Source organism: Leifsonella bigeumensis (assembly GCF_039537265.1).
Taxonomy (GTDB): domain Bacteria; phylum Actinomycetota; class Actinomycetes; order Actinomycetales; family Microbacteriaceae; genus Terrimesophilobacter; species Terrimesophilobacter bigeumensis.
Map to the genome: position 1 here is coordinate 1 of NZ_BAABAE010000004.1, position 57465 is coordinate 57465.

Here is a 57465-nt window from a genome sequence, read left to right on the forward strand (position 1 = left end):
TCTGCCAAGCCATCACCCGCGGGACCCTCAGCATCGACAGCGCCGACGCCCTCCGACGCGGACTCGGCAAACCCGGGGGTGACATGACGGCCGAGAAGCTGCGGGCGCTCGCAACGGAGTTGCTGTCGCGGTACAGCGACCTGCCCGCGGATGCCCTCTTCCAGAGGGCACGCGCCGAACGGGATCTCAACGATCTCGACGGCATCGCCGCCCGTCAGCAGGAGTTGTATCTGCAGGGCGGGTTCCGGTTGTTCCGCAAGGCCAACGGGATGTACGGGTATGCAGGGCAGGCCGACCCGGAGTCCGCAGCCGTGCTCCTGGGCGCCCTCGACCCTCTCACGAGTCCGCGTCGGGGTGGACCGCGTTTCACGAGGCCCGAGGATGTCGCCCGGGCGCAGGCGGTCATCGACGACCCGCGCACGACCGACCGCATCACGCTCGACGGGCTCGTCGCCCTCGTGAAGTCCGGGAGTCAGTCGGCAGGCCCGACGGGCGAGGAGACGGTGCCGAACGGCGACCACACGCTCGTCAAGGTCGTCGTGGCCGTGGACCGTACCGGGCAGCCGTCCTCCTTCGCGGAGATCGAATCGACCGGAACGGTGATCCCCCTCGGCACAGCCGAAGCCGCACTGTGCGACGCCACCTGGCAGGAAGTCACGATCGACACCTGCGACAACCCCCTTGACGTCGGTCGGAGGCAGCGGCTCTTCAGCCGTCGGCAGCGGGGAGCCCTTGCGGTGCGGGACGGTGGCTGCCTGTGGCCGGAATGCACCCAGCCTCCGGCCTTCACGGAGGCCCACCACATCGAACAGTGGAAACGCGATCGCGGCCGAACGGATGTCGGCAACGGCATCCTGCTGTGCCGGTTCCACCACCTGCTCCTGCACAACAATCGCTGGGAGATCCATCGGGACGCGGACGGCCGGTATTGGCTCACGCCCCCGACGGCGGTCGACCCGCAGCAGACCGCGATTCGGCTGGAGAGCAGGAGCACCCTCTCCCGGCATCGGCGGCGAGAACGAGAGGGCGTTCAGGGCTCGGCAGGAAGGGACCAGGGGGCATCCGTCGCGTTGCTCATCTGAGCAATCCGGGGCTTGCGTAAACGTCCTATGCTCGATGGATACCCGGGAAACAACTCGACGTGGAGGAACCCCATGACTGTCGTACGCGCCGCCATCACCCAGACCACCTGGACCGGCGACAAGGAATCGATGCTTGCGAAGCACGAGCAGTTCGCCCGTGATGCCGCCGCCGAGGGGGCCCAGGTCATCTGCTTCCAGGAACTCTTCTACGGGCCATACTTCGGCATCACCGAAGACAAGAAGTACTACGCGTACGCCGAGCCGGCCGACGGCCCCATCGTGCAGCGCTTCGCCAAGCTGGCGAAAGAGCTGAACATGGTCATGATCCTCCCCATCTACGAGGAGGACATGACGGGCGTGTACTACAACACGGCCGTCATCGTCGACGCGGACGGCACGATCCTCGGCAAGTACCGCAAGCACCACCTTCCGCACCTCGACCGGTTCTGGGAGAAGTTCTACTTCCGCCCCGGCAACATGGGCTACCCGGTGTTCGACACCGCCGTCGGCAAGATCGGGCTCTACATCTGCTATGACCGGCACTTCCCCGAGGGCTGGCGCGAGCTGGGCCTGAATGGCGCGCACATCGTGTTCAATCCGAACGCCACCAAGCCCGGACTCTCCAACCGGCTCTGGGAGGTCGAGGGCCCGGCTGCCGCCGTGGCCAACGGATACTTCGTGCTCCAACCCAACCGGGTCGGGCGCGAGGACAACGAGTACGGCGAGCTCGCCGTCGACTTCTACGGAACCAGCCAGGTCATCGACCCGCGCGGCAACTTCGTCGGCGAGCGGGGCTCGGGCACCGACGAAGAGGTCCTCATCCGCGATCTCGACATGGACATGGTGAAGCAGATGCGCGACGACTGGCAGTTCTACCGTGACCGCAGGCCGGACTCCTACACCTCCATCCCCAAGCCATAGTCGCCGGATGTCTGCAAAGGAGCTGACATGAAGACTCTGATCAAGAACGGCACGGTCGTGAACTCGACCGGAACCGCATCCGCCGACGTGCTCATCGACGGCGAGACGATCGCCGCCGTGCTGGCCCCGGGATCGCACCTCCTGGGGTTCGACATCGAGAAGAATGTGGACACGGTCATCGACGCGACCGGCAAGTACGTCATCCCGGGCGGCGTCGACGCCCACACCCACATGGAGATGCCGTTCGGCGGCACGAACGCGAGCGACACCTTCGAGACCGGGACCCGCGCTGCCGCCTGGGGCGGTACGACGAGCATCGTCGACTTCGTCGTGCAGTACCCCGACCAGAACGTACTCGACCAATACCACGCCTGGCATGAGAAGGCCGCGGGCAACTGCGCCATCGACTACGGGTTCCACCAGATCCTCTCCGATGTGCAGGACTCCTCGCTCGTGGCGATGGATGAGCTCATCAAGGAGGGCGTGTCGAGCTTCAAGCTCTTCATGGCCTACAAGGGCGTGTTCCTCTCGGACGACGGTCAGATCCTGCGCGCCTTCCAGAAGGGCGCCCAGAACGGTGCGCTCATGATGATGCACGCCGAGAATGGCGCGGTCATCGACGTGCTCGTGAAGCAGGCCATCGAGGCCGGCAACACCTCGCCCTACTACCACGGGCTCACCCGCCCCTGGCAGGCGGAGGAGGAGGCCACCCATCGTGCCATCATGATTGCCAACCTCACCGGTGCACCGCTCTACGTCGTGCACGTGAGCGCGAAGCAGGCGGTTGAGCAGATCGCCCACGCCCGCGACCTCGGCCAGAACGTGTTCGGCGAGACCTGCCCGCAGTACCTCTACCTCTCGCTCGAGGAGCAGTTGGGCGCCCCCGGATTCGAGGGTGCCAAATGGGTGTGCTCGACGCCGCTGCGCTCGCGCGCAGAAGGTCACCAGCACCACATGTGGCAAGCGTTGCGCACCAACGACATCCAGATGGTGTCGACCGACCACTGCCCGTTCTGCATGAAGGGTCAGAAAGACATGGGAATCGGCGACTTCTCGAAGATCCCGAACGGCATCGGCTCGGTCGAGCACCGCATGGACCTGCTCTACCAGGGCGTCGTCGAGGGCAACATCTCCCTCGAGCGCTGGGTCGAGGTCACCTCGACGACCCCGTCGCGGATGTTCGGCATGTACGGCAAGAAGGGCGTCATCCAGCCCGGCGCTGATGCGGATGTCGTGGTCTACAACCCGAACGGGCACACCTCGATCGGGCTCAACAAGACCCACCACATGAACATGGACTACTCCGCCTGGGAGGGCTTCGAGATCGACGGCCACGTCGACACCGTGCTCTCCCGCGGCAAGGTCATCGTCGACGGCGACGAGTACGTCGGTGCCAAGGGCGACGGCAAGTACTTCAAGCGCGGTCTCTCGCAGTACCTGATCTAGGAGCACCATGGATTTCGGAGCAGTACTCCAGACGCACCCGCCGGCCTCCCGTACCGTCGCCCTCGCGAAACTCGCGGAGCAGCACGGCTTCAGCCACGTGTGGACCTTCGACTCGCACCTGCTGTGGCAGGAGCCTTACGTCATCTACAGCCAGATCCTGGCCGAGACGCACAAGATCAAGGTCGGCCCGATGGTGACGAACCCGGCCACCAGGGACTGGACGGTCACCGCATCCATCTTCGCGACACTCAATGAGATGTACGGCAACCGCACGATCTGCGGGATCGGCCGCGGCGACTCGGCGGTGCGCGTGACCAACGGTGCGCCCACCAACCTGAAGACGCTGCGCGAGTCGATCCACGTCATCCGGGAGCTCGCCAACAGCCGCGGTGTCGAATACAACGGGGCGCAACTGCAGTTCCCCTGGAGCCACGACTCCGAACTCGAGGTCTGGGTCGCCGCCTACGGCCCGCTCGCCCTCAAGCTCACGGGCGAGGTGGGCGACGGCTTCATCCTGCAGTTGGCCGACCTCGACGTTGCCGAGTGGATGATCGCGACCGTGCGCAAGGCGGCGAAGGCGGCCGGACGCGATCCGGATGCCGTCAAATTCTGCGTCGCCGCCCCCATGTACGTGGGCGACGGGTGGGAGCATATGCGCGACCAGTGTCGCTGGTTCGGGGGGATGGTCGGCAACCACGTCGCCGACATCGTCGCCAAGTACGGCGAGGACTCGGCCGTTCCCAAGGCGCTCACCGACTACATCAAGGGTCGCGAAGGCTACGACTACAACGAACACGGCCAGGCGGGCAACACCCACACCGACTTCGTGCCCGACGAGATCGTGGACCGGTTCTGCATCCTCGGCCCGGTCGAGGACCACGTGGCCAAGCTCAAGGAGTTCAAGAACATGGGAGTCGACCAGTTCGCCGGCTACCTCCAGCACGACAACAAGGAAGAGACGCTTCGGGTCTACGGTGAGACTGTGATCCCCGCATTGCGCGATCACATCATTGCGAAGAGAGAGAACTAGAGAATGACCGCAGGACAGTCCCACACCGCCGACGGCTCGCAGACGCACGCCGTCGATAGTGCAGAGGGCAAGCTCGCATACGACCTCGACCGGGCGCACGTGTTCCACTCCTGGTCGGCGCAGGGCGCGCTCAAACCCTTCGTGCCCGCCGGCGCGCTCGGCAGCAGGATGTGGGACTACGACGGCAGGGAGTACCTCGACTTCTCGAGCCAGCTCGTCAACATGAACATCGGCCACCAGCATCCGAAGGTCATCGCCGCCATCAAGGCGCAGGCCGACGTGCTCACGATGATCGCGCCGGCGCACGCCAGCCTGCCGCGAGGCGAGGCCGCCAAGCGCATCCTCGCGAAGGCCGGGTCCACCTTCAGCCGGGTGTTCTTCACGAACGGCGGGGCGGATGCCAACGAGAACGCGATCCGGATGGCGCGCCTCGTGACGGGGCGCGACAAGGTGCTCTCGCAGTACCGCTCCTACCACGGCAACACCGGTGCGGCGATCGGCGCGACCGGCGACTGGCGACGCGTGCCCAACGAGTACTCGCGCGGACATGTGCACTTCTTTGGACCCTTCCTCTACCGCAGCGAGTTCTGGGCGACGACGCCCGAGGAGGAGTGCGAGCGAGCGCTGCACAGCCTCGAGCGGATCATTCAGGCGGAAGGACCGAAGTCGATCGCGGCGATCCTCGTCGAGAGCGTGCCGGGCACGGCGGGCATCCTCGTCCCACCGGCCGGTTATCTCGCCGGGCTTCGTGCTCTCGCCGACAAGTACGGCATGATGCTCATCCTCGATGAGGTCATGGCCGGGTTCGGCCGCACGGGGGAATGGTTCGCCTTCCAGGGCGACTTCGGCGACGGCAGGAACAGTGTCGTCCCCGACCTCATCACCTTCGCCAAAGGCGTCAACTCCGGCTATGTGCCGGCGGGCGGCGTCGTCATCTCTGAGTCGATCGCGAACGCGTTCGTCGACGAGGTGTTCCCCGGCGGGCTCACCTATTCGGGGCATCCGCTCGCCATGGCGGCGATCGTGGCGACGCTCGACGCCATGGACGAAGAAGGCATCATCGAGAACGCAGCCACGATCGGGCGCGACCACCTGGCGCCCGGGCTCGCAGAGCTGCAGGCGAAGCATCCGATGATCGGCGAGGTGCGAGGCGTCGGCGTCTTCTGGGCGCTCGACCTCGTGGCCGACCGGGCGACGCACGAGCCGGTGAACGCGGCGGTGATCGGCGCGCTCAAGTCCGAGCTCCAGCAGCGCGGGTTGCTGCCGTTCGCCTCGGAGAACCGCATCCACGTCGTGCCGCCGTGCGTCGTGACCACGGATGAGGTGGCCAGCGCCCTGCGGATCTACGACGAGGCGTTCACCGCGGTCGAGAAGTCCTGAGACCGGGTGTTCGCCGGCGCCATGGATCGGGCCTGCGCGGATCGGGCCCGCGGATTAGGCTGATGCGGTGGTTCACGTGAAGAAGACTCCCCCCAGGAAGTCTGCGCCGGGGAAGACAGCGCTGAGGAAGATAGCGCTGACGCTGGATGTCGTCGACCTCATCCACCGGCCGGGCGAGATGCGCGAACGCACGATCGAGGTCGCCGCTCCGGCAGGCTGGGGCAACGCGGTCATCGGTGTGCGCGAGGGCGAGCCGGTGCATATCGACGTGCGGTTGGAGTCGCTGCACGAGGGCATCCTCGTCTCGGCGGAAGTCGACACGGTCGCCCGGGGGGAGTGCGTTCGGTGCCTCATCGACCTCGAGGAAGTGGTCGAGGTCGAAATCCGGGAGGTTTTCGCGTATTCTCTTGACGACGCATTCGACTACGACGTTCACGAGACCCAGGTGGATCTCGAACCCGTGGTCAGGGACGCGGTGGTATTGTCACTGCCGTTCCAGCCCGTCTGCCAGGCGGAGTGCACAGGTTTGTGCCCGCAGTGCGGGGTGCGGCTCCTGGACAATCCCGGGCACGAGCATGAGGTGCCCGTCGATCCACGGTGGGCTGCGCTCGGCGGGCTCGCGGGGGTCAAAGAAGAAGACGTTGGGGCTGCGGAAAGCGGCGCCGAGAAAGAGAAGAGATAACCATGGCTGTTCCCAAGCGCAAGATGTCGCGCGCCAGCACCCGTGCGCGCCGCGCCCAGTGGAAGGCTACCCCGCCGACCCTCGTCAAGACGATCGAGGGCGGGAAGGTCGTCTACAGCCTTCCGCACCGCGCGAAGGTCGTCGAGGACTCGACCGGCACACCCCTGTACCTGGAGTACAAGGGTCGCAAGGTCGCCGACGTCTGATCGACCGACACCAGGGATGTCGGACCAGGGGGAGCGCAGGGACGGTGACGCCACTGACCCCCAGGAACTCGCGCTCCGGCTCAAAGCCCCGATCGCCCCGGGGCTGCTTGAGCTTGCCCTGACACACCGTTCGTTCGCGTACGAGAACGGCGGTATCGCCCACAACGAGCGCCTCGAGTTCCTCGGCGACTCGATTCTCGGCCAGGCCGTCACGGTCATGCTCTACACCGAGAATCCCGATCTCGACGAGGGCGAGCTCGCCAAGCGACGGGCGAGTCTCGTGAGCAGTGTCGCGCTCGCGGAGGTGGCGCGCCGGATCGGGCTCGGTGAGTTCATCCGGCTCGGCAAGGGCGAGGAGCACACCGGGGGGCGCGAGAAGTCGTCGATCCTCGCCGACACCGTCGAAGCGGTCATCGGTGCCGCATACCTCGACCTCGGGCCGGACCCGGCGACGGAGCTCGTACTGCGCCTCATCCGACCGCTCATGGACAGTCCGGACCGCTTCGGTGCGTCGATGGACCCGAAGACGAGCCTTCAGGAGCTCGCCGCCGTCCTCGGGTACGGACTTCCGCACTACGAGGTGACCGACAGCGGCCCCGACCACTCGAAGCGGTTTCGCGCGGTCGTGATGCTCTCCGGTGACAAGGTCGCCTCGGGCGAGGGCTCGAGCAAGAAGCACGCGGAGATGGCGGCAGCGCTCGAGGCCTGGAACATACTGCAGGCGGATGCCGGCGGAGTCGGGACGCGGCGCCCGGCTCGCGTCGCGGGCACTGCAGGCCGGGTCGAGGCGACAGGGAACGGTGGCGCTCTCGGCGCCCCGGGCATCGCCGGCGACTGATCGTGCCCGAACTGCCTGAGGTCGAGGTGGTGCGTGCAGGCCTCGTCCCCTTCGCCACGGGTGCGCGGGTGACCCGCGTCGAGGTGCTCGACGAACGCTCGCTGCGGCGGCATCCTGGGCCGGCGGAGGACTTCGTCGACCGCCTCACCGGCGCCGTGCTCGCGGCGCCGTCCCGCCGCGGCAAATACCTCTGGCTGCCCCTGCTTTCGAATCCGTTCGGCGACGGTGAGGCGCTCGTCGTGCACCTGGGGATGAGCGGGCAGGTGCTGTTGAGGCCGCCCGGAACCCAGGATGCCCTCACGCGCATCCGGATCGACCTCGAGCATCCGCAGAACGGACCGGTACGGCTCAACTTCGTCGACCAGCGCATCTTCGGTTCGATGGCGATCGACGCGCTCGTGGCGGCGGCAGATCTCGGGCCGGATGCTCCCGGCGAGCGGCTGCCGGCATCCGTCGCCCACATCGCGCGCGACCCGCTCGACCCGCACTTCGACGACGCGCGATTCCTGGCCGCGCTCCGCCGGCGCCGCACCGGGGTGAAGCGCGCGCTGCTCGACCAGAGCCTCGTGAGCGGAATCGGCAACATCTACGCGGACGAGGCGCTCTGGGCGGCGCGCATCCACTACGACCAGCCGACGGATGCTCTGAGCCGTCCGCGCGCGAAAGCCCTGCTCACCGAGGTGCGCGCCGTGCTCGCGAAGGCCCTCGCCGAGGGCGGCACGAGTTTCGACGCGCAGTATCTCAACGTCAACGGCGAGTCGGGGTACTTCTCCCACTCACTCAACGCCTACGGGCAGCAGGGCCGGCCGTGCCCGCGCTGCGGCCGCCCGATCGTGCGCGAGCAGTTCATGAACCGCGGCAGTCACTTCTGCCCGCACTGCCAGCGCCTGCGTAGCCGCTCCGGGAACTGAGCGGTCTGGTAAGCGGTATATCAGCAGGATAAGGTGAGCGGATACCACTTCCTTTTCCCCTGACTTGGAGCACGCACCCGATGGCGACAGCAGCTTCGACCCCTTCGCGTCCCGCGCACTTTTCAGTTGGTCGTTCGCGATTGCTCCTGGCTGCCGCTGCGACGCTCGCGGCCGGCCTCGTCCTCGGGGCCGGATCGCCCGCCTGGGCGGATGCGGTGGTCCCGCCGGCGATCTCCGTCGGAGACGCGCCGGGCGGCGTGGCATTCGCTCCGGATGGCTCTAAGGCGTATGTCGTCAACAGCGGCTCCGACTCGGTGTCGGTCATCAATACAGCCACGGATACCGTGGTGGGCACGATCACGGTCGGTTCCAACCCACTCTTCGTCGCCTTCTCCCCGGACGAGGCAATGGCCTACGTAACCAATCGCTTCTCTAACTCGGTGTCGGTGATCGACACGGACACGGATGCCGTCGTCGACACGATCGCCGTCGGTTCCGAACCGATCTCGGTGGCGTTCGCGTCAGACGGCGGACGTGCCTATGTCACGAACCGCGCTGACGGTTCGGTGTCGATCATCGACACCTCAAGCGGTCTCGTCGTGGCGACGGTCGCCGTCGGTACCAGCCCGAGCGGCATTGCAATCTCCCCGGACGGCTCTCGGGCCTATGTCGCGAACCAAGGCGGGAGCTCGGTGTCAGTGATCGATACCGTCGCGGGGGCGGTGGTTGGTGCGCCGATCGACGTCGGATCCTTCCCGTCGGGCATCGCGGTCTCCCCGGACGGCTCCCTGGTCTACGTCGCGAACCAGTTAGAGAACTCCGTGTCGGTGATCGATGCGGCGACCGCCGCCGTCACGGTGACCATCGCGCTCGGTCTGGGGACACAGCCCTACATTCCGGCGTTCTCCCCGGATGGCACCAAGATCTACGTCACTAACCTCAATAGCGACTCCATCTCGGTGATCGACCCGGTCACGGCGGCGGTTGTCGCGACGATCCCGATGGGGAACCGCCCGGTGCTTACGGCGTTCTCCCTCACCCAGCCAAAGGCCTATGTCACCAACGAGGACGACGACTCGGTGACGGTCATCGCCGTCGACGCGGTCGCACCGGCGATCACGTCAGGTCTACCGTCGGCCGCCACCCAGAACTCGGCCTACTCGTTCACCGTGACGGCATCCGGGTACGAGGCGCCGACCTTCGCGGTGACCGTGGGCGAACTGCCGGCGGGTCTGGATCTCGACCCCGTCTCCGGCACCGTCTCGGGCACTCCGACGACCTCAGGGAGCTTCGCGTTCACCGTCACCGCGAGCAATTCGGCCGGATCGGATGCCGCGGCCTACACGCTCGAGATCGAGTCGGCCCCGACCATCGACAACGAGTTGGCGGCGACTGGGGTCGACGCGCGGATGGGCGGGCTGCTGGGCGGTCTCCTGCTGCTGGGCGGAGCGGTCTTCGTCGCGGCTCGCCGGCGCCGGCAGACTGCCTGATACGACGCGACACGACGCGACGAGCTTGGCGAGCTGCGGCCGGCACTAACTCACGCCGGTGTCCTTCTTCCAGCCGCCTCCGTAGCCAACCGCAACGAAACCGATCGCCTCGTTGACATCGAGCATGCGACGGTTCTCCTCGGCGTTGAAGGTGGTGACCGACGGATGCCCCGGGTGCGTCTCGGCGAGGTACTGCAGGTTCGCGAGCTTGAGGAGCATCCCCAGCCGGTGGCCGCGGTGCTCCTTGAGCACGAGGGTGTCCTGCTGCTCGACCGGCCGTTCGAGTTCGGCGGGAACCGAGAGCTCGGTGAAGCCCGCGAGCCTGCCCGACGGCACATGCTCGGCAACGGTGAGGAGCATCGTGCGCGGGCTCTCCTCCTGACGGTCGTCGATGGTGCGCACCCGGTCGTCGTCCCAGTTCTCCTCGTTGACCTCGAGGCCGGCCGCCGGCGCATCCGTGCTCATCCGCTGGTGGAGGAGGGCGATGTCGGAGACCCACTGCTCGGGGGTGCGCCCGGTCCACCGGACGAGCCGGTAGTCCTCGCCAGCAGCAGCCAGGGCAGAGTCGAAGAGTCGCGCGAACTCGGTCTCATCCACGGGAAGTGCGAGGCGGCTCATCCGCTCGACCTGCTCAAGGGCGAATCCCCGCTCAAGCAGGAATCGAGTCTCCGGGTTATCGAGGGGGACCGAACCGAAGCCGGTCGGAGACGGCAACTGCTCCGATCCGTCGGCGCCTTTGTGGATGAAATAGCCCTGCTGCACGGTGCGGTCATCGGCTGCGCACATCGCCACCAGCCTCTCGTAGAGCGCGGAGCCGATACCGCGCCGACGGAACGCGGGCAGCACCTCGATCGCGAGCCAGGCATCCTTGGAGTCCTCTTCGATGGGCGCCTGGTAGATGGCGCGGGCGACGATGCGCCCGTCGACCCGCGCAACGAGGCAGGTTTGGGGCTGGTACGAGTCCTGCCAGTTCGGCAGGAGCTCCGCGGGCTCGTAACACAGGTCGCGGTTGCCGACGGTGTCGGCCTCGATCTCGTTGCGGACGTGCGTCATCTCGATGAAACCGGCCGCATCCGGTGCGTCGATCGTGGCCGGGATCACCAGTTGGTCGATCGTGAAAGCGGTCATGGGGTCACTCCGTGTCGATGGTCCGTCCCTCGACAGGGTGTCGGGGCGAGAAGTGCAAAGCCGATCAGGATACATGCGCGGCGAGCGGCCTGTGCCGGAGAGAAACCGAACCGTTGTAATCGACGGAACCCTCCCGTCGTTCCGGTACCGTAGTTGGATGAGTTTCGTCGGGTCGAGGAGGGCACCGCGGTGTACCTGAAGAGCCTGACCCTCAAGGGGTTCAAGTCCTTCGCCCAACCGACCACCTTCGCCTTCGAGCCGGGGGTCACCTGTGTCGTGGGGCCGAACGGCTCCGGCAAATCCAATGTGGTGGATGCGCTCGCCTGGGTCATGGGGGAGCAGGGCGCGAAGACCCTCCGCGGCGGCAAGATGGAGGACGTCATCTTCGCCGGCACGGCGACGAAGGGCCCGCTCGGCCGTGCCGAGGTCGTGCTCACGATCGACAACGCGGATGGCGCCCTCCCGATCGATTATTCCGAGGTCACGATCAGTCGTACGCTGTTCCGCAACGGCGGCAGCGAGTACGCGATCAACGGCGAGGCCTGCCGCCTGCTCGACGTGCAGGAGCTCCTGAGCGACTCCGGGCTCGGCCGGGAGATGCACGTCATCGTCGGGCAGGGGCAGCTCGACCAGGTGCTGCACGCGACCCCGGATGAACGGCGGGGGTTCATCGAGGAGGCCGCCGGCATCCTCAAGCATCGCCGCCGCAAGGAGAAGACCCTGCGCAAGCTCGAGGCGATGCAGGCGAACCTCACCCGCCTGAGCGACCTCGCCGGCGAGATCCGACGCCAGTTGAAGCCTCTCGGGCATCAGGCCGAGATCGCGAAGGAGGCCCAGTCGATCGCCGCGATCGTCCGCGACGCGAGGGCGAGACTTCTCGCTGACGAGGTCGTCACGCTGCGGTCGAGCCTCACGCTGCACGGTCGCAGCGAGTCGGAGCGCAAGACCGAGCGCATCGTGCTGCAGGAGCAGCTCGACCAGAACAAGCTGCGCGAGCAGCACATCGAGCAGGCACAGGTCGGCGATGCCGTCGACATCGCCCGCCGTACCGCGTTCGGACTCGAGTCGGTGCAGGAGCGCCTGCGCGGACTCTTCACCCTGGCTAACCAGCGGCTCGCGCTGCTCGGCACCCAGGTGGACGACCCGGGAGCAGGGAGCGCCGTGACCCCGCAGCAGGTCGTCGATGCGAAGGCCGAGGTCGAGCGGCTGGCGGAGGCGGTCACCTCGGCGGAGGATGCGTGGCATGCGACCCAGCTCGCGAGCGGGCAGGCGAAGGCGAACCTGGATGCGCTCGACGAGGAGATCGCCCTGCAGAGTTCGCTCGTCTCGAAGCACGACCTCGAGCTCTCGAAGCTCACCGGACAGGCGGAGACGGCGGCCTCCAGACTCGCCGCCGTGCGCGGCGAGGTGCTCCGCCAGCAGAACGCCCTCGACGCGGCCATCGAGCGGCGCGAAGCCGCACAGGCGCAGTTCGCGAGCCTCGAGACGGATGCCGCCCTCGGCGAGACGGCGGAGACCGATCTTGACGCAGCCTACGAGGCCGCACAGGCCGAGGTGACGGCGGCGGAAGCCGAGATCGAGCGGCTTCGTGAGGAGCTTCACGGTCACGAGCGGGAACGCTCGGGGCTCGCCGCCCGCACGAGCGCCCTCTCGAGCGCCCTCGATCAGAAGGACGGCTCGAGCGCGCTCGTCGCGAAGAATCTCCGCGGCATCCGGGGACTCGTCGCCGAGCACATCCAGGTGCAGCCGGGGTTCGAGGCTGCGGTCGCGGCCGCGCTCGGCTCGCTCGCCGATGCGGTGCTGGCCGACGACCGGGGCTCCGCCGTCGATGCGATCGAGCTCGCCCGCTCCGACGAGCTCGGGCGAGTCGAGGTGCTGCTCGCCGATGCCGGCGCCGCTGGGGCACGCGTGGGCCTTCAGGCCGACCTGCCCGCGGGCGCCGTTGCGGCGGCTTCCGTCGTGACCGCGCCGGGCGGCGTGCTCGGCATCCTCGCGGATGTCGTCATCGCCGACGACCTCGACGTCGCCCGCCGCGCCTGGAAGGCCATCGGGGACGACTCGACGGTGACGGTCATCACGAAGGCCGGAGACGTGCTGAGCCGGTGGGTGCTGCGCGGAGGCTCCGGCGCCAAAAGATCGCGCGTCGAACTCGTCGCGGACCGTGAGGCCGCGCAGGCCAGGCATACCGAGGTCACGACGTTGATCGACCGGGCCCAGTTCGCCCTCGCCGAGCAGCGGGCCGTGCTCGACGCAGCGAAGGAGCGGGCGACAGCGGCGCTCGCCGCCCTGCGCGAGTTCGACGCGCAGCTCGCGGCCCGCACCGAGAAGCTCAGCCGTGCGCGTGTGCAGGTGGAGGCCGCCCAGGCCGAGTCCGAGCGACTGGAGCGGGGCCTCGCTCTCGCGACCGAGACGGTGGCGGATGCCGTGAAGGCATCCGAGGCGGCCGGCGGCCAGCTGGAGGCGGCGCAGTCCGCACCGCGGCCCATCCTGGATGTCGCCGCACGCGATGGGCTCTCTGCCGAACTGGACACTGCGCGAGAGCTCGAGGTCGAGGCGCGGCTGCAACTGGAGACGGCGCGCGAGCGGGTACGGGCCGAGGAGCTTCGCGCGGTCCAGCTCGCGAGGCAGCTGGACGAGGATCGCGCGGCGGCCGAGGAGGCGGCGAGGCGTGCGGTCATCCGTCGTCGCCAGCTCGAGTCCGCGCAGAGGGTCATCGAGGCGTTACCGCCGGTGCTCGACACCGTCGACCGTTCGGTGTCGCAGGCGCGCGTCGAACTCGCCGCGCGCGAGTCGGAGCGCGCCCAGCAGAACGAGGAGCTCGCCGTGCTGCGTCGCGAGGAGAGTTCGCTGCGTGAGCGGCTTTCTGCGATCAGCGAGAGCGTGCACGGGCTCGAGATGCAGATCTACGAGAAGAAGCTCCAGCTGTCGAGTCTGCTCGAGCGCGCGGGCGAGGAGCTCGGGCTCGTCGAGGACGTGCTCGTCGCCGAGTACGGGCCCGAGGTGCCGGTGCCCGCCGATCCGCTGTCCGTCGACGTGGCGCATGCCGACGCGATGCCCGCCGACCTCGCGGTCGCGTCCCAAATGAAGGCAATCCCGGATGCTGGTGCCGAGAACATGGGCGACTCGGACCAGGTGGGCGCGGGAATGCCTTCATTTGGGGCGGGGAAGCCGTTCGTGCGCGCCGAGCAGGAGGCCCGGCTCACCAAGGCCGAGCGCAAGCTCGCCCAGCTCGGCCGCGTCAACCCGCTCGCCCTCGAGGAGTTCGAGGCGCTCGAGCAGCGTCACAGGTTCCTGACCGAGCAGCTCACCGACCTCACCAACACCCGCAGGGACCTCCTCACGATCATCGAGGACATCGACGACAGGATGCAGGAGATCTTCGCGAGCGCGTTCGAGGACACCAAGGCAGCCTTCAACGAGGTCTTCCCCGTACTGTTCCCCGGCGGCGCCGGCAGCATCCATCTCACCGAGCCGGACGACCTGCTCACGACCGGCATCGACGTCACCGTGAGACCGGCCGGCAAGAAGATCGAGCGGCTGTCGCTCCTGAGCGGCGGGGAGCGCTCGCTCGCGGCGGTCGCCCTGCTCATCGCGATCTTCACGGCGAGGCCGAGCCCGTTCTACATCCTCGACGAGGTGGAGGCAGCACTCGACGACGCCAACCTCGGGCGGCTTCTCACCGTGCTCGAGGGACTTCGGGAGGGCTCACAACTCATCGTGATCACCCACCAGAAGCGCACGATGGAGATCGCGGATGCGCTCTACGGCGTCTCGATGCGCCAGGACGGCGTGAGTGCTGTCGTCGGCCAGCGCGTCGCGCACGAGGAACAGGCCAGCTGATTGCTCGTCCCCTCTGCGTGAGGGGTCAGTTACTGCTCTTCGCGAGCCGGCTGAAGAGCGTAACCGTTCCTTCGCCGAAGAGGGGCGCAGCAATAGACTTGCGCGGTGATCGAGACCGCCGCCATCCAGAAGCGGGTCATCCGCGCCCTCGTGTTCGCGCAGATCCTCGGCGGGATCGGGCTCGGCGCGACCGTCTCGGTCGGGGCTCTCCTGGCCTCGGATGTCAGCGGCTCGCCAGCGTGGTCCGGCATGGCGGCGACGATGAGCACGCTCGGCGCCGCCCTCATCGCGGTGCCGCTCGCTCGCGCGGCCCAAGCCAGGGGCCGTCGCGTCGCGCTCTCGATCGGCTCGATCGTCGCGGCGTTGGGAGCGGTGCTGGCGACCTTCGCCGCCGCACTCGGCTCCTTCCCGTTGCTCCTCGTCGGGCTCGCGCTCGCCGGAGCCGGGTCCGCCACGAACCTGCAGGCGCGGTTCGCGGCGACCGACCTCGCCGTGCCCCTGCACCGGGCGCGGCAACTCTCGCTCGTCGTGTGGTCGACCACGATCGGCGCGGTCCTCGGCCCGAATCTCATCGAGCCGGGGGAACTGATCGGCGGGGCCATCGGGCTTCCGACCCTCACCGGTCCCTTCGTCTTCACGGTTGCGGCGCAGGTCGCGGCGATGCTCGTCTACTACTTCGCCCTGCGGCCGGATCCGCTGCTCACCGCACTGGCGAACGCGCCAGCGCGCGAGGGCGCGCCGCCCCGGCACGGCTTTGCGACCCTGCGCGTGAACGCGCTCGCCCGGTACGCGGTCGCCGCCGTCGCCCTCAGCCACGCGACGATGGTCGCGATGATGTCGATGACACCCGTGCACCTCTATGAGCACGGGGCGACGCTCATCATCGTCGGTTTCGCCCTGAGCCTCCACATCGCGGGGATGTACGCGCTCTCCCCAGCCTTCGGCTGGCTCGCCGACCGCTGGGGCCGCATCCCGACGATCCTGTTCGGTCAGGGCATGCTTGTGGTGTCGCTCCTCACCGCATGGGTCGGCAGCCACTCGCAGGTGCTCGTCATCGTGAGCGTCGTGTTCCTCGGACTCGGCTGGTCCGCGTCGACGATCGCAGGGTCGACCCTCGTCGCGGAGTCCGCACCGGTCGACGACCGGGCGGGGTTGCAGGGGGTCTCCGACCTGCTCATGAACTCGACGGCCGCGGTGTGCGGTGCACTCGCCGGCCCGGTGCTCGCTCTCGTCGGCTACTCAGGCCTCGGCGTCGTGTGCCTGCTGCTCGTCGCCGTCGTCGGGTTCTGGTCGGTGCGGCACCTGGCGCCCGCGCGGCGACCGGCCGACATCCGATAGCGTCTAGGCTCTCTCTCATGGCTGAGAGTTCCAGGCCCTGGTCGCTCGGCGGCGCGCTTCGCGGCATGTTCGCGAAGAAGACGATCGACGACGAGACCTGGGACGACCTCGAGGACGCCCTCATCTCGGCGGATTTCGGACCGGATGTGACCGACTCGGTCGTCACCGAACTGCGGGCGAGCGTGGATCGGTTCAGGACGACGGATCCCGCCGACCTCAAGCGGATGCTGCGCGAGACCCTCGAGGAACGCCTCGCCCGTCTCGACCCGACCCTGACCCTCTCCGCGCGCCCCGCCGTCGTGCTCGTCGTCGGGGTCAACGGGGTCGGCAAGACGACGACGATCGGCAAATTCGCGAGATTCCTCGCGGGTCACGGCCGCAGTGTCGTCGTCGGCGCGGCGGATACCTTCCGGGCCGCCGCTGTCGAGCAGCTCGCGACCTGGGCGGAGCGCGGAGGGGCGCAGATCGTCAAGCCGCAGCAGCAGGGGCAGGACCCGGCATCCGTCGCGTTCCAGACCGTCGAGAAGGCGCAGCGGGAGGGAATCGACATCGTGCTGATCGACACCGCGGGCCGCCTTCAGACCAAGAGCGGGCTCATGGACGAGCTCGGCAAGATCAAGCGCGTCGTCGAGAAGCAGACCGAGATCGCCGAGGTGCTCCTCGTGCTCGACGCGACAACCGGGCAGAACGGGCTCGCCCAGGCGGAGGCGTTCATCGAGCACGCCGGCGTCACGGGACTCGTGCTCACGAAGCTCGACGGTTCGGCGAAGGGCGGCTTCGTGCTCGCCGTGCAGGAGAGGACCGGTATCCCGATCAAGCTCGTCGGCCAGGGTGAGGGGATCGGCGACCTGACCGGCTTCACCCCGCACGTCTTCGTGCAGAATCTGGTCGGCTGAACTCGAGCCTGCCGGCATTCCCTTCCGGCGTTCGCCGCCCGATCGTCGCGCGAAAAAACTCTCGCGCTGGGCGCCCGCCGACCACTAACGTGTACCCGTGTCTCGGATGACCCGACTAATCCTGGCGCTGGCCGTCATCATGTTCCCACTCGTGGTGGCGACCCCGGCCTCCCCGGCGTACGCCGACGAGAGCGCCTGCGCCGACTCCTACTACGACCAGGAGAGCCTCGAGTTCTTCACCCCTGAGCTGCGGTACCTGCCGCCGCCCCTGCGAGTCGCAGCATGGGATTGCGCGGTACGCGACGCCGACCGCCCTTTCGGCCTCGACACCGGTTCCGCCGTCGAGTACACGCTCGTCTACGCCGATGTCGACTTCGACGTCGTCGTGCGGATGGCGCGCGCATTCGAGGAGCAGGGGTGGTTGACGAACTACGCCGCGATCACCTCGATCGACACCGGCGGCGGGATGCAGAACAGCGTGCTGTATTCGGCCGACCAGCTCGCCGCCCTCGACTCGCCCCCTCTCTTCGCAGGCGGGCGGTTCGGCAACGCGGCGACGAACCGGGACATCATCAGCCTCAGCTACGCCGACGGGGACACCTACACGACGAACGGCAGCGTATTCACCACCCCCAGCCTCGTCGTCGAGGTGGTGCTCACCGAATCGTTCGCTGGCGACGGAATAGCCGACCCGAGCGTGCTCAGTGGACTCAAATCGATCGGCGACGTCGCAGTGACTCCCACCGGCGCTGCGGCCGTCGGAGGGACCGCCGTCATCCTGACTCTCGTGATCGGGTATCCGGGCTCGCTCCTGAACTCGGTCATCGGTCCTCGATACGACCAGTTCGTCGACCGGATGCGTAAACGGCGGGCGGCACGCAGGTCGAAGGCGGTGGGTGCCGGCGGTACCACGTCTGCGGTCCCGGACCAGGCCGGTACGGATTCCGCGGCGGCATCCGCGGTCGATACGCCTGCGCCGACCAGACTGTTCGGCTGGCTGTTCATTCCCGGCCTCCTGATCGCGTCGATCATCAGCGGATTCGTCGACCCGTCTTTCGGACTGAATGCGATGTCGGCGAGGCTGCTCGTGACGGCCTTCCTCTCGCTGCTCGTGTTCAACGTCGCCGCCTGGTCCCTCGTGAGGGTGATCATGCGCAAACGGCACCCGGATGCCGTGGCCACGGTCAAGTTCCGCTGGGGTTCGCTCATCCTGGTCACTGTCGCGGTGCTGATCGCGCGCCTCCTCGAGTTCCATCCCGGGGTCATCTTCGGGCTCGTCGCGGGGCTCGTCTTCGCCACCACCCTGTCCAAGGCGAAGAACGCGATGGTGGTCGTCCTCGGCACGGGGTTCGGGCTCGCCGTCGCACTCCTCGCCTGGGTGGGGTTCAGCCTCCTCGCGCCCATCGCAGCAGGAGCTCCGGGGAATCTGCTGCTCGTTTCGGCATCCGAGTTCTTCAGTGCCGTCACGATCGAGGGAATCGCGAGCCTCCCGCTCGCCCTCCTGCCGCTCCTGGCGCTCGACGGCCACAAGCTGTTCGACTACAACAAGTGGCTGTGGGCGCTCTGCTACCTGGTCGGGTTGCTCGCGTTCATGCTGGTCCTGCTCACCATTCCGAACTCCTGGGGCGAGATCGCCGGTGACTTCGTGCGCTGGATCGTGCTCTTCTGCGCGTTCGGCGTCGTCGCCGTCGCGGTGTGGGCCATCCACCTGGCGTTCGAGCGGCGCGAGGCCGCCGCTAAAGCGCAGAGTGTGCCCGGCTGAGCTCCACGTAGTGATCGGCGTTGGCGCGGATGCCGGCGAGCTCGTCATCGCTGAGCTCGCGACGGACCTTGGCCGGCACGCCCGCGACGAGGGAGCGCGGCGGAACGACCGTGCCCTCGAGCACGACAGCGCCCCCTGCGACGAGTGAGCCGGCACCGATCGTCGCGCCGTTCATGACCGTCGCGTGCATGCCGACGAGGCAGTCGTCCTCGATCGTGCAGCCGTGAACGACCGCGCCGTGGCCGACGCTCACACCGGAACCGATCGTCGTCGGCATGCCCGTGTCGCAGTGGACGACGACGTTGTCCTGAAGGTTGCTGCGGGCGCCGAGCACGATCGCATCCGTGTCGCCGCGCAGGACGGCGCCGTAGAACACGCTCGACTCCGGACCGAGCGTGACCTGGCCGACGAGGGTGGCATTGGGGGCGACCCACGCGGTCGCGTCGACATCCGGCGTGTTCCCACCGAAACTGCGAATCAAGGGAGTCGTCATGCTTCCACGTTAGGCGGGTTCGGATGTTCCCGCATCAGTGCGCCCTGTGCCCATCGGCGCTGCAGCTATGGGCGCTGCATCTCATGGGCGCTGCATCTCATCGGCGCAGACGGCCGGCCACCTCGACCAGAACGTCTTCGCTGCCCGCGTAGATGCCGTCGGTGCGCGGCCAGTGGGTGACGACATCCGTGAAGCCGAGCTCTGCCGCGCGCCCGACGGCATCGTCCCAGGCGCCCACGCTCGTGAGCGCGTAGCTTTGGGAGTCGAGATTGAGGTAGCGGTCGAGAGAGGCGGAGTCCCGTCCACGGTCGGCGAGGACGTCGTCGAGCCGATGCGAGACCTCGGCGACCGACCGCCACCAGGCATCCGGTGTCTCCGACTCGCGGCCCAGCGTGACCCAGCCGTCCGCGAGTTCCGCGACGAGCTGCAGGCCCTTCGGCCCGTCGGCAGCGACGATGAACGGCATGCGCGGATGCTGGGCGGGCGTGCCCACCATCCTCGCCTCGTGCGCGGTGAACCATTCGCCGTCGAAACTGATGCCTCCGCTGCCCGGCGCCTCGAAGCGCAGGAGCGCGTCGAGGCCTCGCACGAACTCGACGAATCGTTCGTGGCGTTCGCGGCCGGTGAGCTGCTCCTGCCCGAGCACGAACGCGTCGAACCCGGTGCCGCCAGAGCCCACCCCGAGCAGGAAGCGGCCGCCTGAGACGTCATCGAGTGTCGCGAGATCCTTCGCGAACGGCACCGGATGCCGGAAGTTCGGCGAGGACACGAACGTGCCGAGCCGGATGGTGGACGTCACGGCGGCCGCCGCGGTGAGGGTCGGAATCGTGGCGCCCCATGGCTGGTCGGCGAGGCTGCGCCAGGACAGGTGGTCGTAGGTCCAGGCGTGGTCGAAGCCGAGCTCTTCGGCCTGCTGCCAGGTGTGTCGGGCCTCGGCCCATGGTTGCTGGGGGAGGATGACGATGCCGTGCCGCATGCGGCAACCCTAGCGACGATCCCCGACATGGTTCTGCCGAACGGCACCAACTCAGCGTGCAGGCCGGTTCGCCCTTTTCTGCCCATCACGCCGGATTGATCGTGGTCCGGTACCGGCCATCCTGTGGCGGAGAAGCCCGGACCTTCTCGATTAAGCTAGGGGCACCATGGCCACCTTCGGAAACCTCACCGACCGCCTCGCCGACGCCTTCAAGAAACTGCGCGGCAAGGGCAAGCTGACCCCTGCCGATGTCGACGGAACCGTCCGCGAGATCCGTCGTGCCCTGCTCGACGCGGATGTCGCCCTCGACGTCGTCAAAGACTTCACCGGCAGGGTGCGCGAGCGCGCCCTCGGCGATGAGGTCAGCAAGGCCCTCAACCCCGCCCAGCAGGTCGTGCAGATCGTCAACGACGAGCTCGTCACGATCCTCGGCGGCCAGCAGCGCCGACTCGAGTTCGCCAAGAACCCGCCCACCGTCATCATGCTCGCCGGCCTGCAGGGTGCCGGAAAGACGACCCTCGCCGGCAAGCTCGCGAAATGGCTCGCCGGAGAAGGTCACACGCCGCTTCTCGTCGCCGCGGACCTCCAACGCCCGAACGCCGTGACCCAGCTTCAGGTGGTGGGCGAGCAGGCCGGCGTGCCGGTCTGGGCGCCGGAGCCGGGGAATGGGGTCGGTAACCCGGTCAAGGTGGCCAAAGACGGTGTCAAGGAGGCCCAGCGCCGCCAGTACGACACGGTCATCGTCGACACGGCCGGTCGTCTCGGCGTCGATGCGGAACTCATGAAGCAGGCCTCCGACATCCGCAAGGCGATCGACCCCGACGAGGTGCTCTTCGTCATCGACGCGATGATCGGGCAGGATGCCGTCACGACCGCCAAGGCCTTCCAGGACGGCGTCGACTTCACGGGCGTCGTTCTGACGAAGCTCGATGGCGACGCGCGCGGTGGTGCTGCGCTCTCGGTCGCCTCGGTCACCGGTCGGCCGATCATGTTCGCGAGCACGGGGGAGGGGCTCGACGATTTCGAGCCGTTCCATCCCGACCGGATGGCGAGCCGCATCCTGGACCTCGGCGACATCCTCACGCTCATCGAGCAGGCGCAGAAGACCTTCGACGAGGAGGAGGCGCGCAAGACCGCGGAGAAGTTCGCGACCGACACCTTCACGCTCGAGGACTTCCTCTCCCAGATGCAGCAGCTCAAGAACATGGGCTCGATCAAGAACATGCTCGGGATGCTGCCCGGCGCCAAGGGCATGCGCCAGCAGCTGGACAACTTCGACGAGCGCGAGATCACTCGCACGGAGGCGATCATCCAGTCGATGACGCCCACCGAGCGCCGGCAGCCCAGGCTTCTCAACGGTTCACGGCGCCTGCGCATCGCGAAGGGTTCGGGGATGACGGTGACCGAGGTCAACGCCCTCGTGAACCGTTTCGAGCAGGCCGCGAAGATGATGAAGACCGTCGCGAAGGGCGGCGTTCCCCAGGTACCGGGTATGGGGCCGATCCCCGGCGCGGGATACTCCGGGGGCGCACGCAAGCAGCAGAAGAAGAAGGGCTCGAGGTCGGGCAACCCGGCGAAGCGTGCCGCAGAGGATGCCGCGCTCGCGGCGGGTGCGAAGCCGACGGTCGCCGCCGGCTCGGGTTTCGGCCTCGGAGGCGCCGCCGCGAAGGGGGCGCCCAGCGAGGAGGAACTCGCCGCACTGCAGAAGTTCCTCGGCCGCTGATCCGCCCCGATTCCCCTCCGGCGCGACGAGTGGCGGGTGCGAAACGTTGGGTGGCGGCATCCGGAACCCTCTGGCAGCGTGGAGGCATGACGCGATTCGGCATGCCCGCACTGGACCGGCCCGGCCTGGTCCGACCGGCCCTGTCACTCCCTCTGCTGGCCGGACTGCTCCTGCTGACCGGATGCGCGGGCCAGCAGCCCGGCGGCCCCAGCGGTCCGAACCCCGACGCTCCGCCCATGATCGGCACCCCCGCGGACGGCGAATCCGAGGCGATCGGTCTCGTGAACCTCTGGCGGGTGACCGGTGCCGAGGGGGAGACCGACCCGACCTGGCTGCGCCTCGACGCGGGAGAGTTCCAGCTCTGGCGCGACTGCGGCATGATCATGGGTTCCTGGCGCGCGAGCGATTCCCTCCTCATCGCCGCACCGTTCGGTGGGATGGGCGACTGCGTCACGAACACGATGCCGAAGGTCGACTGGCTCGAGAGCGTCACCGGCTTCAAGATCTCGCCGGACGGCTACTACCTCATCGACCCTTCGGGCGCGACCGTAGCCTCCCTCTCGATCGATGGCGCCCCGGAGCCGATCCCGACCGCCGCCGAGTTCTACGCGCAACCGCCCGAGCTCACCGACCAGGTTCGCGAATACTTCCACGCTGCGGCCACCCTGCCGGCCGGCCTGACCCCGGCGACGGATGCCGCCCTCGAGGGCAAGTGGATCCCGGTCGCCTACGCGGTCTCCACCGACCCGCACGTGCTGTTCGAGGCAGGCGGCACCTGGACCGGCTCCGACGGATGCAACGGCGGCCAGGGCCGCTGGGCCGTCGGGGAGGATGGCGAGTTCCTGGCGACCTCCGGCCCGTCGACGCTCATCGCCTGCGAGGGCGCGCCCGTGCCGTCCTGGGTGGGACAGGCCGCCTCGGCCGGAATCAACGCCGACGGCTGGCTGTTGCTCTTCGACACCGCGGGCAACGAGGTCGGGCGTCTCGAGCGCGGGTGACGCATCATCCCGGCCACGCCGCATAGTCTGATCGGATGACCACGAACCGTCCGCTGCGCCTCGGCGTGCAGATCGCCCCCCAGCACGCCACCTATCGGAACATCAGGGACACGGTGTCGGCGTGCGAGGAGCTCGGCGTCGACATCGTGTTCAACTGGGACCACTTCTTCCCGCTGGACGGCGAGCCGGATGGGCTGCACTTCGAGGCATGGACGATGCTCGCCGCCATCGCGGAGCAGACCACGGGGGTCGAGCTCGGCTGCCTCGTCAACTGCAATGCGTATCGGAATCCGAGTCTCCAGGCTGACATGGCCCGCACGATCGACCACATCAGCGCCGGCTCGAACGGCGGGGTCGGCCGGTTCATCTTCGGCACGGGATCCGGCTGGTTCGAGCGCGACTTCGACGAGTACGGTTACGACTTCGGGACGAAGGGGTCGCGGCTCGATGCACTCGCCCGTGACCTGCCCGTCATCCGGGATCGCTGGACGAAACTGAACCCCGCACCGACCCGGGACATCCCGATTCTCATCGGCGGGGGAGGCGAGAGGAAGACGCTGCGCATCGTCGCCGAGCACGCCGACATCTGGCACAGCTTCAGCGACGCGGAGACCCTCGAACGCAAGCTCGGCGTCCTCGCCGCGCACGGGGCGGATGTCGGGCGCGACACGAGCGAGATCGAACTGTCGACCGAGATCCGCCAGCGCACGCACGAGGAGGCGGACGAGCTCGTGAGCCTCGGCGTCACGATGTTCACCCTCGGTCTGCGGGGGCCGGATTTCGATCTCGAGAAGGTGCGCGACTGGCTCGCCTGGCGGGACCAGCACCGGCGTTCGAGGCTCGAGGGCGCACTGCCGACGGGGTGACGGCAGCGGTTTAGCGCCAACCTTCCCGCACGGACTGCCAGCGCTATCTCCACGGCGTTCGGATGTCGTCGGTTCCGCGTAGCGTGAGGGGGTGAACGCACCCTCCCGCACCACCGCCATGACGCCCATGGTCGTCGTCGCCATCGTCGTGACCGTCATCGCGTGGGCGAGCGCCTTCGTCGTGATCCGGGGGGTCGGGCCGTACATCGGTGGTGGTGAGCTCGCGCTCGGTCGCCTGCTCGTCGGCACGGCGCTCCTGTCCCTCCTGCTCATCCGGCGGCCGTGGGTTCGCCCGACGGGGCGGGAGTGGCTGCTGATTCTCCTGTTCGGCGTGGCCTGGTTCGGCGCCTACAACGTGACCCTCAACATCGCCGAGCACACGCTCGACGCCGGGACGACCTCGATGATCGTCAACATCGGCCCGATTCTCATCGCCCTCGGCGCCGGGGTCTTCCTCGGCGAAGGGGTGCCGAAGTGGCTCGCGATCGGCGCTGGTATCGCCTTCGGCGGGGTCGTGCTCATCGGGGTCGGCACGGGTGCGGCCGGTCTGAGCAGCGGTGCGGAAGCAGACACCGGCGGCGTCGGCATCCTGTGGGCGCTCACCGCCGCCGTCACGTACACGATCGGGGTGCTCTGCCAGAAGCGCATCATGCGCCGGATTCCGGCGACCCAGGTGACCTGGCTGGGCTGCGCGATCGGCGTCGTCGTCTGCCTCCCCTTCGCCGGCAGCCTCCTGGCCCAGCTCCAGGCCGCGCCGCCCAGCGCCATTCTTGGGATCCTCTACCTCGGGGCCATCCCAACCTCCCTCGCCTTCACCACCTGGGGCTACGCGCTCTCGAGGCTTCCGGCCGGGCAACTGGGCGTGACCACCTACGTCGTTCCCGCCATCGTCGTGCTGATGGGCTGGCTTGCGTTCGGCGAGATTCCCACGCTTCTCGCGATCATCGGCGGTGTCATCTGCCTCGTGGGTGTCGCGGTCTCGCGCCGCAGGGTGCCGGATGTCGTGGTCGCCGCATCCGCCGGGCCTGCCTCTGCGCCCTCGGTTCCCGCCGCGCCCCAAAATCTGTCACAATAGACAGTCGAGTCCCGGCCAACCCGACCCTCTATCGGTTGCCGTGGAATCCATCAGAGCTTTCGCCGCGTGTGCCCCCACGCCCACGGTCGGCAGTTCGCCCTCATACAAGAAATCTACGGAGAATTGTGGCTGTAAAGATTCGTTTGAAGCGTCTGGGCAAGATCCGCGCTCCTTATTACCGCATCGTTGTCGCCGACTCGCGCACCAAGCGCGACGGCCGCGTCATCGAGGAGATCGGCAAGTACCACCCCACCGAGGAGCCCTCGGTCATCGAGATCAAGTCCGATCGTGCCCAGTACTGGCTGAGCGTCGGCGCGCAGCCGACCGAGCAGGTCATGGCGCTCCTGAAGCTCACGGGCGACTGGGGCACCTTCAAGGGTGAGAAGGGTGCCACGAGCACCGTGCGCACCGCCGAGGCCAAGGTCGAGTTCCAGGCCGACGAGAAGAAGAAGCCGGTTCTGCGCCCGAAGACCGAGAAGGTCGCCGAGGACAAGGCGGAGAAGGCCCCGTCCAAGGCCGACAAGGCCGAGGACGCCGCGCCCGCCGAGGAGTCCGCGCCCGCCGAGGCTGCTGCCGAAGCTCCTGCTGAGGCTCCCGCAGAAGAGTCGGCTCCCGCCGCCGAGAAGCCCGCCGAGGACGCACCCGCCGCGGCTTCCGATGAGCCCGCGACCGAGGCTGCAGCCGACGCTTCTGCTGACGATGCCGGGGCCGACGGCGCTGCGGCCGACGACGCCGGCAAGGCGTAGCAGTGCTCGCTGCAGCCCTCGAGCACCTCGTCAAGGGGATCGTCGATCACCCGGACGAGGTGCAGGTCCTCGCGAAGAACTCGCCGCGCGGTGAAGTTCTCGAGGTGCGCGTGCACCCCGAGGACCTCGGTCGCGTCATCGGCAGGGCCGGTCGCACCGCCAAGGCGCTGCGCACCCTCGTGTCGGCGCTCGCCGATGGCCGCAAGGTGCGCGTGGACGTGGTGGACACCGATTTCTAGCGAGGCCCGTCCGGAGAGCACCCGGCTGCGGGTGGGTCGACTCACCAAGGCGCACGGCCTCAAGGGAGCGATCAAGATCGAGCTGTACACGGACGACCCGGAGCGGCGTTTCGTTCCGGGCGCCGTGTTCACCCTGCAGGTTCCGGAGAGCTCTGTCTGGTCGGGGAAGACGATCGAGCTGGCCGAGCTCAAGTGGTTCAACTCGCATCCGGTTGCCTTCTTCAAGGATGTCAACGACCGCACCACGGCCGAGAGCCTCATCAAGGCGATCCTGCTCATCGAGCACGACCCGGCGGAGACCCCGGAAGAGGACGCCTGGTACGACCACCAGCTCGTCGGCCTCGCCGTCATGCGGGACGGCGTGAAGGTCGGCACCGTGACAAGACTCGACCACCTCCCCGCCCAGGACCTCCTGCACGTCGAGACGGATGCCGGGGACGTCATGGTTCCGTTCGTCAAGGCGATCGTCCCCGCCGTCGACATTGCGGAGGGCACCATCACGGTCACACCGCCCGCCGGCCTCTTCGAGCCGCTCCCCGACGAGGACGACGAGGACGTCGAACCCACAATCTAAGCTGGGTGCCGTGCGCATCGACATCGTGACGATCTTCCCGGAGTTCTTCTCCGTGCTCGACGTCTCGCTGCTCGGCAAGGCGAGGGAGAGCGGGCTCATCGGGCTCGGCATCCACGACCTTCGCGACTTCACGCACGACCGTCACCGCACGGTCGACGACACCCCCTACGGCGGCGGCGCGGGCATGGTCATGAAGCCCGAGCCCTGGGGTGAGGCCCTCGACAGCATCCTCGTCCCCGAGTCTGTCGTCATCTTCCCTTCTCCCGCCGGCGAACCCTTCACGCAGGCAACGGCCCAGGAGCTCTCCACCGAACCACACCTGATCTTCGGATGCGGTCGCTACGAGGGCATCGACGAGCGGGTCGTCGACTACACGGCGACGCGCGCCAGGGTGCGCTGTATGAGCATGGGCGACTACGTCCTGAACGGCGGCGAGGTCGCGGCCATGGCGATGATCGAGGCGATCGGCCGGCTCATTCCCGGGGTGATCGGCAACCCGCAGAGTCTCCTCGAGGAGTCGCACAGCGACGGCCTCCTCGAGTACCCGAGCTACACGAAACCGGCCGAGTGGCGCGGTCTCGAGGTGCCGCCGGTGCTCCTGAGCGGCAACCACGGCGCGATCGCCGCGTGGCGCCGCGAGCAGCAGCTTGAGCGGACCAGGCGCATCCGCCCCGACCTGCTGGACTGATCCTTCGCGCGTTGCGCGGGTCTTTTCCTCCACCGCCCGCGATATTTCACCCGCGCGCGGCGAAAACACCCGCGCACAACGGGGTCGGATCAGGAGCGCGCGGTGAGCACCACCGGACCGTCTGCCGTGATCGCGACCGTGTGCTCGACGTGAGCCGCCCGTGAACCGTCGAGGCTGCGCAGGGTCCAGCCATCCGGGTCGGTGAAGATGCGGTCGGTGCCGTGCATGAACCACGGCTCGATCGCGAACACGAGCCCCGGCTTGAGCGGGAAACCGCGCCCCGCCCGTCCGTCGTTGGGTACGTGCGGCTCGCCGTGCATAGTGCGCCCGACCCCGTGACCGCCGAAGTCGGTGTTGACCCCGAGACCGGCGGCGCGGGCGACGGCGCCGATCGCCGCGGACACGTCGCCCATCCGGTTGCCCGCCTGCGCCGCGGCGATCCCCGCGGCGAGTGCGCGCTCGGCCGTGTCGATGAGGGCGAGATCCTCGGATCGCGGTGTGCCGACCACGAGCGAGAGCGCCGAGTCGGCCACCCAGCCGTCGACGGATGCCGCGAAGTCGAGGCTCACCAGGTCCCCGTCGCGAAGCCGATAGTCGAACGGCAGACCGTGCAGCGCGGCGTCGTTGACCGAGGTGCAGAGCACCTTGCCGAAGGGCATGGCGCCGAAGGTGGGGTGATAGTCGATGTAGCAGCTCTCCGCTCCGCGTTCGCGGATGAGGCGGTGGGCGAGCGCGTCGAGCTCGAGAAGGTTGACCCCCACATCGGATGCCGCAGCCAGCTCCGTGAGCACCCCCGCCACGAAACCTCCCGCAGCCCGCATCGCATCGATCTCGGCCGGCGTTCTCAACTCGATCATCCAGCCATTCTTCACCAAGCCGCGCGTAGTCTGGGTGCATGTGGCTGAGGAGAGCGTTCTACTACGCGCAGTACTGGGCGATCCCCGTGCTGCCGCTCTGGCTGCTCATCGGACGTGGCATCACGATCGACGGTCCCGGCTGGGAGTTCGTGGTGCTCCTGTTCGCCGCGCCAGCACTCTCCCTCGCGCTCATCGTCATCATGGGGCTCACGATGGCACGCCGATCGGTGCGCCGTGCCCGGATGGTGTCCTGGCTCGACGTCGGCATCCTGGCCTGCTGGTATGCGGTCGTCGTGATCGCCGGTCTCTACTCGAATCCGCTCGTCGCGGTGCTCGCGGTCGTCGCGACGCTCCTCGGCTTCTGGAGCGCGGTCTGGCAGTTGTTCGTCGAGACGCGGCACCGCGTGACGCTCGCCTTCGCCGGCTACGACGCCGTCCAGGTGACTTCGAGATAGCCGACGCGAGCCGACGCCGGTTCTCCGGTTGGCGGGGGTGACGCGGGTGTGACAGAATAGTCCACTGTGCCCGCGCACGACCCTGCCACAGGGGGGTCAGCAGTCACTCGGCACATTCCTTCTTTCAAGCCAGACCCAGCACGCCGTCGACCTGTGGCGATTGCAGAGAGCGAACCATCATGCACATCCTCGACTCCGTTGACGCAGCATCGCTTCGCAACGACATCCCGGACTTCCGCGCCGGAGACAACGTCAAGGTCCACGTCAACATCGTCGAAGGCACGCGTTCGCGCATCCAGGTCTTCCAGGGCGTCGTCATCGGCCGATCGGGCGAAGGCGTTCGCGAGACCTTCACGGTTCGCAAGGTCAGCTTCCAGGTCGGCGTCGAGCGCACCTTCCCCGTGCACTCCCCGGTCATCGACCACATCGAGATCGTCACGCGGGGCGACGTGCGCCGCGCCAAGCTCTACTACCTGCGCAACCTTCGCGGCAAGAAGGCGAAGATCAAGGAAAAGCGCGACGCGCAGTAGGCCATTGGCCCGGCAGGACTTTGCCAGACCCTAGACTTGTCGGGAACTCAGGGGCCAGATGACGACAGAAGAACAGCCGACGCGGCACGAACGCGCCGAATCGGACAAGCGCCGCCGTACTCGCGGCGTAAAGCTCTTCATCCGCGACATCGTCATCATCTTCCTCGCCGCGATCGTCATCTCGGTCGGTATCAAGGCCTTCCTCATCCGGTCGTTCTACATCCCCTCCGGGTCGATGAAGGACACCCTGCAGATCGACGACCGCATCATCGTCAACGAACTCGTCCCCAACGTCATCCCGATCGAGCACGGCGACGTCGTCGTGTTCCGGGACCCGGGCGGGTGGCTCGACCCGCGCTACGAACCGCCGCAGAACTGGTTCGTCACGAGCGTCGACTGGGTGCTCTCGGTCGTCGGCCTGAGCGCCCCCGACAGCAACGACCACCTCATCAAGCGCGTCATCGGGCTGCCGGGCGACACGGTCGAGTGCTGCAACACCTTCGGCCAGATGTCGGTCAACGGCGTCCCGCTCGATGAGCCGTACCTCAAGCTCGGCCCGGGGGTCACCAAGGCGTCCGGAACCGATTTCTCGGTCACGGTTCCGAAGGATTCCCTCTGGGTCATGGGCGACAACCGTTACGACTCGAAGGATTCCCGCTACAACACCGACCAGCCCGGCAAGGGCTTCGTGCCGATCGAGAACGTCGTTGGCCGTGCTTTCGTCGTGAGCTGGCCGATCGACCACTGGAGTTGGCTCGACAACTACCCGACGGTCTTCGCGGGCGTGGACGACAAGAGCCCGTAGGTGGCGGTCGCCGACCCGACCCTCGAGGTCGAGAACGAGTTGCTCGCATCCGGCGCCCGCTATGTGATCGGATGCGATGAGGTCGGTCGTGGCGCCATCGCCGGCCCGGTCGCTGTCGGCCTGTGCGCCATCGACGTGGGCGCGATCCGCGACGTCGAACGGCGGATGCCGGAAGGGCTTCGCGACTCCAAGATGCTGAGCGAGCGCCGCCGGGAGGCCATCGCGCCGCTCGCATCGGCGTGGGCGACCCACTCCGCCGTGGGGCTCGCGAGCGCGGAGGAGGTGGACCGCCTGGGGATCACCGCGTGCCTGGGGCTCGCCGGCAAACGCGCCCTCGCCGAACTGCACGCGGCGGGGCTCGCCATCCTCGACAGCGTTCTGCTGCTCGACGGGCACCAGGACTGGCTGAACCCGGCGCTCGAGACCCCGCTCACGGTGCGCACCCGCGTCAAGGCGGACCGGGACTGCGGGTCGGTGGCCGCCGCATCCGTCATCGCTAAGGTGCATCGCGACCGGCTCATGATCGCGGCCGACGCCCAACTGCCCGGCTACGAGTGGAGCGGGAACAAGGGCTACGGGTCGGCCGGGCACTTCGCGGCGATCGACCGGCTCGGGCCGAGCCGACTGCACCGTCTGAGCTGGTTGAAGGCCCCTGCGCTCACCAGCGGGAGCGCCTAGGATTGACAGGCAATGGACGAGGAAGATTTCGAAGACTACGACCGCGAGGTCGAGCTGGCGCTGTTCCGGGAGTACCGGGACGTCGTCTCGCAGTTCCGCTACGTCGTGGAGACGGAGCGGCGGTTCTACCTGGCCAATGAGGTCGAACTCGTGCGGCAGGACACCGAGCACGATTTCTACTTCGAACTCACCATGAACGACGTCTGGGTGTGGGATGTCTACCGGTCGGACCGGTTCGTGAAATCGGTGCGGGTGCTCACCTTCAAGGATGTCAATGTGGAGGAGTTGAGCGCGAAGGAGCTCGAACTGCCCAAGGAGCTCGCACTCGACGAGTAGCGCCGCCCCGGCATTCTCCGGAGCCGGGATGTCGATGCTCGGCACACAGACAAGGAAGTCTCCGTGGAACCCACCGCCTTCGAACGCACTGTTCCGGACGAGCGGATCGTCACGGAGTCCCTCGCCGAGTCGCGACTCGCGACCTTCTGGCTCGACGATGCCGCCGCCGCCACTTGGCCCCGCTACAACGACGTCGCCAACTACGACCTCGTCGTGGTCGGGGGCGGGTTCCTGGGGCTCTGGACAGCGCTTCAGGCCAAGCAGCGGGATGCCTCGACTCGCGTCGCCCTGCTGGAGGCGCGCACGATTGGATGGGCGGCATCCGGTCGCAACGGCGGCTTCTGCGAGGCCACCCTCACCCACGGGGAGAAGAACGGCGAGCGACGCTTCCCGGAGGAGCTCGAGGCGCTCGACCGGCTGGGTATGCAGAACCTCGATGAGATCGAGCAGACCGTGTGGGAGCTCGGCCTCGACTGCGACTTCGAGCGCACCGGCTCGGTCGCCGTGGCGGTGGAGCCGTACCAGGTCGCCGAGCTCGAGGCCGACGCGTTCGATACCAATGGCGGCGCCGGCCACACGCAGTACTTCGACGAGAAGCAGATGCAGGCCGAGATCACCTCGCCCACCTACCTCGCAGGGCTGTGGTCGAAGCGCGATACGGCGATGGTGCATCCGGGCAAGCTCGCCCATGAGCTCGCTCGGGCCTGTGCGAATGCCGGGGTCGACCTGTTCGAGAACTCACCGGTTCTGACGCTCGACAGCGAACGTACGGGGCCGGTCGTCGTCAAGCTCGCGGCCGGGGACATCCGGGCGAAGCGGGTCGCGCTCGCGACGAACGCGTTCCCTTCGCTCCTCAAGCGCTACCGCTGGCACACCGTTCCGGTCTACGACTACGTGCTCATGACCGAGCCGCTGAGCGCCGCGCAGCTCGCATCGATCGGCTGGAAGAACCGGCAGGGCCTCTCCGACCTCGCGAACCAATTCCACTACTACCGGCTCACGAAGGACAACCGCATCCTGTTCGGCGGATACGACGCGATCTACCACTTCGGCGGGAGGATCAAGCCGGAGTACGAGGACCGCGCAGCGTCGCACCGCCTGCTCGCGAGCCACTTCTTCACGACCTTCCCGCAACTGGAGAGCATCAGGTTCACGCACCGCTGGGCAGGGGTGATCGACACCTGCAGCCGCTTCACCGCGTTCTTCGGGCACGCCCGCGGCGGCCGCGTCGCCCACGCCGCGGGCTTCACCGGGCTCGGAGTCGCCGGCACCCGTTTCGCCGCGAACGTCATGCTCGACCAGTTGGCTGGGCTCGAGACCGAGCGCACGTCGCTCAAGATGGTGCGCTCGATGCCCATTCCCTTCCCGCCGGACCCGATCGCCTGGATGGGCGTCGAGGTGTCGCGCTGGGCGATGAATCGCGCCGACCACAACCGCGGCAAGCGCAACCTCGTGCTGCGCACGCTGGATGCCGTCGGCCTCGGTTTCGACTCGTGAGCGACGACCTCTCCGGTCGGGATCCCTCTGTCTCTGGCCTCGCCCCGTCTTCCTCCGGTCAGGCCTCCTCTTTCTCCGGCCAGGCCTTCCCTTTCTCCGGCCAGGCCTTCCCTTTCTCCGGTCGAGCCCGTCGAGACCCCGACTTCGCCGCCGCTGCTGCACTCGACCTCGAGCACGAGCCGATACCGCCCGAGCAAGTCGTCGCCGGGTCGCCCATGACCGGTTCGGCTCCGCTTGGCGAGTTCGGCGAGCACGAATACGGCGTCTGGGAGCACACGATCGGCGTATCGACGGATGTAGAAGCCGACGAGGTCTTCGTCGTGCTGTTCGGCGCCGCGACGGTGGCCTTCGAGGACGGAACCGCCGTCGAGCTGGGCCCAGGGTCGGTGGGACGGCTGCACGAGGGACAACGCACCGTGTGGACGGTCACCGAGACCCTGCGCAAGGTGTACATCTCCTGACCTCTGGCCGGGCGGTGGCCCCACCCGCAGCCATGACGTCGTTTGTGCCTCGTGAGGCCGAACGTTCGCCGTCCTGAGGCACAAACGACATCATGGCTGGGGCGCTCGGCCGTGTCCACCACTCCTCCACAGCGAGGGTTGGACGGGGTAGTCCACTGAATGGCGCCTCGTGACCTGAGGGGGCCGTCGCCCTGCGCCATCCTCGACCCGTGGCAGCAAAAGATGAACTGGGCAGGCGCGGCGAGGAACTCGCGGCGCAGTTCCTCGTGCGCGCCGGTTACATGGTCATCGACCGCAACTGGCGTTGCGCGAGGGGGGAGATCGACCTCGTCGCACGCGATGGGAACGACACCGTCTTCGTCGAGGTCAAGTCGCGCTCGAGCACCGCGTACGGGCATCCGTTCGAGGCGATCACCGCGCAGAAGCTGGCCCGGCTGAAGCGTCTCGCGGGCGTGTGGTGCGAGGCGCACCCGTACCGGCGGGGCGTCATCCGCATCGACGCGATCGCGGTCATCCTGCCGGCGGGCCAGCCGCCGCGCATCGAACACCTGAAGCGGGTGCACTGATGACCGTCGGGCGCACGCACGCCGTGGCCCTGCTCGGGCTGCAGGGCGCGATCGTCGAGATCGAGGCGGACTACTCGTCCCAGTTGCCGAAGTTCGTGATCATCGGGCTACCGGATGCCGCCCTCGGCGAGGCGCGTGACCGCGTTCTCGCCGCGGCCGCGAACTCCGGATGCGAGTTGCCGAGCCGCCGCCTCACCGTGAACCTGTCGCCCGCGGCGCTGCCCAAGCAGGGCTCCGGCTTCGACCTGGGGATCGCGCTCGCAACTCTCGCCGCCGCGGGGATCGTGCAGCCGGAGTCGATCGACCGGGTCGTGCACCTCGGGGAACTCGGTCTCGACGGGCGCCTGCGGCCGATCACCGGCATCCTGCCCGCGGTCTCGGCTGCGGCATCCGCGGGGTTCGCCACGGTCATGGTTCCGACCGGCAACGCGGAGGAGGCCGCGCTTGTGCCGGGCATCCGGGTCATGCCGGTCGCCTCGCTGCGCGACGCGGCGATCTGGCACGGTGCTGAGTTCGATCCGATCCCGGTCGACCCGATTATGCTCCCCGAGGGCGGGGCTGCAGAGGACGACCGGCTCGACCTCGCCGACATCATCGGCAATGAGGACGCCATCGAGGCGATGGTCGTCGCAGCCGCCGGTGGTCATCATGCCTTCCTGCTCGGGCCGCCCGGCTCCGGCAAGACCATGCTCGCGGCCCGCCTGCCAGGGCTGCTTCCGGATCTCGACCCGGCCACGGCGCTCGAGGTGAGTTCGATCCGGTCGCTGTCCGGGCTCGCGGTCGGGCGTTCCCTCGTCGTGCGGCCACCCTTCGAGGCGCCGCACCACACGGCGACGGCTGCGGCTCTCATCGGTGGAGGCAGCAAGCAGATCCGGCCCGGGGCGGCTGCGCGGGCCAGCGGGGGCGTGCTGTTCCTCGACGAGGCGCCGGAGTTCAATTCCTCGGTACTGGACGCGCTTCGCCAGCCGCTCGAGTCGGGGGTCATCAGCATCCATCGGGCGAACGCGATCGCGCACTATCCTGGGCGCTTCCAGCTCATCCTCGCGGCCAACCCCTGTCCGTGCGGGCAGTACGGGGCACGGGATTCGGAGTGCACGTGCCCGCCGAGCGCGAGGCGCCGGTACCTCGGGAGACTCTCCGGTCCGCTCCTGGACCGCATCGACATCCAGCTTCGCGTGCAGCGGATCACGAGTGCCCAGCTGAAGCTCGGGAATGAGACGCCGCGGACCACGACGGCCCGATCGCGTGAACGTGTCGTCGCCGCGCGGGCGGTGGCGGCCGAACGTCTCTCCGCAACCCCGTGGCGGCTCAACTCGCAAGTGCCGGGGTCCTGGCTTCGCGGGCCACAGGCGCGTCTGAGCGCCGTCGTGACGGCGAGCATCGATCGGGCGCTCGAACGCGGAGGCATCACGATGCGCGGCTATGACCGGGTTCTGCGCCTCGCGTGGACACTTTCCGATCTTGACTGTGCGGATTCAGACGCCGCGGATTCAGGCGCCGCTCCACCACCCACCGCCGACCATATCGGTCGTGCGCTCTACCTCAGGAAGGCGATCTCGTCATGAGCATTCTCGGATTGAAGGAGGCGGAGGTCGCCCCTCTCGTGCGGGCGGTCGCGGGGGAGGGGCTCCAGGGCGACGCGCTCCGGGAACGCTTCGCACGCGCAGCCTGGACCGGCATCGTCGAGCCGGGCGACCGGGTCGCCGGCGTGCTCATCGCTGCGCTCGGAGCGGTCGCGGCCCTCGATGCCGTCGTGGCGCGGGCAAGCGCCGAGGAGATCCTGCAGCGCGCCGCCGAGAGCGATGCCGAAGGAGAGCTCGCCGGAGACCTCGTCGCCGAGGAAGTCGAGAAGGCCATCGAGCGGTGGACGCCTCGGCTGCAGTCCCGCACGGCGCTGCTCTCCCTCAAGCAGGCCGCTCGTTACGCGGTGCGACTGCTCATCCCCGGAGACCCGGCGTGGCCGGCCGGATTCTTCGACCTCGGCCCGCATGCTCCCCTCGCCCTGTGGCTGCGCGGCAACGAGTCGACGCTGTCCTCGGTCGGCGCCTCCATCGCCCTCGTCGGCGCGCGGGCGGCCACCGGATACGGAGAACACGTGGCGATGGAGGCATCCGCGGGGCTCGTCGACCGCGGCTACACGATCATCTCCGGTGCGGCCTACGGGATCGACGGCATGGCGCACCGCGCGGCACTGGCCAGTTCGGGGCAGACCATCGCCGTGCTGGCCGGTGGTGTCGACCGGTTCTACCCGAGCGGGCACGAGGCGCTCCTCACCCGCATCGTCGAGGAGGGCGCGGTCATCTCCGAACTGCCCTGCGGCTCGGCCCCCACCAAATGGCGATTCCTGCAGCGCAACCGGCTCATCGCCGCCGCGAGTCGTGCGACGGTCGTTCTCGAGGCGGGCTGGAGGTCCGGCTCGCTCAACACCGCAGGCCACGCCGCTGCCCTCGGCCGTCCGCTCGGGGCAGTCCCAGGGCCGGTCACGAGCGCAGCATCGGCCGGATGCCACCGGCTCATCCGCGACTTCGACGCCGTCTGCGTGACCGACGCGGACGAGATGGCCGAGCTCGCGCCCCTCGACACCGCCGTCGAGCCACCGGATGCTTCAACCGGGTCGAGCGAACTACCGGGCCTCAGTGCGGAGCAGTTGAGGATCATGGACGCGCTGAGCACGAGGTCGGCGCGCCTCGTCGACGACATCGCCGCGAGGGCAGGGCTCTCCATCGCCACCGTGCAGTCGGCGCTGGGCGCCATGCAGCTCGAAGGCACCGCCACGGAGCGCGCATCCGGGTGGGTCAAGGCGAAACCGTCCTCCGCATCAGGGGCAACCGCCAGCTAATCTGGGACTGGCGACCCGCAGCAGGTCGTTCGGAAGGCAGCGCTGGCACGAATGTGGTTCTGGAACCGCGATCGACCTCGCGAGTGGGGTCGCGCGCACGTCCCGTTCGATGAGTCGACACTGCCCAGACCGAAGTTCCTCACCGTGGCCGAAGCCGTCGAAGAGGGGCTGCTCCTCACCGAATACGCGAGTCGGATGGCGGTCAAGAACCGGTTCCTCATCCGCGTGCTCGCGGGCCACGAACCGTGGGAGCTCGCCCGCGGCCAGGGAATCGCCCGCGACATCCTGCAGTCACTGGCCAGGGAATCCGACACGGATGCCGACAACCTCGACCGGCTCATCGAGAAGTTCAGTGATAATCCGGCCTCCGCACGCGACGCCCACGGTTACACGCACGACGACCTCCCGAACATGGAGCATCGGCGCGACGTCTCGCGCGAGGTGGCGCGAAGGCTCAGGGAGCAGAGCGCCGACGAGGCATTCCTGATCGAGCTCGTCAGCACGGCCAGGCGCGACGCCTGGCGCGAAGTCGCCTCCAACATCGAACACAACCTCGACCTCGAGAACATCCCCGTCGACGCCGACTATCTGAAGCACCGTGAGCAACGGATGCGGCGCCTCATCGCCGAGGACCTCGCCGCGCTCTCGTCCCGCTCGACCGAGGAACTGGCGCCCGCCGAATACGGCGACCTCTAGGCTTGACGCGTGATCCAACTCGGACAGTATCCGGCCGCGAACCACGTCATCGCGCACATCAGCGACACGCACTTCCTCGGCGGTGGTCGACCGCTCTACGGGAGCGTCCAGACCGACGAGCACCTCGCCCAGGCGCTCGCCCAGCTCGAGGCGTCCGGTGCCAGGCCTGAGGCGATCGTCTTCACCGGCGACCTCGCCGACCTCGGCGAACCGGATGCCTACACGCGACTCCGCGCGCTCGTCGAACCGGTCGCCGAGCGCCTCTGCGCAACGATCGTCTGGGTCATGGGCAACCACGACGAACGACTCCAGTACTCCAGGCAGCTCTTCGACCTCGACGGTACCGAAGAACCCCAGGACCACGTCTACGACATCGGTGGCTTGAGGATCATCTCCTTCGACACCACGGTTCCCGGCTACCACCACGGCGAGGTGACCGACGCGCAACTGGCCTGGCTCGCCGACGTGCTCGCCACGCCGGCGCCGCACGGCACCCTCCTCGCGGTGCACCACCCGCCCATCCCCACACCGCTCCTCGAAGCCATGGGCATGCTCGAGCTGCAGGACCAGGGCCGGCTCGCCGACGTCATCCGGGGCACGGATGTCCGTGGAATCCTCGCGGGGCACCTCCACTACTCGACGCACAGCACCTTCGCCGGCATCCCGGTGTCGGTTGCGGCGGCGACCTGCTACACCCTCAACCTGACGGCCAAGGACCGGCTCCTCTCGGGCGTCGACTTCGGTCAGGCCTTCAACCTCGTGCACGTCTACGACGACCGCATCGTGCACTCGATCGTCCCCGTCGGCGAGACCGTCGAGATCACCGGGTTCTCCTCCGACAACTGGGCCCAGATCGAGGCCATGACGCCGCAGGAGCGCCTCGAACTGTTCTCCAACAAGAAGTCCCCGTTCAATGCGCGCGAGGCGACGAGCTCAACCTGAGCCTGCCGGATACCCCGGGCTGTCGGACACACCGGTCGCGGCGCGCATCCCCTCGACGATGGGCGGTGTGAGGGACCATGGTCAGGTGGATCTCGCACACGCCATCGACGACTTCGTCGGCCAGCTCACGACCCTGCGCGGGTTCAGTGAGAGCACTGCGCGCTCCTACCGGTCCGACCTCACCGCGCTGACGGGATTCGCCGTCGACCGCGGTGTGACCACCATCGAGGCGATCGACCTGGACCTCCTGCGCGACTGGCTCTGGGAGGCATCGAACTCCGGCCTCGCGAAGTCGACCCTCGCCCGCCGCACGGCGGCCGTCCGCAGCCTCACCGCGTGGTCGACGCGAACCGGCCTGACCATGACGGATGCCGCCGCCCGCCTCCGCGCGCCCAAAGCGGACCAGCACCTTCCCCGGGTGCTCACGCGAGGGCAGATCGATGGCATCCTCCACTCGCTCGCGGCGCACGCGGCATCCGGCGATGCGATCGCGCAACGCGACCTCGCGATCATCGAATTGCTGTACGCCTCGGCACTGCGGGTGAGCGAGCTCGTGGGCCTCGACCTCGACCAGGTCGACCTCGGGCGCCTCACCGTCCGGGTGACCGGTAAGGGGTCGAGGGAGCGGGTCGTCCCTTTCGGGGTCCCGGCGAAGGATGCGATAGCGGCCTACCTCGACCTCGGGCGGCCCCGGTTACTGGGCGAGCCGATGACGGCGATCTTCCTCGGGGCGCGAGGCAAGCGGGTGAACTCCCGCACGGTTTACCAGCTCGTCGCGAGCCTGCTCGCCGACATCCCCGGCTCTGGCCCATCCGGCCCGCACGCCCTCCGGCACACTTCTGCGACGCACCTGCTCGACGGGGGCGCCGACCTGCGTGCCGTGCAGGAGCTGCTCGGGCATGCGAGTCTCGGCACGACCCAGATCTACACTCATGTGTCCATGGAGCGGCTCAAGGAGAGCTACCGCACCGCCCACCCCCGCGCGTGAACGAAAACGACGGAGATCCGTCGGTTTCCGACCACATCGGGTGCTGTGTGGCCATCCGCGACCGGATTCCCGTCGTTTTCGTTCACGCGACAGGGGAAGCCTCGGCGGCGGTGGCCGAGGCAGCCGCGCGGATACGCCGGCCGAGTGCGAGGAAGAGCAGCAGAAGCCCCGCCGAGAGCAGAATGTGCCCACTCCCGGAGACCCCGGCGAGCGCCTTGCTCCACTCGAGCCCGAGAACCTGCAGAACACCGTTGACCGTCATGGCGGATGCCGTGACGACGAGACCGAGGTTGTAGATCCAGAAGAACCAGCTGAACGCCCTCTCCTTCGAGAGTGAGAAGACCTTCTCCAGCACGAGCACGACGAGGAGCACGATGACCCCGAGCGTGAGCACGTGGGTGTGGACGACGGAGAGCTGCGTGAACCCGTCCGCGGTCGTGTAGCCGTTCAGTTTCGTGAACTCGCGGTAGAAGAGTCCGGATGCCAGCCCGAGAACGAGGTAGCCGAGGGTTGCGAAGAAGAGTTTTGTCATGCTCTCAGCCTTGCGGTGTGCACGGCCGCGCGAATCGTCCGAAAGTTTGAATCGGGCGACCTCGACGCGGTCGATGCTGGAGTGCTAGGGGCGGATGGCGCCGATCTCGCGGGCCGCGACCACGGCGCGGGTGCGGGAGTTCACACCGAGTTTCGTAAAGATGTGCGCGAGGTGCGACTTCACCGTCGCCTCGCTGAGGAACAGTTCCCGGCCGATCTCCCGGTTGGATCGGCCGGCAGCGACCATGCCGAGAACCTCGATCTCCCGCGGACTCAATCCGGGGGTGGGGGAGCGGCGGCGCGACTCGAGACGCCCGGCGACCGACGGCGCCAGGGCGCTCGCCCCTCCCGCCGCCGCACGTACCGCGGCGATCAACTCATCCGGCGGGGTGTCCTTCAGCAGGTAACCGCTCGCGCCGGCCTCCACCGCGCCGAGGATGTCCGCGTCGGTGTCGTAGTTGGTGAGGATGAGAACGCGCGGCGGGTCATCGAGCCCGCGAATCATCCGGGTGGCGTCGGCGCCCGACGGTCCGACGCCGAATTGGAGGTCCATGAGCACGAGGTCGACCTCCCCCCGCTCGCAGTGTGCGACGGCCTCCACGCCGCTCGCCGCCTCTGCGACGACGTCGAGGTCCTCCTCGGCGTCGAACAGGGCGCGCAGACCGGCCCGCACCACCGGGTGGTCGTCGGCGATCAGGATGCGGATCATGACGCTTCGGCGATGGGGAAGGACACCGCGATGGCGGTCCCTCGGTCGGGGCCGGACTCGATCGTGAGCGTGCCGCCCTGCGCCTCTACACGTTCGCGCAGCGCCCGGAGTCCGAACGAGCCGCGCTCGACGACCGCGCGCGGGTCGAACCCGCGCCCGTCGTCCACGATGTCGAGTCCCACCCAGTCGTCGAGCATCGTGAGGGTGAGTTCCGCGCGGGTCGCCTGCGCATGCTGCGCGACGTTGGCGAGCGACGCCTGCGCGATGCGCAGGAGCGTCGTCTCGAGGCTCATCGTCAAGGCCGTCGGCTCCCCGCTGAGGTGCAGCGTCGCGGTGAGGCCGTCGCGGGAGGCGGACTCGGCGAGCCGGGAGAGGGCATCCGGAAGGGACTGGCCGTCGAGTGCAGGCGGCGCGAGTTCGCGGATGAATCGACGCGTCTCGGCGAGGCCCTCCGCGGCCGTCGCCCTCGCCAGGCGCACATGGTCGAGCGCCCCATCCGCAACACCGTCGCGCTCCGCAGCGTGGAGCAGCAACTGGATGCTCGACAGGCCCTGGGCGACCGTGTCGTGGATCTCCCGCGCCAGCCTCGAGCGCTCCTCGAGCACGCCGGTCTCTCGTTCCCGCACGGCGAGGGCCACTCGTGTGGTGAGGAGCTCGTCGATGAGCGCCTGCCGTTCCTCGTTCTGCCGGTACAGGGCACGGTATCCGAGGCCGATGACGACCGCGACGGCGGCGCCGATCGTCGGGCCGAGCATCCCGCTGATGCTCCAGCCGATGTGCAGGGACAGCGCGAGGACCGTGACGATCGTCGATGCGGCAACCGCCGCGATGGCCCACCGCGGGGCGAGCAGGTGCAACTGCAGGAAGAAGAGCGGAAAGACCAGGAAGGCGGCATCCGGTGTCAACACGGCAAGGGTGAGCCCCTCGAGGGTGACGAGCGCGAGCCACAGCAGTTGGACCCCGCGCCCGACACCCGTACGGGCGAGGAAGGCGCCGCCGACGTAGGTCGTGAGCAGCACGATCGAGAGGGCGATGACCCAGCTCGCGTGCACCGGTGGCGCGATGGCGCTGCGGACGGCCACGAAGATCGTGAGCAGCACGACGAGCGTGTGCAGGGCGATCCGCATCGCAAGGAACATCGGCGTCAAGGATGGCGCCGCGGAAGGGCGGTCGCCCCCGTGGGTCGCATCGCTCTCGGTCACGCAGATCAGCCTAGCTTCGGCGGTGCTCCCCGCCCCGGGACGGTCGCCCTCCGGGCCGGGGCGGGTCGATTCAAACTTTCGGACGATTCGACGGCAGGGTGTGAAACGTAGCGTTGGCGTCATGAGCACACCTTCGACCCCCGTCGCGCGCGCGGAGAACTCGCGCGTTCCCCGCTGGCTTCGCATCCTGGTCCCCGTCGTACTGGCCATCGCCTGGCTGGTGGTGTTCGCGGCCGGGGGCTCATCGTTCGCCAAGGTCAGCGCGGTCGCGAGCAACGCCCAGGCCCAGTTCCTGCCCTCGAGCGCGGAGGCGACGACGGTTCAGGAGCTCCAGGCCGAGTTCCGCGACGGTGACCTCATCCCCGCCGTCATCGTCTACGAACGCGACGGCGGATTGACGGATGCCGATCGGTCGTTCATCGCCGACCAGATCGCGGCGCTCCGGGATGTCCCGGGCGTCTCGACCGACGACGTCTCGCCCATGATCCCCTCGGAGGATGGTGCGGCGGCGGAGGTGTTCGTCCCCATCGACAGCACGATCAAGGTGAGCGACACGGTCGACGAGGTGCGCGCCTACCTCGCGGATCATGTGAGCGAAGGGCTCGCGGTGTACGTGACCGGCCCGGCCGGGCTCTCCGCGGACATCGCCGGGGCCTTCAGCGGGATCGACGGGCTGCTGCTGCTCGTCGCGTTCGCCGCCGTCTTCATCATCCTCGTCGTCGTGTACCGGTCCCCGTTGCTGCCCATCATCGTGCTCGGTACGAGCCTCGTCGCGCTCACCGGGGCGGTGCTCGTCGTCGTCGCCCTCGCGACTGCGGGGGTCGTGACCTTGACCGGTCAGACCCAGGGCATTCTCTTCATTCTGGTCATCGGGGCCGCGACGGACTACTCGCTGCTCTACGTCGCGCGGTACCGCGAGGCACTGCGCGACCACGAGCGCCGGTGGTCGGCGACCTGGAAGGCCCTCACGACATCCTGGGAGCCGATCCTCGCCTCAGGGGCGACGGTCATCGCCGGCCTCCTCATGCTGCTCTTCAGCGACCTGAACTCGAACAAGGGGATGGGGCCGGTCGCGGCCATCGGGATCGGTTTCGCGCTCCTGGCCGCCCTGACCTTCCTTCCTGCGGTCCTGCTGTTCGCGGGCAGAGTCGCGTTCTGGCCGGTCAGGCCAAGGTCCGGTTCTGCGCACCCGGTGCTCACCGGCCCGGGGGCGAGGGGCACCTGGCCGAGGCTCGGCACGGTCATCGCGCGCCGACCGAGGGCGATCTGGATCGGCACGACCCTCGTGCTGCTCGTCGCCGCCGTCGGCATGCTGCAGTTGAAGGCCGACGGGGTGTCGCAGAGCGAATTCGTTCTCGGGCACTCCGAGGCGCGCGACGGCCAGACCGTACTGGGCGAGCATTTCCCGGGCGGTTCGGGCACCCCCGCCGTCGTCCTCGGTCCGGAGGGCTCTCTCGCCGCCATGGCCGACGTCATTCTCGCCCAGGACGGCGTCGCCTCGCTCACTGCGATCGCGCACGAGTCGCCCTCCGGCACCGTCCCCGTGACCCGCGACTCCGTCTCCGACCTGCGGGTTGCGCCGACGGTCGTCGATGGGCGCGTCATGCTGCAGGCGACCCTGGATGCCCCGGGAGACTCCGCCGAGGCGGAGGCCACCGTGCGCGAGCTGAGGGCCCAGTTGGCCACCGTCGACGGCGAGGTGCTGGTCGGCGGGGTGACGGCCGTCGCCCTCGACACGAACGACGCGGCGATCCATGACCGGAACCTCATCATCCCGCTCGTGCTCCTCGTGATCACGCTCATCCTCATGCTGTTGCTGCGTGCCGTGCTCGCCCCGTTGCTCCTGATCCTGAGCGTCGTGGTCTCGTTCGCCGCCGCCCTCGGGGTGTCCGCGCTCGTCTTCAACGGAATCTTCGGCTTCCCGGGGGCCGACCCGTCGGTGCCGATGTTCGGCTTCGTGTTCCTCGTGGCGCTCGGAATCGACTACAACATCTTCCTCATGACCCGGGTGCGCGAGGAGTCCCTGAAGCACGGCACGCGTGAGGGGGTACTGCGGGGCCTCGCCTCCACCGGAGGGGTCATCACGTCGGCAGGACTCGTTCTCGCGGCGACGTTCGCGGCCCTCGGGGTTCTGCCCATCCTGTTCCTCGTGCAGATCTCCTTCATCGTGGCGTTCGGTGTTCTCGTGGACACCTTCATCGTTCGATCCCTTCTGGTCCCGGCTCTCGGTTACGACCTCGGTCGGAAGGTCTGGTGGCCGAGCGCGCTGGCCAGGGGAGCCCGCTGACCCGGTGCCGGCTGACTCAGCGGGCGCGTCGGCAGCAGCACCGATCGGGGTATCCCGACGAGGTAGCGAAGCGGCGAGACGTATTCGCCGTGAAGTCGAACCCCGAAGTGCAGGCACGGTGCCCCGCAGTCGCCGGACTGCAGGGCACCGATAGTGTCGCCGCGGTGCACCACCGTGCCCGCGACAAGTTCTGAGGTCACCGGTTCGAAACTCGACACCAGACCGCCCGGATGCCGGATCGAGATGACCGGACGGTCGACCACGACCCCGGAGAAGTGGACGACGCCGTCGGCCGGCGCATAGACGGCGGACCCGACCGCCCCGTGGAGGTCGATTCCCCGGTGTCCTGAGGCGTAGGGCGTGGCGGGTGCGATGAACGGGCGGGCGACCGTATGCGGCGGGTCGAGTGGCCAGACCCAGGTTGTCGACCCGGAGGCGATCGCTGTCAGGGTGTCCGACGAGCCTGCCGCGTCGGAGAGTGTCGCTCCCGTCGCGGTCGCGGTGCCGATCAGAAAGGTGAGAGCGACGAGCACCGGGATGGAGGCCAGCCTGAGTGGCCTGGGGTGCGACGGGAGCGACATGGAGTACAGGATGCCGCAGCGATGACGGCCTCGGCCGCGATGGTCGCGGCATCCGTGGACAAGCGCCGGCGGCTCGTGTTGTGGAGGAGGGGAGGCGTGGGACCGCCGGCCCCGCGCCCGGGTGCTATCATTGACTCCGCATCCTGCCCAGCAGGATGACTACGCGTGCCCGCAGCATTTGCACACCAACGTCTGCGAACGCACACCATCTCCATTCAGTCCCGGCGAGAGCCGGGCGGAGCCGTGTCGGGCACCAGGTTCCGCGCCGACCGGTGCGGAAGAAAACTGAAGCGGTGCACGGCCCGGGTTCTCCGGATGCCGCGCGCCAGAAAAGGAGACGGCCATGGCCGTTGTCACCATCCGCCAGCTGCTCGACAGCGGCGTCCACTTCGGACACCAGACCCGCCGCTGGAACCCGAAGATGAAGCGGTTCATCCTCACCGAGCGCAGTGGCAGCCACATCATCGACCTGCAGCAGTCGCTCGCCTACATCGACAAGACCTACGACTACGTGCGCGAGACGGTCGCCCACGGCGGCACGATCCTCTTCGTGGGCACCAAGAAGCAGGCGCAGGGCTCGATCGCGGAGCAGGCGCAGCGCGTCGGCCAGCCGTTCGTCAACCAGCGCTGGCTCGGCGGACTGCTCACCAACTTCCAGACGGTCTCCAAGCGCCTCGCGCGCATGAAGGAGCTCGAGGAGATCGACTTCGACGACACGACGAAGGGCTTCACCAAGAAGGAGCTCCTCATCAAGAAGCGCGAGCTCGACAAGCTTCACAAGAGCCTCGGCGGCATCCGCAACCTCACCAAGACGCCGTCGGCGCTCTGGGTCGTCGACACCAAGAAGGAGCACCTCGCGATCGACGAGGCGCGCAAGCTCGGTATCCCGATCATCGGCATCCTCGACACCAACTGCGACCCGGACGAGGTCCAGTACCCGATTCCGGGCAACGACGACGCGATCCGCTCGGTCGCCCTGCTGACGCGCATCGTCGCGGATGCGGCGGCTGAGGGTCTCATCCAGCGCCACCAGAAGCCGGAGGGCGATGGCGAGGCCGCCGAGCCGATGGCCGAGTGGGAGGCCGAGCTTCTCCAGGCCGGCACGCCGGCTCCGGATGCCGATGCTGCTGCGCCTGTCGAAACTCCGGTCGAGTCCGCAACGTCTCCGACCGAGTCCGCAACGCCCCCCGTCGAGCCCGCAACGTCTCCGGTCGAGCCTGTCGAGACCCCGGCCGTCGCCGAGGAGGCCCCCGCCGAGAAGAAGGCGGCGAGCAAGCCTGCCGCCGCCAAGACCGAGGAGAAGGCCGCCGAGAAGACGGCCGACAAGACGACCGAGAAGCCCGCCGCCAAGGCTCCGGCCGCGAAGAAGCCGGCCGCGAAGGCCGACGCTGCGAAGGCCGACGCACCCGACGCCACGGCCAAGCCCGCGACGAAGAAGCCGGCCGCGAAGGCCGACTCCGCCGACGCGTCCAAGTAAACGTAGAACCAGTAAGGAACCGAGAATGGCAAACTTCACTGCCGCAGACGTCAAGGCGCTCCGTGACCGCCTCGGCACCGGAATGATGGACAGCAAGAACGCTCTCGTCGAGGCGGATGGCGACCTCGAGAAGGCCGTCGAGATCCTTCGCCTCAAGGGTGCGAAGAACAACGCGAAGCGTGCCGACCGCTCCACGAGCGAAGGCCTCGTCGCCGCCGTCGAGAACGGTGGTACCGCCACGATGATCGAGCTCGCCTGCGAGACCGACTTCGTGGCCAAGAGCGACAAGTTCGTGAACCTCGCCGAGGCGGTGCTCACCGCGGCATCCGCTGCGCGCGCCGGCTCCGTGGAGGAGGCGCTCGCGGCCCCTTCGGCAGGCTCAGGGGGAGCGTCGGGTGACAAGACCGTCGCCCAGCTCATCGAGGAGGATTCCGCGGTTCTCGGCGAGAAGGTCGAGCTCCGCCGTGTCGTCTCGGTCGATGCCGACGCGTTCTCGATCTACCTGCACCGCACGAGCAAGGATCTCCCGCCCCAGGTGGGTGTCGTCGTCGGCTACACCGGAAGCGATGCGGACACCGCGCGCAGTGTTGCCCAGCACATCGCCTTCGCCGACCCGCAGTACCTCACGCGCGAGGAGGTCCCGGCCGACATCGTCGAGAAGGAGCGCGAGATCGTCACCGAGATCTCCCGCAACGAGGGCAAGCCGGAGGCGGCACTTCCGAAGATCGTCGAGGGCCGCATCGGTGCGTTCTTCAAGCAGGTCGCCCTGCTCGACCAGGATTACGCGAAGGACAACAAGCTCACGATCGGGCAGGTCCTGAAGGATGCCGGCATCACGGTGACCGGTTTCGCCCGCTTCAAGGTCGGAGCCTAGCGAATAGTGTTGATGGGGTTTCGGATGTTCGCATCCGGAACCCCATTTCGCTGCTCAGAGCGAATAATCTGGACAGGACAGACAGGGGAGAGACCATGACCGACTCCGGCAGACGACGGGTGCTCCTCAAGCTCTCAGGCGAATCGTTCGGCGGCGGCGCGCTCGGCGTCAACCCGGATGTGGTGAGCGGCCTGGCGAAGGAGATCGCCGCGGCGGCATCCGATGCCGAGATCGCGATCGTCGTCGGCGGTGGCAACTTCTTCCGCGGTGCAGAGCTCTCCCAGCGCGGTATGGACCGCGGTCGTGCCGACTACATGGGCATGCTCGGCACGGTCATGAACGCTCTCGCCCTGCAGGACTTTCTCGAGCAGGCCGGCGCCGCAACGCGCGTGCAGTCGGCGATCGCGATGACCCAGGTCGCCGAGCCATACATCCCGCGCCGTGCCGAGCGCCACCTCGAGAAGGGCCGCGTCGTCATCTTCGGGGCCGGGGCCGGTCTCCCGTACTTCTCGACCGATACCGTCGCAGCCCAGCGTGCGCTCGAGATCGGTGCGGATGTCGTGCTCGTCGCGAAGAACGGGGTCGACGGCGTCTACGACGGAGACCCCCGCAAGAATGCGAAGGCCTCCAAGCTCGACAAGGTCACCTACCAGGAGGCCCTCGTGCAGGGTCTCAAGGTCGTCGACTCGACGGCGTTCAGCCTGTGCATGGACAACGGGATGCCCATGGTCGTCTTCGGCATGGAGCCGGGCGGCAACATCACCAAGGCGATCCGGGGCGATCGCATCGGTACCCTCGTCAGCAACTGACCGGGGATGTCGCTCCTCGTCCTCGCGCTCGTCGGGTTCGCCGCGATCGCCCATGCCGCCTGGAACATCGCGATCAAGCGCGCCGGAGCCAGCGGGCCGGGCTTCCTCTGGCTGAGTTTCATCGTCGGCGCCGTCGTGTTCCTGCCCTTCGGCATCTGGTCGCTTGTCGACTCCGGCGTCGACCTCCTGCACTGGCTCTGGCTGGCCGTGGTGAGCGGTGCCCTGCAGATCGCCTACTTCTTCCTGCTCCAGCGCGGCTATCGCAAGGGCGATGTCTCGGTCGTCTATCCGCTCGCGAGGGGCACCGGTCCGCTGCTCACGGTCGTCTTCGCGATGATCCTGTTCGGTGAGCGCCCTGGTCTCGTCGCTCTCGCCGGGGCCGCACTCGTGATCGCGGGGGTCGTCATCACGGGCCTCGCCGGCGGACGCGCCCACGCCGCGGACAATCGAGCCGGCATCCTCTACGGCCTCGTGATCGGCGTCCTCATCGCGATCTACACCCTGTGGGACAGTGCGGCGGTGACCGTCGGCGGGATGCCGGCGGTGGGCCTCTACTGGGGGAGCGTGCTGTTCCAGTTCCTGCTGCTCGCGCCGGTCGGGCTTCGCTCGCGAAGGGGCCTTGTCGCGACCGCGAAGAGGCACTGGGTGGCCATCCTCATCGTGGGAGTGCTCGCGCCGCTCGCCTACATCGTCGTGCTGCTCGCCTTCCAGCTCGCCCCCGTCTCGATCGTCGCACCGGCGCGCGAGGTGAGTGTCGTCCTCGTGGGGCTGGCGGGCTGGCTGTTCTTCCGCGAACCCCATCCGGCGCGCAGGCTCGTCGGCGCTGCCATCGTCCTCGCCGGGATCGCGCTGCTGGCTGCGAGTTAGCCGATAAACTTGCCCAAACGCGAAGGAGTTGCCGTGATCACCGACGTACTGGCCGAGGCCAAGGACAAGATGCACAAGGCCGTCGAGGTCGCCAAGGAGGACTTCTCCGGCGTGCGCACCGGGCGGGCCAATCCGGCGCTGTTCCAGAAGCTTCTCGTCGATTATTACGGGACTCCGACGCCGCTCACGCAGCTTGCCGGCATGCAGAACGCGGATGCGCGCACGCTCGTGATCACCCCTTACGACAAGAGCGCCCTCAAGGAGATCGAGAAGGCCATCGTCGCGGCCCCGAACCTCGGCGCGAACGTCGGCAACGACGGGACGGTCGTGAGGGCGACCCTGCCCGAGCTCACCGAGGATCGCCGCAGGGAGTTCGTGAAGATCGTGCGCGGTAAGGGCGAGGATGCCAAGGTCGCCATCCGCAACATCCGGCGCAAGGCGAAGGACGACCTCGACGGGCTCAAGGCCGAGGTCGGCGACGACGAGGTCGCGAGGGCGGAGAAGGAGCTCGAGACGCTCACCAAGAGCCAGGTCGACGCGATCGACGAGGCGCTGCGCAAGAAGGAAGCCGAGCTTCTCGAGGTCTGAATGCCGGAAGACGCTGAAGGGCCGCCGCTGACCCCGGCGAGGAGAAGGTGGAGTTTCCGACGCGCCGATCTCGAGGCACGCGCGGATGCGACGCGCGCTGAGCTCAAAGCTCAGATGAAGGCACGGCGGGCGGAGCTCAAGTCGCAGATGGATGCCACCAGGGCCCAGATCGACGAGGCGAACGAGAGGATCGAGGCCCGGACCGGCCGTAACCTGCCGCTCGCCATCCTCATCGGGCTCGCCATGGGCTTCGCGATGCTGTTCAGCCTCATCGTCGTGAAGGAACTCTTCATGATCGTCGCGGCCGTTCTCATCGCGTTCACGGCGTTCGAACTCGCAAGCGCCCTGCGGGCGTCCGGGCGACGGGTGCCGCGCTGGCCGACCGTGCTGGCCGCGCTCGCCACGGTTCCGGCCGCCTTCTATCTCGGCGACAGCGGCAAGTGGCTCGTGACCGTCGCCGGGATCGCGTTCGTGGTGCTCTGGCGGAGTGCCGAACTCGCGAGTCCGCGCCTGCGTGCGCCGGCGAGGGAGGTGTGGCTCGACCTTGCGGCGGGCACGTTCATCCAGGTGTATGTGCCGTTCCTGGCGAGTTACGCGGTACTGCTGGCAGCCCAGGATGGAGGGCAGTGGTGGACCCTCGCCTTCCTCATCCTCGTGATCTCGGTCGACACGGGTGCGTACGCGACGGGCCTGACGTTCGGCAAGCATCCGATGGCCCCGCGCATCAGCCCGAAGAAGACCTGGGAGGGCTTCGCCGGGTCGGTCGGGGCAGCCTTCATCGCTGGTATCCTGCTGTCGCTCTTCATGATCGGCCAGCCCTGGTGGTTCGGCTTCGTATTCGGGGCGGTCATCGTGGCGACCGCGACGATCGGCGACCTCACCGAGTCGCTCATCAAGCGCGACCTCGGCATCAAGGACATCAGCACCTGGCTGCCCGGCCATGGCGGCTTCCTCGACCGGATGGACTCGATCGTCCTCAGCTCTGCCGCGGCCTACGTGCTGTACCTGATCTTCGCCTGAGCGACCGACACGGGCCTGCGCGCAGCATCCATGGGGCAGAATGGTCGGGTGAGTTCAACCTTTCCCCGCACCAGGAAGTCCCGCCGCGGCTACGACATCGACCAGGTCGAGGACTTCCTCGAAGAGGCGCGACGCGCCTACAACGCCGAGCCGGGCGATCCGGTGGTGCTCGGTGCGGATGCCATCCGTTTCACGGCGTTCTCCATGCAGAAGGGCGGCTACTCACCCACCCATGTCGACGCCGCGCTCGAACGGCTCGAGGATGCCTTCGCGAATCGTGAGCGCGAACGCGCGCGAGGCCAAATCGGCGACGAGGCCTGGTTCGACGAGGCGCGCAAGAACGCCAAAGACATCATGGACCGGCTGGCGAGGCCGGCCGGGCAGCGGTTTCGCAGGGCCGGCATCCTGAGCGAAGGCTACGATCGCAAACAGGTGGATGCCTTCAGCGAGCGCCTCGGCCAGTACTTCCTCAAGGGCACCCCGATGAGCGTCGACCAGGTGCGCACGGTCGCTTTCCGTCCCAGGAAGGGCGGCTACCAGGAGGCTCAGGTCGACTACTTCCTGGACAGCGTCGTGAGCGTCATGCTCGCGGTGCGCTGAGCGCGAAAGGCCCGTTTCCGTGATTTCTGGGCTAAAATTCCTTCACTGTGGGTAGGCACACGGAACTTCTCCCGAGCCTGTCGCGGACTACGGGGGCCGGGGCGGTGATTCCTGCGCGCCTTGGGGCGGGTTCCGGGGGGCGGCATCCGCGGTCCCTGCCCGCTTTCTCGTTCTGGGTTTCGCTGGCGATCGTGCTCGTCACCGTCATCGCACCCGACTCCTCCGCACAGGCGTCGGCGCAGTTGAGCGCCCCGGCGCCCGAGGTCGACGCGCAGCACCTCGTGCTGGCCGGCGACTACGAACCCGCCGTGGTGCGAGACGATTACCGCGTGACGAAGCGCCCCGTCGCCCCGGCTGCCGGCATCCCCGACCCGGGAACGGCGAAGGCCATCGCCTGGGAGATGGTGATCGATCGCGGGTGGGGTACCGCCCAGTACGACTGCCTCGTGGCACTCTGGCAGCGCGAATCGAACTGGAACGTCTACGCACACAACCCGAGCAGCGGCGCCTATGGCATCCCCCAGGCGCTCCCGGGCATCAAGATGGCGTCCGCGGGGGCGGACTGGGCCACGAACCCGGCCACCCAGATCACCTGGGGCCTCGGTTACATCGCGGCCCGCTATGCGACGCCATGCGGCGCGTGGGAGCACTCCGAGAGCAAGAACTGGTACTGAGCAGCCTTTTCGCGTTCCCTAAACTGGGTCCGTGGATTACGCGGAGTACGCTCTCGCGATCGTGATCGGCCTCGTCACGATCGTGGCCGTCGCAGCGTTCTCCAAGAAGCTCGGTGTCGCAGCTCCCCTCATCCTCGTGGTGGTCGGCATCGGGATCAGCTACATCCCCGGCGTCGGGCCCATCGAGCTGCCGCCCGAGGTCATCCTCTCCGGCATCCTGCCGCTCCTGCTCTACGCGGCCGCGATCAACGTGCCGCTCGTGGACTTCCGCCGCAACCTCGACAGCATCTCCGGGCTCTCGGTCGTGCTGGTCATCGCCACCTCCTTCGGTACAGGGCTCCTGCTCTGGTGGATCCTGCCCGACCTCGACCTCGCGGCGGGCATCGCCCTCGGCGCCATCATCAGCCCGACGGATGCTGTGGCGGCCACTGCACTCGGCAAGAGGCTGGGGCTTCCGCCCCGTCTTGTCACGATCCTCGAGGGCGAGAGCCTCGTGAACGATGCGACCGCCCTCGTGCTCCTGCGTTCCGCGATCGCGGCGACCGCGGGTGCGGTGACGCTGTGGGGCGTCATCGGGGACTTCGTCTGGGCGGCTGCCGGCGCGATCGCGGTCGGGCTCGTGGTCGGTTTCGTCACGGTGTTCGTCCGCTCCAAACTGCACGACCCGGTGCTCGACACTGCGATCTCCTTTGCGGTACCGTTCATCGCGTTCATCCCGGCCGAGGAGGCGAACACCTCCGGGGTCCTCGCGGTCGTGGTCGCCGGTCTCTATGCGGGGGCCAACAGCGCGAAACGGTTCACGCCGCAGGCGCGCATCAGCGAGCGGCTCAACTGGCACACGCTCAAATTCGTGCTCGAGAACGGCGTCTTCCTGCTCATGGGGGTCGAGATCTCGTCGATCGTCAGCCACGTGGATCCCACCGTGCTGTCGCTTCAGAGCACGGTGCTCCTCGGGCTGTTGATGACGGTCGTGATCGTCCTGCTGCGTGGGCTGTTCGTCGGGCCGCTCCTGTTCTACATCCGGCGGCGTGCGAAACTGCAGGAGAGGCAGAACCAGCGATTCGGTGAGTCCCTGGAACGCGTGCGACAGCTCACGCTCGAGAACGAACGGCTCATCCGCAGGAGGGACCGACTGGCCCAGCTCTACCGCAGGCGGTCGATCGACATCCAGAAGCAGCGGGAGGCGGGTCTCGACTGGAGGGGCGGTGCCATCCTCTCCTGGTCCGGGATGCGCGGTGTCGTGACGCTGGCGGCGGCCCAGACCCTGCCGCGGGATGTCCCGTACGGCCCCCAACTCATCCTCGTGGCGTTCACGGTCGCGATCGTCACACTGCTCGTGCAGGGCGGGACGCTGCCCTGGATCATCCGGCTGAGCGGGATCCGCGGCACCGACCGAGCTGCCGACCGCCGGGAGCTCGCGACGCTTCTCGACGAGATCGCAGCAGCGGGCCTTGCGATCCTCGACAACCCTGAGCTCAAGCTTCCGGGAGGGGCGGGGGTCGATGAGATCGTCCTCGACCGCGTGCGGAACGACACGCTCCTCGGCGCCGAGTCGGCCTGGGAAAGGGCGGAGATCGGCGTGGGAGCAGACGCGCTGGCCCAGTCGCCGCACCAGCAGTACCGCTTCCTGCGTCGGCAGATCATCGATGCGGAGCGCACGGCGCTCCTCGACGCGATGGCTGACGGCGCGTACTCCTCCCGGATCATCACCCGGGCCCAGACCATGCTCGATCTCGAGGAGACGAGGCTCGAGCAGATCGACAACCCGAGCGGATCGTGACGGTCGATTCGGCATAGGCTGGAGGCATGCCACGCTCCAATCGACCGCGTCGCGGCCGCCAGGTGGGTGACGAGGATGAGGCCTCCGACCTTCAGCGAGCCCTCTACGGAACCCTGCGCACCGAGACGAAGCGGGATGGCCTGTGGAACGTCCAGCCGGTGTCGGCGGTGTCGGCGGCCAAAGCCTACGTCTGCCCGGGATGCGGACTCGCGATCCAGCCGGGGCTTGCGCATACGGTCGCCTGGCGTGCCGATGGCCTCATGGGGGAGGCGGCGGACATCGCCGCCCGCCGTCACTGGCATACGCACTGCTGGAAGGTGAGCTGAGTCGTGGAGATCCGTTCAGGGGTCGAGCTTCCCGCGCGCCGGGAGGACATCGAACTTCACACGACCGACGGGTTGACGCTCGTCGGTGAGTTGTCGCTTCCGCTCGAGCGCGACCCGGTGGCGACCATCGTGTGCCTGCACCCGCTGCCGACGGGCGGCGGGTTCATGGACTCGCACATCATCCGCAAGGCAGCGGCCAGGCTCCCGGCGCTCGCCGACCTGGCTGTCCTGAGGTTCAACTTCCGCGGGGTGACCTCGCCGCGGGGACGCTCGGAGGGTGCGTTCGGGCACGGCATCGACGAGCGTCACGACCTCGCCGCCGCCATGGACCTGGTGCGCGAGCGGATGCTCCCGACACCCTGGCTGGTCGGCTGGTCGTTCGGTACGGAGGTCGCGCTCGCGTGGGGGCTCGAGCATCCGATCGCCGGCGCCATCCTGCTGTCTCCGCCCCTCAAGCGCACGTCGAACGAGCAGTTGTCGGCGTGGGCGGGCAGTGGACGACGGCTCGTGGCCGTCGTCCCGGAGTTCGACGACTACCTGCGCCCGGACGAGGCCCGCGAGCGGTTCGCGATCGTGCCGGAGACCGAACTGGTCCTGGTCGCCGACGGCAAGCACCTGTGGGTCGGCGAGGTGCAGACGCGCCGGGTGCTCACCGAGATCGTGCGCGTGGTCAACCCGTCGGCGCTGCCGTTGCCGACCGAGTGGAACGGTTAGTCACAACTCGTTCTGGCGCGGGACGACCACCTGGTCGATGATGATGAGCACCGATGCGGCGACCGGGATGGCGATGAGCGCCCCGAGGATGCCGAGGAGCGTTCCGCCCGCGAGCGCTGCGATGACCACGATGACGCCCGGCACTTTGACCGCACGCTTCATGATGTTCGGGTTGAGCACGTATGCCTCGATCTGCATGTAGATCGCGTAGTAGACGCCGGCGGCGATCGCGGTCGGCACCCCGTCGAAGACGAGGCAGCTGAGGGTGATGAGGACGCTGCCCGAGAGCGTGCCGACGAGCGGGACGAGCGAGAAGAGGAAGGCGAGGAACGCGAAGAGCGCCGGATACTCCGCGCCGACGATCGAGAGGTAGATGAAGCTCAGGATGCCGTTGAACAGGGCGAGCGTCCCCTGCCCGACGACATAGCGGCCGACCGAGTCGCTCACCTGTTCGGCGATGTCCGCGAACCGCGCCCGCTTCGTGGCCGGGACGAGCTGGTAGAGGCCGCGCTTCATGCTGCTGAGCGAGGCGACGAAGTACAGCGTGAGGATGAGCACGATGACGATGCCGAAGGCGCCGCTGGCGATCCCCAGCCCCACCTGCAGCACTCCGCCGCCGATCGAGGTCAGGTTGTTCTGGATGAACTCGAGGGCACCGCCGATGAGCGCCTGGAGGTCGATGTAGTCCGGAAGGTTCTTCTGGAGGTTCGCCACCCAGTTGGTGTCCTGGAGGGAGGCGATGAGGGGGGTGAGCCCGGTGATGAGGTTGGAGGTCTGCTCGACGATGACCGGGATGACGGCGAAGACGAGCCCGGTGAAGACCGCGAGCACACCGATGAGGACGGTGAGGATGGCCAGCCATCGTGGAAAGCGGTGACGTTCGAGCCAGGACACCGCGGGGTCCAGGCCGAGCGCGAGGAAGATCGCCGCGCCGATGTAGGTGATGATCGTCGCGAGCGTTCCCACCGCCGCACCGATCGCGAGGGCGACGAGAACGCCGAGGCCGCCGAAGAGGCCGAGACGGAAAGCATTCTGGATCTTCACGGTGCCCCTTCGTGACTGCTGGTCGCGCTAGTTGTCGGCGACGACCTTCTCCGCCTCGCCCAGTACGTTGCGCAGCGTGCCGAAATACCCGGCAACCGCCTCGCGCTCGATTCTAATCTTGGCCAGGCGCTCTTCCGCCTCGGACACGAGCTTCGTGGTGCGCTTCTCGGCATCCTTGACGAGCGCCTTCGCCCGCGCTTCGGCGTTGGAGATGACCTCGGCCGCTGTGGCGTCGGCGGTCTTGCGGGTCTCCTTCGCCGCCGCTTTCGAGTCCGCATCGAGTGCCGCAGCCTCCGCGCGCTTCTCCTCGGCGCGCTTGATGGCGTCGGCGAGCTGGGCGCGGGACTCGTCGAGGTACTGCTGGGTCTGGGAGATCGCGTCCTTGTGCCGGGCCGAGTACTCCTTCTCCGCTTCGTCGCGGCGGGAGGTGAGCTCGACCTCGAGGTCGCTCCTGGCCTGTTCGGCATCCTTCGCGAGGGTTGTGCGCGTGGTGGCGAGCTCGGCTGCCAGCTCGGCGCGAGCGTGCTCCTGCTCGTTCGTGAAGTCGGCCCTGGCCTGCTCGAGTTCGCGGTCCAGGTCGGTGCGCTGCTGCTCGATGTCGTGTGCGAGGGTCGCCCTGGCCTCGGCGATCTCGGCGTCGGCCTTCGCCCTCGCCTCCTCCGTGGCCCGCGCGAGCTCGGCCCGTGCCGACTTGGTCTCGAGCGCGAGCTTGGAGTGCGCTGCGGCGGTCTCCTGCTTGAGTTTCGCCTGCGCCGCCTCCATCTCCTCTTCGAACTTCGCACGCGCGTCGGCGAGCTCCCGCTCGAGTCCGGCTTTGGCCTGCTCCGCCTCCGTCGCGAGTTGCGTGCGCGTCGTCTCGACCTCGCGCTCGGCATCCGTGCGCTGTTGTTCGACGTCCCTTGCGAGGTCGCCCCACTGCTTCTCGGTCTCGGCGGTGAACTCCTTGCGGTTCTTCTCGGTGTCCCTCGCGAGGATCGCCGCGGTCTCGCGGGCCTCGGTCGTCTCGCGGACGGCGACGACCTTGAGCTCCGCAGCTTCCCGCTCCGCCTCCGCGCGGACGGCCGCCGCCTCGCGCTTGGCCGTCGTCCTGGCCTCCGCAGCCTCCGTAGCGACGGCGCCCCGGATGGCGGCGGCCTCCCGCAGCGCATCCTGGTTTGCGGCCTCGGCCTGCGTGCGCGCGCTCTCCAGCAGGCCGTCCGCCTCCTCGCGCGCTGCGGCGAGGATCTCGCCGGCCTTCTGGTGCGCGTCGGTGACGACCCGGTCCGCGGCCTCCATCGCCTCGATGCGCAGGTTGTTGACCTCACCCTGCACCGAGTTGCGGAGCTTCTCCGCGTCGATGTCGGCCTGGCTGATGAGCCGTGTCGACTGTTCCTCGGCCACCCGCAGGACGTTCTCGAGCTTCGTGCCGAGGCCACTGTAGGTGGGGCTCCCGGTCTCATCGAGCTCGGCCTGAAGGTCGGCGACCATCGCACTCAGGCGCTTGAGATCCTTGGCGCTCTCCGCCTTGTCGCTGTTGGCCTTGATGAGCTCGCGCCGCAGGTCCTGGATGGCGTTGTCGACCTCCTCGCGGTTGTACCCGCGCATGGCTGTCGAAAAGGCTTCGTCGTCGGTTGCCACGGTTTCTCCCTGGTAGGTGGACGGCCCGAAGTTCGGGGGCATCGGCCGGACAGTCAAGAGTTTAGCGGGGTGATCGGAGCGGGTAGCGGCCACGAGCGCCATTCGCATACAGCCGATGGTAAGGATTCACCCAGACTGCGTGCGCTATTCTGTAATGTCTTTGCCTGCTGCCCTGCCCGGCTCCGCCTGAGGGGTATGGCTCGGCCATCCGGCCGGATCGGTCTGCGATTCGCCTTTCCGGACGCGGGATGCCGATCCGCTGACCGGATCCGGTACCCGAGACGGCAGCACGAGAGGAGTTCCCCTTGCGGTTCATTGTGGCAATCGTGAGCTTCGTCGTCGCCTTCGTGATGATCAGCTACGGCATCGCCCAGCGCACCATCCTGGCCGAGCCCGACCATGTCGCTGCGACGACCGACATTTCGACGAATGCCGCCGTCACCGTCATCGACGGAGCGGTGCTCAACGCCAATGACGGCCGGCAGAAGGTGCTGATCTCCGGATCGGACACGATCTTCGCGGCCTACGGAAGGACCGGCGACGTGCTCGCCTGGATCGGCGACACCTCGTACAACAGGCTCGAGTTCGACCCGAAGACCTCGACCCTCGAGAACTCGGTGGTCACCGGCGCCGAGTCGAGCGTGCCCGATCCGCATGGCTCCGACCTGTGGCTCGCCGAGTACACGCGGGAGAAGGAGCTGACCTTTGTGGTCAACGTTCCGGCCGACATCTCGATCATCATCATCTCCGACGGCACGGAGCCGGCGCCGGGTCAGGTCTCGATCAC

General features: G+C 68.1%; 57 protein-coding genes and 1 pseudogene (1 of these 58 only partly in view). 48 read left to right on the forward strand and 10 right to left on the reverse strand.

Going from position 1 to position 57465, the window contains the following annotated elements; all coding sequences use genetic code 11:
• The 10 genes from ABD678_RS12395 to ABD678_RS12440 all read left to right on the forward strand — a co-directional run.
• Positions 1–1082, forward strand: a 1082-nt coding sequence (locus ABD678_RS12395) for an HNH endonuclease signature motif containing protein (RefSeq protein ID WP_344757219.1), incomplete at its 5' end; no start/stop codon positions are given.
• A gap of 72 nt (positions 1083–1154) precedes the next feature.
• On the forward strand, positions 1155–2003 hold the full coding sequence (locus ABD678_RS12400; protein WP_344757222.1) for a nitrilase-related carbon-nitrogen hydrolase: 849 nt from the start codon (positions 1155–1157) through the stop codon (positions 2001–2003).
• A gap of 27 nt (positions 2004–2030) precedes the next feature.
• A complete protein-coding gene (gene hydA, locus ABD678_RS12405; protein WP_344757224.1) occupies positions 2031–3449 on the forward strand; it encodes a dihydropyrimidinase in 1419 nt (472 codons plus the stop codon).
• A 7-nt stretch (positions 3450–3456) separates the two neighbouring features.
• Complete coding sequence (locus ABD678_RS12410; protein ID WP_344757226.1) at positions 3457–4479, forward strand: TIGR03842 family LLM class F420-dependent oxidoreductase; 1023 nt, start codon at positions 3457–3459, stop codon at positions 4477–4479.
• Positions 4480–4482: 3 nt separating this feature from the next.
• A complete protein-coding gene (locus ABD678_RS12415; protein ID WP_344757228.1) occupies positions 4483–5859 on the forward strand; it encodes an aspartate aminotransferase family protein in 1377 nt (458 codons plus the stop codon).
• A gap of 67 nt (positions 5860–5926) precedes the next feature.
• Positions 5927–6541 carry a YceD family protein gene (locus ABD678_RS12420; protein WP_344757230.1) on the forward strand — a complete coding sequence of 205 codons (615 nt, stop codon included), beginning with the start codon at positions 5927–5929 and terminating at the stop codon, positions 6539–6541.
• 2 nt (positions 6542–6543) lie between these two features.
• Positions 6544–6747, forward strand: coding sequence for a 50S ribosomal protein L32 (gene rpmF, locus ABD678_RS12425; RefSeq protein WP_344757232.1), 204 nt, complete (start codon positions 6544–6546; stop codon positions 6745–6747).
• A gap of 16 nt (positions 6748–6763) precedes the next feature.
• Positions 6764–7585: a ribonuclease III gene (gene rnc / locus ABD678_RS12430; RefSeq protein ID WP_344757234.1), complete on the forward strand. Its 822-nt coding sequence runs from the start codon at positions 6764–6766 to the stop codon at positions 7583–7585.
• A gap of 2 nt (positions 7586–7587) precedes the next feature.
• Positions 7588–8496, forward strand: coding sequence for a bifunctional DNA-formamidopyrimidine glycosylase/DNA-(apurinic or apyrimidinic site) lyase (mutM, locus tag ABD678_RS12435; protein ID WP_344757236.1), 909 nt, complete (start codon positions 7588–7590; stop codon positions 8494–8496).
• A gap of 140 nt (positions 8497–8636) precedes the next feature.
• Positions 8637–9986, forward strand: a complete 1350-nt coding sequence (locus tag ABD678_RS12440; RefSeq protein WP_344757238.1) for a YVTN family beta-propeller repeat protein — start codon at positions 8637–8639, stop codon at positions 9984–9986.
• A gap of 45 nt (positions 9987–10031) precedes the next feature.
• Here the strand turns inward: ABD678_RS12440 and ABD678_RS12445 are convergent, their stop codons facing one another.
• Positions 10032–11114 (reverse strand): GNAT family N-acetyltransferase, encoded by a 1083-nt coding sequence (locus ABD678_RS12445; protein ID WP_344757240.1) that lies wholly within the window; start codon positions 11112–11114, stop codon positions 10032–10034.
• Positions 11115–11303: 189 nt separating this feature from the next.
• On the opposite strand from ABD678_RS12445, the gene smc reads away from it, so the two are divergent.
• From smc to ABD678_RS12465, 4 genes are all read left to right on the forward strand, one after another.
• Complete coding sequence (gene smc / locus ABD678_RS12450; RefSeq protein ID WP_344757589.1) at positions 11304–14954, forward strand: chromosome segregation protein SMC; 3651 nt, start codon at positions 11304–11306, stop codon at positions 14952–14954.
• 105 nt (positions 14955–15059) lie between these two features.
• On the forward strand, positions 15060–16292 hold the full coding sequence (locus ABD678_RS12455) for an MFS transporter (RefSeq protein ID WP_344757242.1): 1233 nt from the start codon (positions 15060–15062) through the stop codon (positions 16290–16292).
• Positions 16293–16309: 17 nt separating this feature from the next.
• Positions 16310–17188, forward strand: a complete 879-nt coding sequence (gene ftsY, locus ABD678_RS12460; protein ID WP_344757244.1) for a signal recognition particle-docking protein FtsY — start codon at positions 16310–16312, stop codon at positions 17186–17188.
• 106 nt (positions 17189–17294) lie between these two features.
• Positions 17295–18950 (forward strand): hypothetical protein, encoded by a 1656-nt coding sequence (locus ABD678_RS12465; protein ID WP_344757246.1) that lies wholly within the window; start codon positions 17295–17297, stop codon positions 18948–18950.
• Here ABD678_RS12465 and ABD678_RS12470 read toward each other — a convergent pair.
• Positions 18925–19443 (reverse strand): gamma carbonic anhydrase family protein, encoded by a 519-nt coding sequence (locus ABD678_RS12470; protein ID WP_344757248.1) that lies wholly within the window; start codon positions 19441–19443, stop codon positions 18925–18927. The two genes, ABD678_RS12465 and ABD678_RS12470, sit on opposite strands and share 26 nt — an antisense overlap.
• A gap of 97 nt (positions 19444–19540) precedes the next feature.
• Positions 19541–20419: an LLM class flavin-dependent oxidoreductase gene (locus ABD678_RS12475; RefSeq protein ID WP_344757250.1), complete on the reverse strand. Its 879-nt coding sequence runs from the start codon at positions 20417–20419 to the stop codon at positions 19541–19543.
• Between the two features lie 166 nt (positions 20420–20585).
• On the opposite strand from ABD678_RS12475, the gene ffh reads away from it, so the two are divergent.
• The 8 genes from ffh (at position 20586) to trmD (ending at position 27328) form a co-directional block, all read left to right on the forward strand.
• Positions 20586–22142 (forward strand): signal recognition particle protein, encoded by a 1557-nt coding sequence (gene ffh / locus ABD678_RS12480; RefSeq protein ID WP_344757252.1) that lies wholly within the window; start codon positions 20586–20588, stop codon positions 22140–22142.
• Between the two features lie 86 nt (positions 22143–22228).
• Positions 22229–23140, forward strand: coding sequence for an META domain-containing protein (locus ABD678_RS12485; RefSeq protein ID WP_344757254.1), 912 nt, complete (start codon positions 22229–22231; stop codon positions 23138–23140).
• A 35-nt stretch (positions 23141–23175) separates the two neighbouring features.
• The gene (locus ABD678_RS12490; RefSeq protein ID WP_344757256.1) at positions 23176–24006 is read left to right on the forward strand and encodes an LLM class F420-dependent oxidoreductase; all 831 of its coding nucleotides are present in this window, start codon (positions 23176–23178) and stop codon (positions 24004–24006) included.
• 91 nt (positions 24007–24097) lie between these two features.
• Positions 24098–25081 (forward strand): DMT family transporter, encoded by a 984-nt coding sequence (locus tag ABD678_RS12495; RefSeq protein ID WP_344757258.1) that lies wholly within the window; start codon positions 24098–24100, stop codon positions 25079–25081.
• Between the two features lie 125 nt (positions 25082–25206).
• On the forward strand, positions 25207–25827 hold the full coding sequence (gene rpsP, locus ABD678_RS12500) for a 30S ribosomal protein S16 (protein WP_425561988.1): 621 nt from the start codon (positions 25207–25209) through the stop codon (positions 25825–25827).
• Between the two features lie 2 nt (positions 25828–25829).
• Positions 25830–26066: an RNA-binding protein gene (locus ABD678_RS12505; protein ID WP_344757260.1), complete on the forward strand. Its 237-nt coding sequence runs from the start codon at positions 25830–25832 to the stop codon at positions 26064–26066.
• Positions 26023–26640: a ribosome maturation factor RimM gene (rimM, locus tag ABD678_RS12510; protein ID WP_425561989.1), complete on the forward strand. Its 618-nt coding sequence runs from the start codon at positions 26023–26025 to the stop codon at positions 26638–26640. The genes ABD678_RS12505 and rimM overlap by 44 nt, the downstream gene beginning before the upstream one ends.
• Positions 26641–26650: 10 nt before the next feature.
• Entirely contained in the window at positions 26651–27328 is a 678-nt protein-coding gene (gene trmD, locus ABD678_RS12515; protein WP_344757264.1) for a tRNA (guanosine(37)-N1)-methyltransferase TrmD, read from the forward strand.
• 89 nt (positions 27329–27417) lie between these two features.
• On the opposite strand, the gene map is transcribed toward trmD, so the two are convergent.
• The gene (map, locus tag ABD678_RS12520; RefSeq protein WP_344757266.1) at positions 27418–28185 is read right to left on the reverse strand and encodes a type I methionyl aminopeptidase; all 768 of its coding nucleotides are present in this window, start codon (positions 28183–28185) and stop codon (positions 27418–27420) included.
• A gap of 38 nt (positions 28186–28223) precedes the next feature.
• On the opposite strand from map, the gene ABD678_RS12525 reads away from it, so the two are divergent.
• From ABD678_RS12525 to ABD678_RS12585, 13 genes are all read left to right on the forward strand, one after another.
• Positions 28224–28640, forward strand: coding sequence for an MFS transporter (locus tag ABD678_RS12525; RefSeq protein WP_344757268.1), 417 nt, complete (start codon positions 28224–28226; stop codon positions 28638–28640).
• 179 nt (positions 28641–28819) lie between these two features.
• Positions 28820–29170 (forward strand): 50S ribosomal protein L19, encoded by a 351-nt coding sequence (gene rplS, locus ABD678_RS12530; protein WP_344757270.1) that lies wholly within the window; start codon positions 28820–28822, stop codon positions 29168–29170.
• Between the two features lie 58 nt (positions 29171–29228).
• The gene (gene lepB / locus ABD678_RS12535) at positions 29229–29975 is read left to right on the forward strand and encodes a signal peptidase I (protein WP_344757272.1); all 747 of its coding nucleotides are present in this window, start codon (positions 29229–29231) and stop codon (positions 29973–29975) included.
• Positions 29976–30653 carry a ribonuclease HII gene (locus tag ABD678_RS12540; RefSeq protein ID WP_344757274.1) on the forward strand — a complete coding sequence of 226 codons (678 nt, stop codon included), beginning with the start codon at positions 29976–29978 and terminating at the stop codon, positions 30651–30653. It abuts the gene before it with no gap.
• Between the two features lie 12 nt (positions 30654–30665).
• A complete protein-coding gene (locus ABD678_RS12545; protein ID WP_344757276.1) occupies positions 30666–30989 on the forward strand; it encodes a DUF2469 family protein in 324 nt (107 codons plus the stop codon).
• Positions 30990–31052: 63 nt separating this feature from the next.
• Positions 31053–32486: an NAD(P)/FAD-dependent oxidoreductase gene (locus ABD678_RS12550; protein WP_344757278.1), complete on the forward strand. Its 1434-nt coding sequence runs from the start codon at positions 31053–31055 to the stop codon at positions 32484–32486.
• Positions 32483–32947 (forward strand): cupin domain-containing protein, encoded by a 465-nt coding sequence (locus ABD678_RS12555; RefSeq protein ID WP_344757280.1) that lies wholly within the window; start codon positions 32483–32485, stop codon positions 32945–32947. Before ABD678_RS12550 ends, ABD678_RS12555 begins: the two co-directional genes overlap by 4 nt.
• A 209-nt stretch (positions 32948–33156) precedes the next feature.
• Entirely contained in the window at positions 33157–33513 is a 357-nt protein-coding gene (locus ABD678_RS12560; protein WP_344757282.1) for a YraN family protein, read from the forward strand.
• Entirely contained in the window at positions 33513–35078 is a 1566-nt protein-coding gene (locus tag ABD678_RS12565; RefSeq protein WP_344757284.1) for a YifB family Mg chelatase-like AAA ATPase, read from the forward strand. Before ABD678_RS12560 ends, ABD678_RS12565 begins: the two co-directional genes overlap by 1 nt.
• Positions 35075–36352 (forward strand): DNA-processing protein DprA, encoded by a 1278-nt coding sequence (gene dprA / locus ABD678_RS12570; protein WP_344757286.1) that lies wholly within the window; start codon positions 35075–35077, stop codon positions 36350–36352. Before ABD678_RS12565 ends, dprA begins: the two co-directional genes overlap by 4 nt.
• Positions 36353–36496: 144 nt before the next feature.
• Positions 36497–37048 carry a hypothetical protein gene (locus ABD678_RS12575; RefSeq protein ID WP_344757288.1) on the forward strand — a complete coding sequence of 184 codons (552 nt, stop codon included), beginning with the start codon at positions 36497–36499 and terminating at the stop codon, positions 37046–37048.
• 9 nt (positions 37049–37057) lie between these two features.
• A complete protein-coding gene (locus ABD678_RS12580) occupies positions 37058–37990 on the forward strand; it encodes a phosphodiesterase (protein WP_344757290.1) in 933 nt (310 codons plus the stop codon).
• Between the two features lie 85 nt (positions 37991–38075).
• Positions 38076–38978 carry a tyrosine recombinase XerC gene (locus ABD678_RS12585; RefSeq protein ID WP_344757292.1) on the forward strand — a complete coding sequence of 301 codons (903 nt, stop codon included), beginning with the start codon at positions 38076–38078 and terminating at the stop codon, positions 38976–38978.
• Between the two features lie 82 nt (positions 38979–39060).
• Here the strand turns inward: ABD678_RS12585 and ABD678_RS12590 are convergent, their stop codons facing one another.
• The 3 genes from ABD678_RS12590 to ABD678_RS12600 form a co-directional block, all read right to left on the reverse strand.
• Positions 39061–39510, reverse strand: a complete 450-nt coding sequence (locus tag ABD678_RS12590; RefSeq protein ID WP_344757294.1) for a DUF2871 family protein — start codon at positions 39508–39510, stop codon at positions 39061–39063.
• 84 nt (positions 39511–39594) lie between these two features.
• Complete coding sequence (locus tag ABD678_RS12595; RefSeq protein ID WP_344757296.1) at positions 39595–40218, reverse strand: response regulator transcription factor; 624 nt, start codon at positions 40216–40218, stop codon at positions 39595–39597.
• Positions 40215–41420 carry a sensor histidine kinase gene (locus ABD678_RS12600; RefSeq protein WP_344757298.1) on the reverse strand — a complete coding sequence of 402 codons (1206 nt, stop codon included), beginning with the start codon at positions 41418–41420 and terminating at the stop codon, positions 40215–40217. The genes ABD678_RS12595 and ABD678_RS12600 overlap by 4 nt, the downstream gene beginning before the upstream one ends.
• 121 nt (positions 41421–41541) lie before the next feature.
• Between ABD678_RS12600 and ABD678_RS12605 the strand changes: the two genes are divergently transcribed.
• Positions 41542–43707 (forward strand): MMPL family transporter, encoded by a 2166-nt coding sequence (locus tag ABD678_RS12605; protein WP_344757300.1) that lies wholly within the window; start codon positions 41542–41544, stop codon positions 43705–43707.
• On the opposite strand, the gene ABD678_RS12610 is transcribed toward ABD678_RS12605, so the two are convergent.
• Positions 43650–44288, reverse strand: coding sequence for a M23 family metallopeptidase (locus tag ABD678_RS12610; protein WP_344757302.1), 639 nt, complete (start codon positions 44286–44288; stop codon positions 43650–43652). The two genes, ABD678_RS12605 and ABD678_RS12610, sit on opposite strands and share 58 nt — an antisense overlap.
• A 343-nt stretch (positions 44289–44631) precedes the next feature.
• Here ABD678_RS12610 and rpsB point away from each other — a divergent pair.
• The 11 genes and pseudogenes from rpsB to ABD678_RS12665 form a co-directional block, all read left to right on the forward strand.
• A pseudogene (gene rpsB, locus ABD678_RS12615) lies at positions 44632–45475 on the forward strand (30S ribosomal protein S2); the annotation flags it as partial.
• Positions 45476–45790: 315 nt separating this feature from the next.
• Complete coding sequence (gene tsf / locus ABD678_RS12620; RefSeq protein WP_344757304.1) at positions 45791–46639, forward strand: translation elongation factor Ts; 849 nt, start codon at positions 45791–45793, stop codon at positions 46637–46639.
• A gap of 95 nt (positions 46640–46734) precedes the next feature.
• Positions 46735–47448 (forward strand): UMP kinase, encoded by a 714-nt coding sequence (gene pyrH, locus ABD678_RS12625; RefSeq protein WP_344757306.1) that lies wholly within the window; start codon positions 46735–46737, stop codon positions 47446–47448.
• A 6-nt stretch (positions 47449–47454) separates the two neighbouring features.
• Entirely contained in the window at positions 47455–48315 is an 861-nt protein-coding gene (locus ABD678_RS12630; RefSeq protein ID WP_344757308.1) for an EamA family transporter, read from the forward strand.
• A gap of 33 nt (positions 48316–48348) precedes the next feature.
• Positions 48349–48903 carry a ribosome recycling factor gene (gene frr / locus ABD678_RS12635; RefSeq protein WP_344757310.1) on the forward strand — a complete coding sequence of 185 codons (555 nt, stop codon included), beginning with the start codon at positions 48349–48351 and terminating at the stop codon, positions 48901–48903.
• A gap of 114 nt (positions 48904–49017) precedes the next feature.
• Positions 49018–49923 (forward strand): phosphatidate cytidylyltransferase, encoded by a 906-nt coding sequence (locus ABD678_RS12640; protein ID WP_344757312.1) that lies wholly within the window; start codon positions 49018–49020, stop codon positions 49921–49923.
• A 48-nt stretch (positions 49924–49971) separates the two neighbouring features.
• Positions 49972–50523, forward strand: a complete 552-nt coding sequence (locus ABD678_RS12645; RefSeq protein ID WP_344757314.1) for a DivIVA domain-containing protein — start codon at positions 49972–49974, stop codon at positions 50521–50523.
• 191 nt (positions 50524–50714) lie between these two features.
• Positions 50715–51197, forward strand: a complete 483-nt coding sequence (locus tag ABD678_RS13820) for an aggregation-promoting factor C-terminal-like domain-containing protein (protein WP_425561990.1) — start codon at positions 50715–50717, stop codon at positions 51195–51197.
• 31 nt (positions 51198–51228) lie between these two features.
• Positions 51229–52977 carry a cation:proton antiporter gene (locus tag ABD678_RS12655; RefSeq protein WP_344757316.1) on the forward strand — a complete coding sequence of 583 codons (1749 nt, stop codon included), beginning with the start codon at positions 51229–51231 and terminating at the stop codon, positions 52975–52977.
• Between the two features lie 26 nt (positions 52978–53003).
• On the forward strand, positions 53004–53303 hold the full coding sequence (locus ABD678_RS12660) for a hypothetical protein (protein ID WP_344757318.1): 300 nt from the start codon (positions 53004–53006) through the stop codon (positions 53301–53303).
• 3 nt (positions 53304–53306) lie between these two features.
• Positions 53307–54017: an alpha/beta hydrolase gene (locus tag ABD678_RS12665; protein WP_344757320.1), complete on the forward strand. Its 711-nt coding sequence runs from the start codon at positions 53307–53309 to the stop codon at positions 54015–54017.
• Here ABD678_RS12665 and ABD678_RS12670 read toward each other — a convergent pair whose 3' ends face one another.
• Both ABD678_RS12670 and ABD678_RS12675 read right to left on the reverse strand, forming a co-directional pair.
• Positions 54018–55061 (reverse strand): AI-2E family transporter, encoded by a 1044-nt coding sequence (locus ABD678_RS12670; RefSeq protein WP_344757322.1) that lies wholly within the window; start codon positions 55059–55061, stop codon positions 54018–54020.
• 27 nt (positions 55062–55088) lie between these two features.
• Entirely contained in the window at positions 55089–56678 is a 1590-nt protein-coding gene (locus ABD678_RS12675) for a coiled-coil domain-containing protein (RefSeq protein WP_344757324.1), read from the reverse strand.
• Between the two features lie 305 nt (positions 56679–56983).
• On the opposite strand from ABD678_RS12675, the gene ABD678_RS12680 reads away from it, so the two are divergent.
• Positions 56984–57465, forward strand: the beginning of a protein-coding gene (locus tag ABD678_RS12680) for a hypothetical protein (protein WP_344757326.1). The gene runs 1276 nt beyond the window's last position; 482 of the gene's 1758 nt are visible here — the first part of the coding sequence; its start codon is at positions 56984–56986; its stop codon lies off the right edge, out of view.

Excerpts from the sequence above, each read along its gene's own strand:
- map (WP_344757266.1), bottom strand. The coding sequence starts at position 28,185 with ATGATCGAGTTGAGAACGCCGGCCGAGATCGATGCGATGCGGGCTGCG.
- ABD678_RS12465 (WP_344757246.1), top strand. The coding sequence starts at position 17,295 with ATGACCCGACTAATCCTGGCGCTGGCCGTCATCATGTTCCCACTCGTG.
- ABD678_RS12605 (WP_344757300.1), top strand. The coding sequence starts at position 41,542 with ATGAGCACACCTTCGACCCCCGTCGCGCGCGCGGAGAACTCGCGCGTT.
- lepB (WP_344757272.1), top strand. The coding sequence starts at position 29,229 with ATGACGACAGAAGAACAGCCGACGCGGCACGAACGCGCCGAATCGGAC.
- rimM (WP_425561989.1), top strand. The coding sequence starts at position 26,023 with ATGGCCGCAAGGTGCGCGTGGACGTGGTGGACACCGATTTCTAGCGAG.
- ABD678_RS12595 (WP_344757296.1), bottom strand. The coding sequence starts at position 40,218 with ATGATCCGCATCCTGATCGCCGACGACCACCCGGTGGTGCGGGCCGGT.
- ABD678_RS12545 (WP_344757276.1), top strand. The coding sequence starts at position 30,666 with ATGGACGAGGAAGATTTCGAAGACTACGACCGCGAGGTCGAGCTGGCG.
- hydA (WP_344757224.1), top strand. The coding sequence starts at position 2,031 with ATGAAGACTCTGATCAAGAACGGCACGGTCGTGAACTCGACCGGAACC.
- rpmF (WP_344757232.1), top strand. The coding sequence starts at position 6,544 with ATGGCTGTTCCCAAGCGCAAGATGTCGCGCGCCAGCACCCGTGCGCGC.
- dprA (WP_344757286.1), top strand. The coding sequence starts at position 35,075 with ATGAGCATTCTCGGATTGAAGGAGGCGGAGGTCGCCCCTCTCGTGCGG.
- ffh (WP_344757252.1), top strand. The coding sequence starts at position 20,586 with ATGGCCACCTTCGGAAACCTCACCGACCGCCTCGCCGACGCCTTCAAG.
- ABD678_RS12630 (WP_344757308.1), top strand. The coding sequence starts at position 47,455 with ATGTCGCTCCTCGTCCTCGCGCTCGTCGGGTTCGCCGCGATCGCCCAT.
- ABD678_RS12590 (WP_344757294.1), bottom strand. The coding sequence starts at position 39,510 with ATGACAAAACTCTTCTTCGCAACCCTCGGCTACCTCGTTCTCGGGCTG.
- rplS (WP_344757270.1), top strand. The coding sequence starts at position 28,820 with ATGCACATCCTCGACTCCGTTGACGCAGCATCGCTTCGCAACGACATC.
- rnc (WP_344757234.1), top strand. The coding sequence starts at position 6,764 with ATGTCGGACCAGGGGGAGCGCAGGGACGGTGACGCCACTGACCCCCAG.
- ABD678_RS12445 (WP_344757240.1), bottom strand. The coding sequence starts at position 11,114 with ATGACCGCTTTCACGATCGACCAACTGGTGATCCCGGCCACGATCGAC.
- pyrH (WP_344757306.1), top strand. The coding sequence starts at position 46,735 with ATGACCGACTCCGGCAGACGACGGGTGCTCCTCAAGCTCTCAGGCGAA.
- ABD678_RS12490 (WP_344757256.1), top strand. The coding sequence starts at position 23,176 with ATGACCACGAACCGTCCGCTGCGCCTCGGCGTGCAGATCGCCCCCCAG.
- ABD678_RS12610 (WP_344757302.1), bottom strand. The coding sequence starts at position 44,288 with ATGTCGCTCCCGTCGCACCCCAGGCCACTCAGGCTGGCCTCCATCCCG.
- ABD678_RS12485 (WP_344757254.1), top strand. The coding sequence starts at position 22,229 with ATGACGCGATTCGGCATGCCCGCACTGGACCGGCCCGGCCTGGTCCGA.
- ABD678_RS12475 (WP_344757250.1), bottom strand. The coding sequence starts at position 20,419 with ATGCGGCACGGCATCGTCATCCTCCCCCAGCAACCATGGGCCGAGGCC.
- ABD678_RS12640 (WP_344757312.1), top strand. The coding sequence starts at position 49,018 with ATGAAGGCACGGCGGGCGGAGCTCAAGTCGCAGATGGATGCCACCAGG.
- ftsY (WP_344757244.1), top strand. The coding sequence starts at position 16,310 with ATGGCTGAGAGTTCCAGGCCCTGGTCGCTCGGCGGCGCGCTTCGCGGC.
- ABD678_RS12400 (WP_344757222.1), top strand. The coding sequence starts at position 1,155 with ATGACTGTCGTACGCGCCGCCATCACCCAGACCACCTGGACCGGCGAC.
- ABD678_RS12660 (WP_344757318.1), top strand. The coding sequence starts at position 53,004 with ATGCCACGCTCCAATCGACCGCGTCGCGGCCGCCAGGTGGGTGACGAG.
- ABD678_RS12415 (WP_344757228.1), top strand. The coding sequence starts at position 4,483 with ATGACCGCAGGACAGTCCCACACCGCCGACGGCTCGCAGACGCACGCC.
- ABD678_RS12470 (WP_344757248.1), bottom strand. The coding sequence starts at position 19,443 with ATGACGACTCCCTTGATTCGCAGTTTCGGTGGGAACACGCCGGATGTC.
- ABD678_RS12525 (WP_344757268.1), top strand. The coding sequence starts at position 28,224 with ATGTGGCTGAGGAGAGCGTTCTACTACGCGCAGTACTGGGCGATCCCC.
- ABD678_RS12410 (WP_344757226.1), top strand. The coding sequence starts at position 3,457 with ATGGATTTCGGAGCAGTACTCCAGACGCACCCGCCGGCCTCCCGTACC.
- tsf (WP_344757304.1), top strand. The coding sequence starts at position 45,791 with ATGGCAAACTTCACTGCCGCAGACGTCAAGGCGCTCCGTGACCGCCTC.
- ABD678_RS12565 (WP_344757284.1), top strand. The coding sequence starts at position 33,513 with ATGACCGTCGGGCGCACGCACGCCGTGGCCCTGCTCGGGCTGCAGGGC.